We start from the raw sequence: 56290 nt of genomic DNA on the forward strand, positions 1-56290 counted from the left end.
AAGATAACCAGCGCCGCCGCCAAGACCAAAGTCCCGCTGGCCGCCGCCGATGAACAGGCTTCTACGGGCCCATAGCCCAACCGTCAACGGCCAAATGACGGGGAAACGAAATTTTCGCGACGAAAGCGTCATCCCGCCTCACACGGCCCTGGAGACGTAGGGAAACAGGGCTGCAAGCCGGCTGCTCAGTCCGATCTGTCTTCAGCACGCACCTCTCTCAGCGTCCTTGGTCATCCTTCTGGACAGACAGGGGAGGGGCGCGACGCCGTTCGGGTTTGACACCGGCGCGGGAGCCGTCGACACCGCCGGTGCCGCTCCTGCTGCCCCCCCCCGCTGCAGGGTGCCGTCGGACGCCGACCTGGAACGAAAGAGGCCAACCTTGACGGAGCAATCCGGCGCCGCCCGCATCCCGATTGCGCCAGCGGACAGGGGACCCGATGACCAAGCCGATGCGGACCCACGCGTCACCGCACTGCTTGCCCGAATCGCATCCTTCGCCGACGCCCCCACGCCGAATGGCGACCGCTTCGATTGTCGGGGCATCGACCTGCGGGGTCTCGGTCTCGGCCGCTCGCTCGATCCGGGTCGAGCCGGTTCCGGCGTGATGCCGGCTTGGTGGGACGGACAGCAGAACGGGCTTCGCCTCGCCAACGTGGATCTGCACGAGGCCACCCTCGAGGAAACGGACCTGGGCGGCGCGAACCTGACGGGCGCGAACCTTTCCGGTGCTCTCGGGCGCTCCGCCCGCTTCGATGGAGCCGTACTGGAGGAAGCCGATCTCGGCGGCGCCGATCTCAGCGGCGCCCACTTCACCGCAATGGCCGGAGGCGAGGCCAATTTCGACGAGGCCATGCTGGAAGACGCCCGTTTCGGCCAGGCTTCCATGCGTTTCGCCAAGCTGCGTCGCGCCCTCCTGGACGGCGCCGATTTCACCGGCGCCGACCTGTGGGGGGCCGACCTCACGGGTGCGGATGCGGATTACACGGTGTTTCGCGGCACCCGCCTCGACGAAGCCAAGCTCGGCAACGTCAACCTCACCTACGCGGATTTCGAGGGCGCCAGCCTGAAGAAGGCCAATCTCGCCGGATCGCGCCTGCAGGGCGCCAACTTCACCGGGGTCAAGCTCGACGGGGCGATCCTCGACGGCGCCGATTTCTCCGAGACCAGCCTGGTACGGCTCAACCTCTCCACCTGTTCCCTGCGCCACGTGCGCTTCGCCGGAGCCTGGCTCAACGGCACGCGGATGCGGGCCGAGCAGCTCGGCGGGGCCGTGGGCGAGGAGATCGCCGGCGAGTACAAGGCCGCGCAGGCGAGCTACCTCGCCCTGGAACAGAACTTCAAGAGCATCGGCGCCCAGGACGAGGCGAGCTGGGCCTACAAGCGCGGGCGCCGCATGGGCCGGTTCCACGCGGGCACCGAAGCGCGGGCAGCCTGGCATGCCCGCTCCGGCCGGGATCTGGCGCGGCACGGCTACCAGTGGGTCGCCGACCGCTTCGTCGAGTGGCTGTGCGATTACGGCGAGAGCCTGTCGCGGATCGCGCGGGCCTTCGTCCTCGTCATCGGCCTGTTCGCCGTGCTCTACGGCGTCGCCGGCGGCCTGATCCGCGAGGGCGGCGACGGCAGCCCGACCTACAACGTCCTCGATCTCGTGAGCTACAGCGCCCTCAACATGATGACGGCCAACCCACCCGAGATCGGCATCAAGCCCATCGGACGCTTCACCAACCTCCTGGTGGGCATCGAGGGCGCTGCGGGCATCATCCTCATGGGACTGTTCGGCTTCATCCTCGGCAACCGCCTCCGGCGCTGACGCGTTCGGCGAGCACCGGATTCGCCGGGTTCCCCGCGGCACCGACCCCTTCCCCAATCTCCAGCCCAGGCGGCCCGATGACCCTAGCCTCCCCTCCGCGTTCCGCCGGTGGCCGGCGCGAGACGCGCCTGCTCGGCGGCCTGCCGGGCTCCCCCCTCGCCCTGGTGCTCATCGGCATCGCCGTGGCGGCGGGGATCGCGAACTATTGGGTGGGTGAGGCACGCCGGACGGAAGGCACGCGCCAGCACGCGGTGCTGACCCTGAGCGATCGCCTGCTCGCCAACATGGTCGAACTCGAAACCGGCATGCGTGGCTACATGCTGTTCGGGTCCGAGGAATACCTCGAGCCGTACCAGGCCGCCCAGGACACCGTCGGCGGGCAACTCGACGCCATCGAGTCTCTGACCAAGGATTCCTCTGGCCCAGGTCCCGGGCGCCTGCGCACCTTCGTGGAGGCCAAGCGCGCCTTCGCCGCCCGCGTCATCGCGGTGCGGCGGGCCGAAGGCTACGATCCGGCCGTGGTGCTGGCGCGGACCGGCGAGGGCAAGCGCACCATGGACGGGGTCCGGGCGGCGGCGAAAGCCCTGCAGGACCATGCCAATGCGAGTCTGGAGCGGATCGAGGGCCAGGACCGGACCTGGTCGCTGGTGCTCCTCCTCGTCTCCATCGCCTCGGCGTTGGCGGCGGTGGGGCTGCTCGGTCGCCTCGCCCTCGTGCGCCGGCGTGAGGAACAGCGCACGGCCGCCCTCCTCGACGGGGTGTTCGCGAATGCCCCCGTCGGCCTCGGCTTCCTCGACCGGGACTTGCGCATCCGTCACATGAACCGGGCGCTCGCCACCATGAACGAGCGCGGATTCGGAGCCGATCTCGGCGCGCCGATCTGGGCCATGCTGCCGACCCTGCAGGAGCAGCTGACCCCCAAGCTCCGGGCCGCCCGGGACGAAGGCCTCGTCACCACCAACGTCGATGTCGCCGTCCCGACCCCGAGCGCTCCGCGTGGGGTGCGCCACTTCCTGATGAGCTTCTACCCCCTTCGCGACAGCACCGGCGCGGGCGGCGCACAGGCCGATGGCGTCGGCCTCGTCGTGTCCGACGAAACCCTGCGCAAGCTGTCCGAGGAGCGCATGCGCCACAGCGAGGAGCGCTTCCGGTCACTGACCGAGGCCACCAGCGCGATCGTCTGGACGACGACGCCCGAGGGTGGCTTTGAGGTGACACCCTCGGAATGGACCCGTTTCACCGGTCAGACACCGCAGGCGGCCGCCGGGGCCGGGTGGCTGGAGGCGATCCACCCGGATGACCGGGCACGCACCAACGCGACGTGGATCAAGGCGGTGGACAGCCTTTCCCCCTACGAGATCGAGCATCGCATCCGCCGCCACGACGGCATCTGGCGGATCATGTCCGCCCGCGCCGTCCCGATCCTCGAGGAGAACGGCAGCATCCGCGAATGGGTGGGCACCCATTCCGACGTCACCGCGCGCAAGGAGGCCGAACTGGCGCTGGCCGCCGCCAAGGAGGCGGCGGAGGAGGCCAACCGGGCAAAGAGCCAGTTCCTCGCCAACATGAGCCACGAGTTGCGCACGCCGCTCTCCGCAGTGATCGGTTATTCGGAGATGCTGCAGGAGGAGATGGAGGATCTCGGCGAGGAGAGCCTCCTCGTCGACATGCGCAAGATCGAGGCGAACGCGCGACACCTCCTCGGGCTCATCAACGATGTCCTCGACCTGTCGAAGATCGAGGCCGAGCGGATGGAGATCTACGCCGAGACCTTCTCCGTCGCCGAGATCGTTCGGGATGTCGCCGCCACCGTGGAGACCCTCGTCGACAAGAAGGGCAACACCCTCGCGATCGAGGTCGCCGACGACCTCGGCGAAGCGCATACGGACCAGACCAAGCTGCGTCAGTGCCTCATCAACCTCCTGAGCAACGCGGCCAAGTTCACCGAGGGCGGCCAGATCACCCTGTCGGCCACGCGGAGCGAGGCGAGCGGGAGCGGGTGGCTCAACTTCCACGTCATCGATACGGGCATCGGCATGACGCCCGAGCAGCAGGCCAAGCTGTTCCAGCGCTTCACCCAGGCGGACGCCTCGACGACGCGGCGCTTCGGTGGCACCGGCCTCGGCCTCGCCATCACACGCGCCTTCGCCGACATGCTCGGTGGCGCCATCGAGGTGACGAGCCAGGAGGGTGTCGGCACCACTTTCACCCTCCGGGTGCCGGCCGACTACGTCAGCACCTCGCCCCTGGAGGCCATCGGGCACGACGGCCCGCATGCGAGTCACCGCCTGCCCATGCCCGATGTCGCCTCGGGCAGCCACGTTCTCATCATCGACGACGACCCCTCGACGCGGGATCTCCTCGCACGCTTCCTCGAGCGCGATGGTTTCAGCGTGACGACGGCGAGCGACGGGCGCGAGGGCGTCGAACGGGCGCGAACCCTGCGGCCCCGGGTCATTCTCCTCGACGTGACCATGCCGCGCATGGACGGCTGGTCGGTGCTGCGCACCCTGCGGGCCGACCCGGAGCTCGGGGCCACGCCGATCATCATGGTGACCGTCCTCGACGAGCAGAACCTCGCCTTCTCGCTCGGGGCCACGGACTATCTTCAGAAGCCCATCGAGTGGACTCAGCTGAAGACCGCCATGGAGCGGTTCAAACCTTCGGAGAACGAGGGACCGGTGCTCATCATCGACGACGATCCCGATGCCCGCGAGCGGATGTCCGCGATGCTGATCCGCGAGGGCTGGCGGGTCGCCTCGGCCGAGAACGGCATCGCCGGACTCGAGGCGACGGCGGCCAAGAAGCCTTGCCTCATCCTCCTCGACCTGATGATGCCCGAGATGGACGGTTTCGGGTTCCTCAGGGCCCTGCGCGGCAAAGCGGAATGGCGCGACATTCCCGTGGTGGTGCTCACCGCCAAGGACGTGACCGCAGAGGACCGTCGTCGCCTGGCGGGTCAGGCCGACCGGGTGCTCCAGAAGGGCCGCCTCAGCCTCAGCGATCTCTCGGAATCGCTTCGCTCGCTGGTGGCGCCGGGGGCCTGAGCACAGTGCGTGCCGGGTGATCGCTCCACCCACCGGACGACGTCATCGAACGCGCCTACGACAGGCGGCGCATCCGGTGCGACGGATGCGCCGCCTGTCGTAGCGGTGAAGGCCGACCTCGGAACCGTGCCTTCGCGGCGCGGCCGCGAGCGCCAGCCGCATCCGCCGCTGTGAGGCGTCACGCAGCCACGGACGGTCCGAGCAGGTGTGGGATCGCCTGGGTGGGGGCGGGCGCGGCCTCGATGGGATCGGGACGGCGCTCGGAGAATCGCAGCGCCGCGTCGAGCGCCCCGTTCAGCGAAGTGACCAGCACGTCGGCCGAGATCGTGCGGCGGAGCCGGTCGAGGGAGGCGGGATCGCGCTCGCGCCAGAAGCCGACCAGAACCTTCACGCCGGGAATCGCCTGCCGCGCCTGGCGGACGTTGAGCCGGATCTGCGAGAGGCTCACCGGCTCGAGGTAGGAGAAGCACACCATGGCGATGCCGCCGACGATTTCGGGCCGCTCGCCCTGGCGCAGGGCCGCCATGGACATGACCTGCGCGGCCAATCCGTGCTGGCCCAGAATCTGGCTCAGCATCAGGGTGGCGGCCTCGTCGAACGGACCACGGCTCGACACGCACAGGACGGGGCAGGGACCGCGCCAGCCCAGCGCGAGATCGGCTTGAGCCCGCACGATGGCAGCCACCTGGCGATCGGGGCCGACGGCCGCGACGGCCGCCGAGGCCTCGGTGTTGCCGGTCTTCGCGCGGCCGCTCTTGGCTCGGCGCACGGGCCGGGTGCCGAGACGCGTCACCACGGTGCGCAGCGACGTCCCGACCTCGCCCTGACGTTCGCGGTCCAGGGCCCCCCGCGCGAGATCCTCCTGCGCCAGGAGGAGGCCGGCGAGCACCACCTCGTCGTAATAGGTCACGAGGGCACGCGCCTTGAGGAACAGTTCGCCCTGATCGATGGCCTCGGCCGGATCGCCCGCCAGCATGCGCTGGTAGAAGATCTCCGGCGGCGACAGGGCGGGCTGATCGCCCAGGATCACGTCGAGGAACCACAGGCGCTCGATGTGGCGGCCCAGCACCACGAGACACACGGTGATCGGGGTGGCGAGGACGAGGCCGATGGGCCCCCACAGGAAGGCCCAGAGCGTGGCGGCGAGGATGACCGCGATGGGCGAGAGCCCGGTCGAATGACCGTAGAGCAGCGGTTCGATGACGTGGCCGGCGATGGGCTCGACTACGACGAACAGAACCGCCGTGGCGATCACCATGGTCCAGCCCGGGTCCACCGCCGCCGCCACCACGAGGGGCAGCAGGGCACTGATGGCGGCCCCGACATAGGGTACGAATCGCATGATGGCGGCGAGCACGCCGAACAGGATCGGGTTGGGCACGCCGATCCACCACAGGCCGAGGCCGATGACGAACCCGAAGGCGATGTTGAGGCAGAGCTGGGCGAGGAAGAACCGGCTGAGACGGCTGACGGCGTCGTCGATGGCCGCCGTGGTCCGCCGCAGGTCGCCCGAGCCCGCGAGCCGGATGGCGCGGTTGCGCAGGTCCTCGCGCTGCAGGAGGATGAAGATCGTGAAGATCAGAATCAGTCCGGTGGTGGCGAGCGGGTGCAGGATGGGGGCCGCAAAAGCCCCGAGGGTGCCCAAAAACCCAACCTTGGCCGCCGCGATCTGCACGTGGAGCGGACGGTCGAGGCTGCCGTTGCTGCCCTGGGTGACGGCGTCCTTCAGCTCGGGCTGAAGCTGCGCGCCGATGTCCTGCACCATGTCGATCACCCGGGTGAGGGTGCCGCTTCCGGCGGTCGCATCCTTCAGGGAGGCGATCTTGTCGCGCATAGTCAGCTGATAGCGCGGCAGGTCGGCGGCGAGTTGCGCCGCCTCGTTGGCAATGAGCAGCGCGATGCCGAGCAACGCTCCGAAGGCGGCGATCACCACCAGCATCACCGCCAGGGCCCGCGGCACGCGAACGCGCCGCAGCAGGCGAACGGCCGGGACGAGGACGAAACTGAGCAGGATGGCCAGTGTCACCGGCACGAAGATGTCCCGGCCGAAATACAGGGCCGCCGCGATGGTGATGACGAGCAGGCACGACGCCAGGGTCGTGAAGACCGGCATCGCCTGCCGGAGCAGGCGGGCGGTGATGGGATCGTCGCTCATGGGTACGCTATGGTCTCGTCAAGGGGGAGAGCGACGGGAGGATGCCGGGCAGGCTCAGGCGGCGACGGGCGCTTGCGGACCGACGGCGGCGTTGATCTGCGTCAGGAGCTTCGAGAAATCGACGGGCTTGGGGTGGTAGTCGTTACAGCCCGCCTGGATCGCCTTGTCGCGGTCGCCCGACATGGCATGCGCCGTCAGCGCGATGATCGGAATGCCCTGCGTGTCGCTGCCGGATTTCAGGACGCGGGCGGCCGACCAGCCGTCGAGGATCGGTAGGTTCATGTCGAGGAGGATCACGTCGGGCCGGGCCGTGCGAGCCTGTTGCACGCCGGCCTCGCCGTCATGGGCGAGGATGACTTCGTACCCGCGGCGCTTCAGCCGACGGGACAGGAAGTCCCAGATTTCCTCATGGTCTTCCACCAACAAGATCTTGGCCATCATCCGCTCCCCTGAATGTCCCTTCGAACGGTCCCTCGCGCCGGTCGGCGCGAAACGGCTCCGCCTGCCCATGTCCGCAAGGACCGGGCCTTCCATCGCCGCATTCGAGCCGGCGCGCGGGGAGGAGCCCCGGTCAGATCACCGGTAACCCCGCACGCCTGTGCCGCCACGAACGCAGGCCCTCGTCGCCGGCCGGACCACGCCTTGCCGACGCCGCCCGACCCTTCACCGTGCTGTGAACGCACAAGTCGCACGAACGGTCCCACCCCGCGCGCGGATCGGGCGAACGAGACGGTGAAGCTTCAGCGCCGGACGGTCGCGGCGGGCTGAGGTCCCGGCAGCAGGCCGCTGTCCTGCATCACGATCAGGCCGAGCATCGCCGCCAGCAGCGTCGCCAGGGAGGCGAGGCGCCCAAGATGGCGCCGCCAGACCATCATGACGACGAAGACGACCAACAGAGCCAGGAGAAGCACGAAGGTGAGCATCGGAGCAGGCTCGGAACAAGAGGTGAGGGAAGCGAGGCCGGCCCGCGCGCCGCCGGTTCGATGGACACCCTCCGCCGGAGAGCCCGAGCGGTCATGTCCTGTCGATGACGGGCTGTCACGTCCGAATCGTCACGGACTCCGCCCGGCGGAGCAGGGTGGCGCTCGAATGCGAACGGCGCCCGATCGAATTTCAACCCGGGACGGAGAGCGTCCGCGCCACCGCGCCCGCGAGGCCGGCAGCCTGATTGCGGATGTCGGGTACGGCCGTGCACTCCCACAGCACGCCACGCAGGAGCGGACCGACCACCCAGAGGGGGCCAGCCTGCACCGAACCGCGGGCCGCGAGGTCGGCGGACGCGTCGAGGCCGATCCCGAACGGTCCCGGCCGGACCAGCCCACGCTCCATCAATCGGCGAATCAACGGATCGTCGGTCTCCGCCACGCGTCCGATGCCGGTGGCGTCGAGGATGCACTGGACGGCGAGGGGCTCGTCCTCGGCCGCTCCGCGCGGACGCAGGGTCACGATGGCCTCGGCCGCCGTGTCGGTGATGGAGCGGATCCGCCCGGCCCGCACCACCAGGGTGCCGCGGGCGATCTCGTCGGCGATGGCCTCGGCGGCCGGCGGCGCTGCGCGGTGCCGGTGGATGTCCCAGAACGGACGCAGGTGGCGCAGGAAGCGGGCCTGCTCGGAGGCGGGCAGATCGCGCCACACGGTATCGGTGACCGGCCGCAGGGCGTCGATCACTCCGCGCCAGCCGAGGCCCGCCGCTCCCGCCCGCTCGATCTCGCGCCGGATGCGGGCGGCGAGGGCGGATACCGTGTTCACGCCGGTGAGATCCGGCATCGGCCACGGCTGGACGGGCGCATGGGCGCTGGGGAGAAGGCCCCGCCGGGACAGGGCGACGATCCGTCCGGGAAACCCGTGCCGCCGCAGGGCCGCCACGGCGTCCACCATGGTCAGGCCTGTGCCGACGATGAGGACCGTTCGATCCGGGTGCAGGCGGCCGAAGCTCTCGGGCGCCCATGGGTCGGCCTGGTGGCGACTGCGCGGCGCCCCCGGTGCGCCGAGGTTGCCCATGGCGAGGACGGCGCCGGCAATGGGGTAGGACGCGCCGCCCTCCGTGCGGAGGGTGAAACCGCCGGGTGCCGACTCGAGGTCGGTCACGGCATCGTTGACGAGGTCGAGGCGGGGCGGCCCGTCGCCCCCCGTCACCGCACGGGTGAGGAGATCGGTGAGGTAGCGTCCGTAGAGGCCGCGTGCCGCGAAGGTGCCGCCGGGCGTGACGCGGATGCCGGAGGCTTCGTCGCCGTCGAAGGTCGATTGGGCGAGCCAATCGGAGAAGTGCTCGGGCTGGTCGGGAAAGGCGCTCATGTTCGCCGCCCGGACGTTGAGGAGGTGATCCGGGTTGCCGGTGGCGTAGGCCCGCCCCCGACCGAAGGTGCCCGCGCGCTCGCACAGGAGCACGCGCCGCTGAGGCTCCAGGCGCGCCAGGAGCTGGATCGCGCTCATGGTGCCGCTGAAGCCCGCGCCGATCACGGCGATGGGACGCGGGGACTCCCTCGATGTCATCCGTTCTTTCCAGCTCCACTGACCGGCCGCCAGACTAGGGATGTCCTTTAAAACGAACAAGGCCGGCGGGCGAATTTTGGAAGTCCCCCGCGAAACGGTGGCTTCGCACACGATAGCGCACATTCGCCGCACGATCGAAGGGGCGAAGCATTCCTTAAAACGAACGCTGGAGTCCCGCGAACCGAGCATTCCCGACGGCTTGGCCGCCCTACCAAACGGCAGGGCCTTCCGGTAGCCTCGGGTACGATGCGAAGGCGAGGGACGCATGAACGGGACGCGGCTCCATCCCGGTTACCCGGCACCGGCGGCGGTGCTGGAGCTGCTCAAGCCGGTGACGTGGTTCCCACCCATGTGGGCCTTCGGCTGCGGCGTGGTCGCCTCGGGCGTGCCGCTGGCCGGCCATTGGGGCGTGGCGCTGACAGGGCTCCTCCTCGCCGGTCCCCTGGTCTGCGCCACGAGTCAGGCGGTCAACGACTGGTTCGACCGGGAGGTCGATGCCATCAACGAACCGCACCGGCCCATCCCCTCGGGCCGCATCCCCGGCCGCTGGGGCCTCGCGATCGCGTGGGCCTGGACCGGCCTCTCGCTCGCCGTGGCAGCCGGTCTCGGGCTTTGGGTCTTCCTCGCGGCCGTCCTCGGTCTGGCCCTGGCCTGGGCCTACAGCGCGCCGCCCCCGCGGCTGAAGCGGAACGGCTGGTGGGGCAACGCCGCCTGTGGGCTCTGCTACGAGGGCTTGGCCTGGGTGACGGGGCATGCGGCGATGCTGGGCGGCGCCCTGCCGCCTGCCACCTCCCTGATCCTGGCCGCCCTCTACAGCGCCGGCGCCCACGGCATCATGACCCTCAACGACTTCAAGTCCGTCGCGGGTGACCGCCAGATGGGCATCCGCTCCCTGCCGGCGAGCCTCGGGCCGGACCGCGCCGCGCATGTGGCGTGCTGGGTCATGGCCGTCCCCCAAGGAGCGGTCATCGGCCTCCTGCTGTCATGGGGCCGTCCCGTCGAGGCGGGCATCGTCGCGGCGCTCCTGGCCGGACAGGTCGCGATGATGCGTCACTTCCTCGCCAGCCCGACGGAGCGGGCACTCTGGTACAGCGGCTTCGGCGTGCCCCTCTACGTGTTCGGCATGCTGGCGAGCGCCTTCGCGGCCCGCGCCCTGACGTAACGGAGCGGCCCGGTCTCACGCCCACCGCACGGACCGGCGCGGGAGGCGTCCCCGGCACAACGATCGTGATCCGCCGACCATTGTGGAATGACATCGGGCCGCCGTCCACAACCGGGAGGCCCCCGGGCGACGCACGAACCCTTGTCGCCCTCGCGGAAGTCGGCAAGGCTACGCGCGGGACGAGCCGTTGATGCGCGTTCCCAACAGAACCGAGCAACAGAACAGCTCAAGAGAGCCGGCGGGGATCGACGCGGACGCGATGCGGGACACCAGCGAAGCGAGCGCCGGGAGCGCCGGCCCTGGACGCAGGTCGACCGGCGCCGGCCATGCTTTGGTCCGTTTGATGCTTGGCGAGCCAACCCGGGTCCATCCGGGCCTCATCGGGCGTTCTCTCACTGCCATCACCGCTTCGCTCGCCCTGTCCCCCCGCGTCACGCGCGCCCCTCGCGCGATTCGGGGGCCTGAGCGTGCGAGACCATCCGGCGGCCCGCTCGATGGCGCCGCGACAGCCCCGCCCACAAGGAAGACGATGCGATGAACTACAACTGGAACTGGGGCATCTTCTTCGAAGCGTCGCCCGAGGGCACCGGCACCTACGCGGACATGCTGCTGTCGGGGCTGGCGTGGACCATCGTCACGGCGCTCTGCTCCTGGGTCATCGCGTTTCTCCTCGGATCCCTCGTCGGCGTGATGCGGACCTTGCCGAACCGGGCCGCCAACGCCGTGGGCACGGCCTATGTCGAGCTGTTCCGCAACATTCCCCTGCTGGTTCAGATGTTCCTCTGGTACTTCGTCCTCCCCGAGGTGCTGCCAGAACAATGGGGCTCCTGGCTCAAGCAGCTCCCCAACGCACCCTTCTACACCGCCGTGCTGTGTCTCGGCTTCTTCACCGCCTCGCGCGTCGCCGAGCAGGTCCGCGCTGGCATCCAGTCCCTGCCACGAGGCCAGAAGATGGCCGGCACGGCCTTGGGCCTGACCGTGGGGCAGACCTACCGCTACGTACTGCTGCCCAACGCCTACCGCATCATCCTGCCGCCCCTGACGTCCGAATTCCTCAACAATCTCAAGAACACCTCCGTGGCCTTGACCATCGGCCTGCTGGAGCTCACGGCGCGTGCCCGCGCCATGCAGGAATTCTCGTTCCAGGTGTTCGAGGCCTTCACCGCCGCCACGATCCTCTACGTGCTCATCAACGTCGGAGTGATCTTCATCTCGTCCTGGATCGAGCGCCGCGTCGCCGTCCCGGGCAGCCGCTGAGGGTGCAATCCTCGCCTTCGCCCCATCAGAGGTAGCCTCCCATGCTCGCGAATTTCGATTTCTCCGTCATTACCAACTCGCTGCCCTACCTGTTCTTCGAGGGGATGCGCTTCACCCTGACCCTGACGGCGCTGGCCGCCGTCGGCGGCATCGTGCTCGGCACCTTCATCGCGATGATGCGGCTCTCGGGGCTTCCGGTGATCCCCCTGGTCGCCAAGGGCTACGTCAACCTGTTCCGGTCCCTGCCCCTCGTGCTGGTGATCTTCTGGTTCTACTTCCTGGTGCCGTATCTCGGCCAATGGGTGACGGGTGCAGACCGTCCGATGACGGTGGGGGCCTTCACCTCCTCGCTCGTGACCTTCACCCTGTTCGAGGCGGCGTACTTCTCCGAGATCATGCGCGCGGGCATCCAGTCGATCCCCAAGGGTCAGGCGGCCGCCGCTTCGGCGCTCGGCATGACCTACTGGACCTCCATGCGGACGGTGATCCTGCCCCAGGTCTTCCGCAACATGACCCCGATCCTGCTCACCCAGACCATCGTGCTGTTCCAGGATACGTCGCTCGTCTACGTGCTCTCGATCACCGACTTCCTCGGGGCCGCCTCGAAGATCGCCCAGCGCGATGGGCGCCTGGTGGAAATGTATCTGTTCGCGGCGGTCGTCTACTTCGCGGTGTGCTTCGCGGCCTCCCTGGCGGTGCGCCACCTGCAGAAGAAGATCGCCATCATCCGCTGATCGCCCGCCCCTCAACGCCTTCCATCGAGGATCGCCCCATGCGCGCCCCCCTGAATACTTCGTCGGCTCCTTCCGTCGGGACCGGCCCGATGATCACCATGACCAACGTCAGCAAGTGGTACGGGGACTTCAAGGTCCTGACCGACTGCACCACCGCGGTGAACAAGGGCGAGGTCGTCGTCGTCTGCGGGCCGTCCGGCTCGGGCAAATCAACCCTGATCAAGTGCGTCAACGCCCTGGAGCCGTTCCAGGAGGGGCAGGTGGTGGTCGACGGCACGCCCGTGCGCGACAAGCGCACGAACCTGCCCAAGCTCCGCGCCCGGGTCGGCATGGTGTTCCAGCACTTCGAGCTGTTCCCGCACCTCTCCATCGCCGAGAACCTCACCCTGGCCCAGGTCATGGTGCTCGGGCGCGACCGGGGCGCCGCCCTCGACAGCGGCATGGTGCTCCTCGACCGCGTCGGCCTGTCCGCCCACGCCAAGAAGTTCCCCGGCCAGCTCTCCGGCGGGCAGCAGCAGCGCGTGGCCATCGCCCGAGCGCTCGCCATGAACCCCATCGTCATGCTGTTCGACGAGCCCACATCGGCCCTCGATCCCGAGATGGTCGGCGAGGTTCTCGACGTCATGGTCCAACTCGCCCGCGAGGGCATGACCATGATGTGCGTGACCCACGAGATGGGATTCGCCCGAAAGGTCGCCAATCGGGTGATCTTCATGGACAAGGGCGAGATCGTCGAGGACGCCACCAAGGACGACTTCTTCGGCAACGCCCGCTCGGAGCGCGCGCAGAACTTCCTCTCCAAGATCCTTCAGCACTGAAGGATCCCTCGGCACGGAATCCTGCAGAACCGAGTACAGCCACGGCGGACGGCCGGCCTTGACCGGAGCCGCGTTCTGAGGCCGGACTTCGATGGATGCGCCGGCGCGGGGCCGGCGGTCGGTCGAGTGGACCGCATGGGTAGACGAGCGCTTCTCCCTTGGGCCGGTCTCGCCCTCGCGGCAGGCCTTCTGGCGGGCACCGGCGCGGAGCTCCTGCCACGGGCCCACCTCGCGTGGCGGCTCCTGCGGGCGGCCGAAGATCCGCCCGCCCTGGCGCGCCTGCGCCTCGACCCCGTGGCGACGCCCGAGCGCGTAGCCGGCGAGATCGACGCCGCCCTGGCAGCGCAGGACGACAGCCTTGCCCAGAGCTTTCTCGAGCTCGCCGATGCGCGCGGGATTCCCGTCGATGCCACGCGGCGAACCCAAGTCGCCGCCTTGCAGCAGGTCGCCCCCTTGCGCACGGCACGGGCCTTTGCCGAGGGGGCCCTCACGGGGCAAGCGGACAGCGGGGTCGGCCTCGCCGGCGCCTTCGCGGCGGATCTGACCGGCCTCGGCGACCTGCGCGACCTCGCACGCGAAGGAGGGCACCTCGTGCGCGACGAACCCTACGATTCGGTTCTGCTCGGGCTGGCGAGCGTCGGGCTGGCGGCGACGGCCGCGACCTATGCGGGCGGCCTCGGCGCCGTGGCGCGCGGCGGCGCGACCCTGCTGAAGACGGCCCACCGTTCGGGGCGCCTCTCGCGTCCCCTCGCGGCGAGCCTCGGCCGATTGGCCCGGGAGAGCGTCGATCAGGCCGCAATGCGATCCATGGCGGTGGCCGCCGGCCGTTTCGATCTCGTCGCCGCCCGCACCGCTGCGCGCAACGGCATCCGCACGGGGGCCGTCACCGAACTGACGGCGCTCGGCGGTCGGGCCTACGCCCTGCAGACCCGGCTCGGAACGCGTGGTGTGTTTCAGGTCCTGTCGCTGGCGCGCTCTCCGGCCGAGGTCGGCCGCGCGGTGCGCCTGGCGGAGGGAATGGGCCCCGCGACGCGGGCCGTCCTCAAGCTCCTCGACCGCGCGGCTCTGGTGATCGGGGCCGTGTTCATGGAACTGGTGCGGACCGTGTGGCTGGCGCTGGGATGGTGTTGGGGGCTCGCCCTGTTCTGCCGCCGCTTGGGACTTCTGATCGGGCGCCTGATCTGGCCGAAGCCGCGGCGCGGACGCATAAACGCTGCAAGGTCTCTACCCATCGCAGCGGTCGCATCCGCCTGATCGGCCGGAGCGATCCACAATCACCGGTTTTCGCGAAAGACGCGTTCAGCGCAAAGCGGCCACCTGCATGTCGACGGACTGGGGCGCATCGGCCGCGAAGGTTCCGGCCGACGGTCCCTCGGCAACGTAGATCCGGCTCACCACCAACAACACGGCCAGCGCCCAGAACACGAGGGCGGCACGGCGTGTCTCGCCGTAGCCTCTCTGCTCAGCGCTCGGCTCCGCGCGCGGGCACACCGACGCCATCGGCTCACCGAAGGGGTCGAAGGCGGGCTGGCGCAGATCTCGAAGGTCGCTCATAGGGAGAATGTCGCGGCTCGAACCTCGCGGATCAATGGATGCGTTTTTCGAACTTGTGCGATTTCAGAGGGGCTTCTTCTCCTCTCATCACCGAGCGGGGAAGTTCCTTCCGGCCCAGCGGCAATCGCGCTTCAGACGTCCGCCTCGATGTCTGACCAGCTCCATCGAGCAGGCCCGAAAGGCGAGGCGGGGCCGACCGCTCTTCTTCCGGGCCTCCTCGTGTGCCTGGCGATCACGGGCGTCGCCAGGCTGCTGCAGGCCGGCGAGGAACACGTCTTCGAGCATCCCTATGTCGAGGCCCTGGTCATGGCGATCCTCCTCGGCATCGCCGTACGCAGCGTCTGGCAGCCGGGCGACCGCTTCCGCCGGGGCATCGCCTTCAGCGCCAAGCAGGTGCTCGAAGTGGCGGTCACCCTGCTCGGCGCTTCCCTCAGCCTCGGGGCCATCGTCGCCTCGGGGCCGGCCCTGCTCACCGGCATCGTCGGCACGGTGGTGGTGACCATCGGCGCCAGCTACGCCATCTGCCGCCTCCTCGCCCTGCCGGCGCGGATGGCGATCCTGGTCGCCTGCGGCAACGCCATCTGCGGCAACTCCGCAATCGCGGCGGTGGCGCCCGTCATCGGCGCCGATGGCGAGGACGTGGCCGCCTCGATCGCCTTCACCGCCGTCCTCGGCGTCCTCATGGTGCTGGGCCTGCCCCTGTTCGTCCCCCTCGTCGGCCTCTCGGAGAATCAGTACGGGGTGCTCGCCGGCCTGACGGTCTACGCCGTTCCGCAGGTCCTGGCCGCGACGGTGCCGGTGGGGCTGCTCAGCACCCAGGTCGGTACCCTGGTCAAGCTCGTGCGTGTGCTCATGCTCGGGCCCGTGGTGGTCGCGTGCTCGCTGATCGCCCGCTTCCTGCCCGTGGACGGTTCGACCGCCGCCCCACGGCCGGCCACCCTGCGCCTGACCCAGCTCGTGCCGTGGTTCATCCTCGGCTTCCTCGTGCTCGCGTCGCTGCGGTCCCTCGGGCTGATCCCGGACGCCCTGGTCGGACCGCTGAAGCATCTGGCCGGTCTCCTCACCATCGTGTCGATGGCGGCGCTGGGCCTCGGCGTCGACGTCCGGGTTCTCGCCCGCGTCGGCGGCCGGGTCACCGCCGCGGTGACCGGCTCGCTCCTCGTCCTGATCGCGACGAGCCTCGTCCTCATCAAGGTCCTGGGCATCGCCTGATCCGATCCCGGCTCAGGCCGTTCCAACCTCCGCCTTGGCCTTCGCCTGGTCGGTCTCGGATTCCCCCGCGACCGCGCCCAGCAGGTTGTCGATGGCGTGGCCGCCGCCCGTGAAGCCGGCCTCGCCCAGCAGGGTCTTCAGGATCGGCGCGTTGAACTGGTAGCGCATGAGCTGGCCGGAGAGGTTCTCCCCGAAGCCGGCCGCGCCCCGGCCCGCCCCCTCACCGCCCATCATCCCGCCGGCGTCGAAGATCCGGATCGACTCGATCTTCTCCACGGCCTTCATGCTCTCGCGCAGGGCCTCGGGGACGATGGCGATGCGCTTGAGGCTGGCTTCGAAGTCCCGGGCTTCCGGCGACAGGGCGTTGCGTGCTTCGTTCATCACGCGCTCGCGCTCGGCATCGGCCGCGCCGAGCTTGGTGATCGCCTCGGCCTTCGAGGCCGCCGCCGTCGCTTCGGCCTCCGCCAGGGTGGTGATCGCCATCGCCCGGTCCTCGGCCGCCTTGCGCTCGGCCTCGGCGTTGACCGTGATGGCGGTGGCGGCCTTCTCGGCCTCCTTCTTCGCCGCGATCACCGTGACCTGGCGCTCGCGCTCGGCGATTTCGATGGATTTGGCGGTGGCGACCTTCTCCTCGGCGGACACGGCCAGCGCCTCGGCCTCCTTCGCCCGCGCCTGAGCCTCCGACTGCGCCTTGGAGCGCTCGGCGACCCGGATGGCGTTCTCCTGGATCACGAGCTGCCGGTCGCGCTCGGCCTCGGCGGTGCGGGTGGCGATGGCGAGATCGGATTCGATCCGGGCCGTCTCGGCCGCCCGGCGAGCCTCGGCCTCGCGCAGCTTCACCGCCTGCTCGCGCTCGATGCGGGCGGTCTCCTCGCTCTGCTGGGCCGCCTGCTCCGCCTTGGCCTGCTCGGCCCGGGTCTCGGCCGTGCGGTTGGCGATGTCGCGGGCCTGGGCGAGCTGGGCCTCCTGCGTCTCCTTGGTGATGGTGAGCTGCTTCAGGGCCGTCTCGCGGTCCTTCTCGGCGACGTTGACCTCGGCTTCGCGGACGATCTTGTTGCGCTCCTGGCGCCGGTCCTCGGTGATCTTCTTGAGGACGGTCAGGCCTTCGGCGTCGAAGGAATTGTCGGGGTTGAAGAACTCGATGGAGGTCTGGTCGAGGCGGGTGAGGGAGGCGGATTCGAGCTCGAGCCCGTTGTGGCGCAGGTCGCCCGACACGGCCTCCTGCACGCCCTTCACGAATTCCGAGCGCTTCTCCTGCAGGTCGGGCAGGGTCATGCCGGCGGCGACCGAGCGCAGGGCATCGACGAACTTCGCCTCGACGAGCTCGCTGAGCTTGCGCGCGTCGTTGGTGCGGTCGCCCAGCGTCTGGGCGGCGAGCGCGATGGAATCCTCCTTGGGCTCGACGCGCACGTAGAACTCGACGGTGATGTCGGCCCGCAGGCGGTCCTTGGTGATGAGCGAGGCCGCGCCGTCGCGCTTCACCTCGATGCGCAGGGTGTTGAGGTTCACCATGGCGATGGAGTGGAACACCGGCAGCAGCACCGCGCCGCCGTCGACCACGACCCTGCGGCCGCCGAGCCCCGTGCGGACGAAGGCGGTGTCGCGCGTCGTCCGGCGGTAGAGCCGCCCGAACACGAACCCGATGCCCAGGAGGGCGACGACGACCGTGCCGACGAGCACGGCGATGTTCACGAGATCCATGGGACGAAAGCCCTTCAGTGGGAGGCGGTGAGATCGAGGGCGGCGGGGACGGCGACGAAGACGCCGCCGGCATGCTCCACCAGGAGCACGTGCGTGCTCTGCGGGATCGCGGGGCGGTCGGGCGCCGCGCGCGCCCTCAGGGCGTGCGAGTTGCCGTGCCCGTCCCGAACCCGGACCTGTCCGGGCGCGCCCTGATCGAGGGGGCCGAGGGTCACTTCGGCGATCCGGCCGACGAAGTGATCCTCGTCCACGGCGTAGGTCTCGTCGCGCGGGATCAGCCGGGCGATGGTGCGGGTGGACGCCCGCAGGGTCGGGACCGTGAGGCCGAGGGCGGCGACGGCCGCGAGGGCAGCGGGCAGGGGCGCCAGGACCGCGTCCGATACCGCCTGGATCGCGAAGCCGAAGACCGTGAAGGCGGCGAGCGCCACGATGAGCAGGATGAGGAAGGGCACCCGGCCGATATTGATCCAGGACAGCCAGGTGGTGGGCGAACCGAGATGGTGGGACTCGGCTCCGAGCCCGTGCCCGCCCTCGATCTCGAACCACTGATCGACGAGGCCCGAGACGGAGTGGCCGATCACGAGGGCGACGGCCTCGACGGCGACGAGGCCGGCCATGATCCCGCCCGCGACCGTGAACGGAACCAGGTGGGGGTCGGTCAGCGCCATCATGACGGGAGGGTCCGGCGGATCGCGAGGAGCCGCTTGTCGATCTCGCTCGACCGGTGGAGGCGGTCGAGTTCGTCGAGATTGTCGGAGGCCGGGGCGGAGGGCAGGCCGGTGAGCCGGTCGATGGCCCGGAGGGGGCCGTCGAGGCCGCGGCGGGGCTTGCGCTCCTCGCTGCCGTAGCCCTTGAGGTCGCCCGCCTCGGGACTGGGCCGGCGCAGGAGCGCAACCCGGTGCTCGGCGTCGCGCCGGGCCGCGTTGGCGGCGTCGAAGGCGCTCTGGGCCGTCGCCATCCGCTCGGCGACGTCCTGCAGGGACGCGTCGAGGGCGCCGATCTGGGTTTCGAGATCGATCTGCCGGGCGATCCCGGCGCGCGCGGCATCCTCCCGGTCGTGCTGGAGGGCGGTGGCGATCTTCGCCGCGAGGCCCGCCACCTCGGCGGCGAGCTGGCCCCGGCGCTGCTCGATCCGGAACGCCTCGGCCTGGATGCGGCCGAGATCGGTGCGGGCCTCGGCGATGACCTCGTCGATCTCGCGCAGGGCCTGATCAGCGACGCCCTGCGGGTCACGGTTCTCGAGCCGATCGAGGGCGGCGTTCGACGCACCGGCGATGATGCGCCCGACCCGAGTCAGGATGGTCTCGGTCATGGTTGTCTGCTCCTCGATCGGTGCGTGCAGGGCGACGCCGGCATGGAGGGTGAGCGTCTCGCCCACGATGATCAGCCGTGCGGCTGAGACCTCGCGCCAGGGGCCGTCGTAGCCCTCGACGCGGTAGGACAGGGTGCGGCGGCCCGCGAGGGTGAGGATGCTGACCTGCGACGGGCCTTTGACGGAGAACAGCTTCTCGTCGAGGGGGATCGCATCGACGCCGTCGGGACTGTCGCCGAGGTGCTGGGCGTAGTCGCGGATTCCGAGGGTCACGAACCGCGACGGCAGGCCCGTCTCGGCGCGCACCTGCTGATAGGCCAGCTCCGTGAGGATCACGACATTGGCGCGCAGCCGATGCCGAGCGCGAATTTCGTCGAGGATGACGAGCATCCGCCGGTAGGCCGCGAGCAGGTCGTGGAAGGCCGCGACGTCGCCGGCCCCGGGCAGGAGGCGGTAGACGATTCGCGACGGAAGCGTACCGGATCTGGCCATGCAGAGAAGGTAAAACACCGATCCGGTGTTTTCAAGGGAATGGGCGCCTTCGACCTGCGCAGACCGATCCTCGTCCCCGGCCGTGCGTCCAGAGCGGCGACCGGTTCGGTCGACCCCGACCGAGTCGAAGCCTGCATCTTGACCGGGATCGCGCCCACGACAACGCTCGCAGAAGTAGAATTTTGCAAGGCCCTTGAACCCGCCCCCCGAACATCGACACGATGGCCGTTCGGGACGCCGGCGTCCGCCGGCGCGCCGGGGTGGACGAAGTTTTGCTTGCGGGCTGGCCCATGGATCTCAACGGCGTCACATCCGTCATCACCCCGGGACCGGCCGACGCGCTGCCCGACTGGCAGGCCGGCGATGCGTGGCTGGCGGGTGGAACCTGGCTGTTCTCGCAGCCGCAACCGCAGCTCGGCCGGCTGATCGACCTCGCCGGCCTGGGCTGGCCGACGCACGCGGTCTCGGACAGCGGCCTGACCCTGTCGGCGACGGGCACCATCGCGGAGCTCGACCGGCTGGACCTGCCGCCGGCCTGGGTCGCCTCGCCCCTCGTCGGGCAGTGCTGCCGGGCGCTGCTCGGCTCGTTCAAGATCTGGAACACGGCGACCGTCGGCGGCAACCTCTGCATGGCCCTGCCGGCCGGGCCGATGATCGCCCTGACGGCCGCCCTCGACGGCGTCTGCACCATCCGTATGCGAGGCGGGGGCGAGCGGCACCTCGCCGTCCCCGACTTCGTCCTCGGCCCCGAGCGGACGGCGCTGCAACCGGGCGAACTCCTGCGCAGCGTCGCCCTGCCGGTGGCGGCCCTGTGCCGGCGGACCGCGTTCCGACGCATCTCCCTGAGCCCGAACGGCCGCTCCGGCGCGCTGCTGATCGGGACGCGGGACGGCGCGGGGGCGTTCGTCCTGACCGTGACGGCGGCGACGCGCCGCCCGGTGCGGATCGCGTTCGACGCCGTGCCCGATGCGCAGGCCCTGCGGGAGCGGATCCTGGCGGCGATCCGCGACCCGGACTGGTACGACGACGTCCACGGCACGCCGGATTGGCGGCGTCACGTCTCCCTCTTCCTCGCAGAAGACATCCGGCAGGAGTTGACCCGATGATCCTGACCGTCAATGGGCAGGCACAGGACGCCGCGCCGCGGCCCGGCCAGTGCCTGCGGACCCTTCTGCGGGAGCTCGGCTGGTTCGGGGTCAAGAAGGGCTGCGATGCGGGCGATTGCGGCGCCTGCACCGTGCATCTCGACGGCGAGCCGGTGCATTCCTGCCTCCTGCCCGCCTTCAGGGCCGAAGGACGCGCCGTCACCACCATCGAGGGCCTCGGCGGCCCCTGCGCCCCCGGCGGCGGACCGGCCGCGCGCACCCACCCCATGCAGGACGCCTTCCTGGATGCGCAGGGCTTCCAATGCGGCTTCTGCACGCCCGGGATGATCATGACGGCGGCGGCCCTGGACCAGGGCCAGCGGCAGGATCTCGGCACGGCCCTGAAGGGCAACCTCTGCCGCTGCACCGGCTACCGCGCCATCCGTGATGCGGTGGCGGGCACCCACCATGCCGAGGCGCCCCAGACCTGCGCGGACCCCATCGGACGCAACCTTCCCGCACCGGCGAGCCGCGGCGTCGTCTCGGGGGCGGCCGCCTACACCCTCGACGTCGCGGTACCGGGGGTGCTGCACCTGAAGGTCCTGCGCTCGCCCCACGCCCATGCGCGCATTCTGCGGATCGACCGGCACGCGGCGCTGGCCGTTCCGGGCGTGGCGGCGGTGTTCACCCACGCAGACGTGCCGCAGCGCCGGTTCTCGACGGGCAGGCACGAGAACCCGGCCGACGACGCGCCCGATACCCTGATCCTCGATCCCGTGCTGCGCTTCGTCGGCCAGCGGGTGGCCGCCGTGGTGGCCGAGACCGAGGCCGCGGCGGAGGCCGGCGTCCAGGCCCTCGTCGTCACCTACGAGACGCGGCCGGCCCTCCTCGATCCGGACACGGCGCTCCGCCCGGACGCCCCCCTGGTGCACGATCCGAGAGACCGCGATCCGCCGCCCCCGGGGGCGGACGCACCGCCGCTCCTGCCCCACCCGAACCTCGCGGCCGAGGCCCACGGTGCCATCGGCGACGTCGAGTCGGGGTTCGCGCAAGCGGACCTGATCCACGAGGCGGAGTACGTCTCCCAGCGCGTGCAGCACGCGCATCTGGAGACCCACGGTGCCGTGGGCTGGATCGACGCGGATGGCCGGCTCGTGCTGCGCTCCTCGACGCAGGTGCCGTTCCTGACCCGGGATGCCCTCTGCGCCCTGTTCGACCTCGACCGGGCCGCGGTCCGCGTCCTGTGCGGCCGGGTCGGCGGAGGCTTCGGCGGCAAGCAGGAGATGCTGACCGAGGACCTCGTCGCCCTGGCGATCCTCAGGACCGGACGGCCGGTGCAGTGGGAGCTGACCCGCGAGGAGCAGTTCACCGCCGCCACCACGCGCCATCCCATGCGGGTGCGGGTGCGGATGGGCGCCCGGGCCGACGGCACCCTGACGGCGATCCAGCTGACGGTGCTGTCCGACACCGGCGCCTATGCCAACCATGCCGGCGGCGTGCTGCATCACGGCTGCAACGAGAGCATCGCCGCCTACAACTGCCCGAACAAGCGGGTGGACGGCTACAGCGTCTACACGAACACCCTGCCGGCGGGCGCGTTTCGCGGCTACGGCCTCAGCCAGACGATCTTCGCCGTGGAATCGGCCGTGGACGAATTGGCGCGCGGGCTCGGCCTCGATCCCTTCGCCATGCGCCGCCGCAACGCCGTGCGGCCGGGCGACCCGATGGTTTCCACCAGCCTCGAGCCCCACGACGTCGCGTACGGCTCCTACGGCCTCGACCAGTGCCTCGACCTCGCTCAGGCCGCCCTCGCCGAAGCCGCCCTCGCGGAGGATCCGGGCGCCCGCCCGCCGGGGTCGGACTGGTGCGTCGGCGAGGGCATGGCCATGGCGATGATCGATACGATTCCGCCGCGCGGCCACTTCGCCCACGCGCGGATCCGCCTCGACGGGGACGGCTACGCCCTGGCGGTGGGCACGGCCGAATTCGGCAACGGCACCAGCACGGTCCACGCCCAGATCGCCGCGCAGGCCCTCGCCACCACGCCCGACCGCATCCGCCTGATCCAGGCCGACACCGACGCCGTCCTCCACGACACCGGCGCCTACGGAAGCACCGGGATCGTGGTGGCGGGTCAGGCGAATCTTCGCGCGGCGACGGCCCTGGCCGACGCCCTCGTGCAGGCGGCCGCCGCCCGGATGGGCGTCGCCCCGGAGCACTGCCGCCTGGCGGGCGAATGCGTGGAGACGCCCGCCGGCCCGGTTCCGCTCACCGCCCTCGCGCCCCTGGAGGCGCGGGCCGAGGCCGACGGCAGTCCGCGCTCGGTGGCCTTCAACGTCCAGGCGTTCCGCGTCGCCGTGCACCCGATGAGCGGCGAGGTGCGGATTCTCGCGAGCATCCAGGCCGTGGATGCCGGCGTGGTGATCAACCCGATGCAGTGCCGCGGCCAGGTCGAGGGCGGGGTGGCGCAGGCGCTGGGCGCGGCGCTCTACGAGGATTACCGCCTCGACCACGAAGGCAGCGTCCTCACGCGGACGTTCCGCAACTACCACATCCCGGCCTGCGCCGACGTACCCGACACCCGGGTGCTGTTCGCCGAGACCCACGACCGCATCGGGCCGCTCGGCGCCAAGTCCATGAGCGAATCGCCCTACAACCCCGTCGCCCCGGCGCTGGCCAACGCGATTCGCGACGCGACGGGCGCGCGCCTCACCGCGACGCCGTTCGCGCCGGACCGGATCTTTCGTCAGGTGATGGCGGCGGTCGCGGAGCGGGAGCGCGCCGCGCCGTGATGCCGGTCAGGCCGTCCTTTCAGAAAAGATCGCCTTCTTGACGATGGCGTGGACACCCCAATTGCCGTCCACCACCTGGGTGATCCCGAAATCGACGGCGATGGACATGAGCGAGATGGCCTCGTCCTCGGTCAGCCCCTTCGCGTGCATGAGGAAGGAGCGCATCTTGCGGAAGGCGTCGCGCATGGCGAGGTCGAGGGAGGATTTCTGGAAGATCGCACTCTGCGCTTCCGGACCGAGGTCGCGCAGGTAGTTCGGATAGCTGAAGCCCGATAGCACCCACTCGTCGCGCGTCTCGATCATCGGGAAATCGAGGGCTTCGAGGGGCGTGCCGGCGAGAGCGGCCTTCTTGTGCAGGATGAATTGGAAGGTGCCCGTGAGCGAGCACTCGATCGCCGTGCCGCAGAGCTCGGAATCGCCCTGGCTGGCATGGGGATCGCCCACCGAGAACAGGGCGCCGGGCACGGCCACGGGATAATACATGGTCGCACCCTTGCCGATGCGCCAATTGTCGATGTTGCCGCCAGTGTAGCTCGGCGGGATCGAGTTCACCATGTCGGCCTCGGCCGGCGCGAGGCCCATGGTGCCGAAATGCGGACGGATCGGCACCCGGATTCCCTTGAGCACGTCGTAGGTGCGCTTGGTTTTGGTGTGATCGACGGGAAGGCCCGGGTAATCGATGATCGAGTGCAGCACCCCGTCGGGGTCGGTGACGCCGGGCCAGGGAAAGCTGTAGACCGCCTTGGCCCAGTCCCGCTCGCCGCCGGCATCGACCTCGTAGATGGTGACGATCTCGCGCTTCTTGCCTTCCAGCATGTCGTTGTAGTGGTAGCCCCACCACGCCGCCGCGTTGCTGCCGAAGGTCGAGCCCTTGAACTTCGGGTTGGCGGAGGGGCGCGGCGCCACGTCGAGGATGCGGACTTCGAGGACGTCGCCGGGCTCGGCGCCCCCGATCGCCACGGGCCCGGTGCAGATATGGACGCCGAGGCCGCCGCCCGGACCGAGCTTGGCATCCTCGGGGCCGGCGCCCCGGCGGGCGACGCCCTTCTTGTCCTTGGTCCAGAGGAATACGCTCTCGGCGCCCGGATCCCCCGTGACCATGCGTTCGGCGTCGTCGTTGGCATGGTGGGTCAGCGTCTCGATGGTGACGTAATCGCCCGACGCGATCTCGATACGGGGTTTCAGGGTCTTGCTGAAATAGCCCCAATGCACCGTCTCCGCCGTGGCGGGCAGGTGGTGGTGGGCGGCGTGCGCCGCGCTCGTACGACCAGCCTCGGCCACGGCGGGACTCACCAGGGAGAGACCGCCGGCCGCCAGGGCCGCCGCGCCCCCGGACGCGACGAAACCGCTCTTCAGGAAGGCTCGCCGTTCGGGTTGCATGTCACGCCGGTAGCGCAGGCGATGCTCCGCGAAGGCGGCGCAGGTCGGGTCGTCGCCAAGGCACATCTCGTCTCTCCGAAGCTGGGGCGTCCGGAGCCGTGTACGCAAGGGCGCGGCCAAGCTCCGCCGGCGATCAAGCGGTGCCTCCCGGTTCGGCCGCGGCCCGGTAGGTGCGCCACCCGCCGTACCGGGTGATCTCCGGGGCCTCCGCGACGGCGTGCGCCTCACAGAGGAAGCCCGGAACCGCTCTTCCGTCGGCCAGGGCGATCCGGCCGATCCCCAGGGGTGCGGGGATCGCGGCGACGAAGCGGCCGAAGGCCTCCGGCGGCAGCGTCCAGATCTCGACCGCGATCCCGGGTCCGTCGAAACCCGGGTCGCGCACGAGGCCGGGCTTGGCGGGCTCGGTGTGCGGCAGGACGTAGAGGCGGTAGTCGGACTTGGTCCGGGTTTTCTCCAACAGGGTCGCGCCGAGGGCGAGCAGCTCGCCGTTGAGGGGGAGGCCGGACAGATGCGCCCCCACCACCGCGAGGGCGACGCCGGCGTGGCCGGGCTCCGGGCGGCGGACGAAGTCCGGCACGGCCCCGGCGCGGTCGCGCCCCAGGCCGCACGCGGCCCCCCGGTGGAGGGCATCGGCCATCGATCCCAGGGCATCGTCGCTGCCGCCGGGGCCGACCAGGGTGACGCCAAGGGGCAGGCCGTCGCCCCGGAACCCCGCCGGCACCGCGATGGCGGCGAGGCCGAGCAGGTTGGCGAAGTTGGTGTAGAGGCCGAGCCGGCTGTTGAGCGCGACGGGGTCGTCGCGCATGGCGGCCACCGTGTAGATCGTCGGCGTCGTCGGCAGGAGCAGGATGTCGAGGCCGGAAAACAGGGCGTCCGCCTCGCGCTTCAGGGCCTCGAACCGGTAGCGGCCGCGAAAGGCGTCGACGGCGCTGAACGCCCCGGCGGAGGCGACGATGGCGCGCACGCTCGGATCGAAATCGTCGGCGTTCGTGCCGAAGAACGTCTCGACCGCCGCGAGGCGCTCGGCCACCCAGGGGCCGCCGTAGAGGAGGTCGGCGATGGCACGCAGGGGGGCGTAGTCGAACGCGACGGGCGTGCCGCCCAGGGCTTCGAGCCGGGCGACGGCCGCGTCGTAGAGGCGCTCGGCCTCGGTGTCGCCGAAGAATTCGCGATCCGCCCCCGTCAGCACCCCGAAGCGCGGGGCGGACGGCAGGGACACGGGCGTGATGCGCCGGGCGTAGATGTCGCTCCCGTCGAACCCCTCGGCGATCCGTCGGATCTCGATCCCATCCGCGACGCACGGGGCGAACACGGTGATGCAATCGAGGCTGCGACAGGCCGGAACGAGGCCGGTGGTGGAGACGAGACCCGGCGTCGGCTTGATGCCCACGAGATTGTTGAAGGCGGCCGGGACCCGGCCGGAGCCGGCGGTGTCGGTGCCGAGGGAGAAGCAGGCCAGCCCCGCCGCCACCGCCACCGCCGAGCCCGAACTCGACCCCCCGGAGATGTGGTCGGGCGAGAAGACGCTGCGGGGTGCGCCGTAGGGGGATCGGGTGCCGTTGAGGCCCGTGGCGAACTGGTCGAGGTTGGCCTTGCCGATGACGAGGGCGCCGGCCGCCTTCAGCCGCGCGATCACGTGCGCGTCCTGCGCCGGCTCGAACGCGAAGGCCGGGCAGGCCGCGGTGGTGGGCAGGCCGGCGACGTCGATGTTGTCCTTCACCGCGAAGGGCACACCCCAGAGCGGCAGGGAATTCGGCTCGGGGTGGCGCGCCATCAGGGCACGGGCCGCCGCGATCAGGTGTTCGCGGGGGACGGGCGTGATGAAGACGGCCGGGTCGGGACAGGCCGCCATACGGTCGGATACGCGGGCGGCGAGGTCGGCCGGGCTCAGGTCTCCGGCGGCGTAGCGTGCACGCAGGGCCGCGAGGGTCAGGACCGGCGGCAGGCCGTCATCCACGCGCGGATCGTAAGTCGCATTGTTGTGCTCACCACGATGCATCCCTGCCTCCTTTGTATACACGGCGCGACACGTCACCGGACGCCGCCTTGCCCGCGATGCGTTCCCCGCTTCCCCGTGAGCAAGCCCGTTGCCAAGGCGCCTCAGCCGGGCGTGCCCGCGTAGCGCGATGCAGGTCCATGGGCGGACGGGTCGCCGGGCGTATCTCCGGGCGCATCTCCGACCTGCTCGGCGAAGCGCTGGATCAGCCAGCGCCCTGCGGGTCCGGGCGGCCGGTCGGTGCGGTGGATCGCCGTGAAGGGCAGGCGGCGGCGCTTCGCCTCCGGCATCCGCAATTCGACGAGGCGTCCCGCCGCGAGATCCGCCCGCACCATGTGGGCCGGCATGCTCCCCCAGCCGATCCCGGCGAGCAGCAGGGTGTGCTTCGAGCCGAGGTCGGAGAGCCGCCAGGTGCGGGTGGCGATCACGCCGAATTCCTGCCCGTCCGAGAGCGGCGAGCGGTCGGCGATCACGAGTTGGACATGCTCGCGGGCCTGGCCCGGCGGGGCGCCGTCCGCCCGCGCGAGGGGGTGCGACGGGGCCGCGACCGGCAGCATCTCGACGTCTCCGACGGCGATGTGTTCGAGGGGATCGCTCGTCTTGTCCCAGATCTCAACGCCGATGCCGATGACGGCCTTGCCGCTGGCGACGCAGTGCTGGACCGCCCCCAGGGCCTCGACGTTGAGGCGCAGCGCCACCGTCGGAAACCGTGCCTGGAACGCCTTCAGGGCATCGACGAGACGGTCGCCCGGCATCAGCACGCTGACGGCGAGGCTGACCTCGGCCTCCAGCCCGCCGAGCAGGCCGTTCACCTTGGCGCGCAGGGCATCGAGACTGTGAGCGACGGTGCGGGCCTCGGCCAGCACGGCACGCCCCGCCTCGGTGAGTTGCGGCTTGCGGGTCGAGTCCCGATCGAACAGCGGCAGGCCGAGCTGCTGCTCGAGGTTGGCGATCCCGTAGCTGATCACCGAGGTGGCGCGGTTGAGCCGCCGGCCCGCCGCCGCGAAGCTTCCGGCCTCCACGACGCACAGGAACACGCGCAGCTGATCGAGGGTCGGGATTCCGGCCGTCCGCATGTCGTTTCCCCGCCCATCGCCTCACACACGGCACAACGGCGCCGGGCGGGTCTTCGCAAGCAAGGGGAGCGCCGGTTCCAAAGAAGGCGAAGCCGACGCGACGAAGCCGGTCCCCGTAAGGACCGGCTTCGTCGCGTCGGCGTGTTCGTGCGCGGATCAGCACGCGGTGCGCGACCGGATTGCGGGGTGGGGCGCCCGGAGCGACCCGGTGGTGGCGACGTCCGCCCCCACCACCCAAGCCGGGACCGCTCCGTCGAGGCGGTGCCGGTCGTTCGCAGGCGCCCCCGCGACGCCGCCCGGCGCCGTGACGGCCGGAATGCCGGCGGGGGCCGTGTAGCTCTGGGCGGACGCGGCGCCGGTCAGACCGGCGACGGCCGTGAGGGCGAGGACCGACAGGGTGAGGATACGGGACATGATGGGCTCCATCGGTTCGGTGTGCCGACGCTGGCCGGCTTCTGATGGAGCGAAGATGGACCCGGACCGCCCTCCGAAAAACCCGAAAAGACCCGATGGAAACGTTCGATGAAATCGAAAAGGCCGGGATCCGAAAGGTCGGATCGAGAAGGCCTGAATCTCAGTGATGCCCGGCCATGTGCCGGCCGATGGTGCCGGCCTCGGCCGCGGCCGCCGGGGTCTCGTAGACGAGGCGCCCGTCCGACATCACCAGGATGCGGTCGGACAGTTCCAGGATCTCGTCGAGGTCCTCGCTGATCAGCAGCACCGCCGCCCCGGCATTGCGCGCGGCGACGATCCGGTTGCGGATCTCGGAGACCGCCGCGAAGTCGAGGCCGAAGCACGGATTGACCACGATGAGGAGATCGACGGGATCGGTGAGCTCGCGCGCCAGCACGGCCCGCTGCACGTTGCCGCCCGACAGGGTCGCGATGGGGGCCTCGGCGGAGGCCGTCTTCACCTTGAACCGGGCGATCAGCTCCCTGGCCCGGGCCGCCATGGCACGCTTGTCGAGCCACAGGGTCGGGGGGCCGCCGGCCGCGTCGCCGCGCCGGTCGAAGGCGCGGAAGGCGAGGTTCTCGGACACCGACATGCGGGGCGCGCAGGCGTTGCGCAGGGGCTCCTCCGGGATGAACCGGACCTTTCGCGATCGGCTCTCGGAACGGGTGCCGGAATAGGGTGCGCCCGCGACGATCACCCGACCGGCGGTGGCGCGGATCTGCCCGCCGAGCACGTCGGCGAGTTCCTTCTGGCCGTTGCCGGAGACGCCGGCGATGCCCACGATCTCCCGGGCGCGCACCCGCAGGCTGTCGATGGCGATGTGGCGCAGGCCGGACGGGTCGGTGGCGGTGACGCCCTCGACCCGGAGCACCTCGCGGCCCGCGTCCGCGTCGCCGATCCGGGCCGCGAGGGTCCGCACGGTCCGCTCGCCGATCATCAGTGCCGCCATGTCGTCGCGCGAGAGCGTCCCGACGGCACCGCCACCGACGAGGCGGCCCCGGCGCAGGACGCTCAAGGACCGCGCGAAGGTCTCGACCTCGTGGAACTTGTGGCTGATCATCAGCACGGTGAGGTCGCCGCGGTTGGTCATGGCGCGCAGCAGACCCAGCACCTCCTCGGCCTCGGAGGGCGTCAGCACCGAGGTCGGCTCGTCGAGGATGAGGAACCGGGCCTCGAGGTAGAGCTGCTTGACGATCTCGAGCTTCTGCTTCTCGCCCGCCGCCAGCTCCGCCACGGGCCGGTCGAGGTTCAGGCGGAACGGCATCCGGTCCATGAAATCCGCCAGCACGGCGCGCTGGGCCTTCCAGTCGAGGATCGCCGGCGCGTCGGCGCGCGCGATGACGAGGTTCTCGGCGCCCGTGAGGGACGGCACCAGGGTGAAGTGCTGATAGACCATGCCGAGGCCGCGCGCCTGCGCACCCTTCGGATTGGTGATCTCGGCCTCGCGCCCATCGACCAGGACCGTGCCCGCGGTCGGGGCGTAGAAGCCCATCACGCACTTGACGAGGGTCGACTTGCCGGCGCCGTTCTCGCCCAGCAGGGCGTGGAAGCCGCCCCGCTCGATCTTCATGGAGACGTCGTCGAGGGCCGCATGCGCGCCGAAGCGCTTCGTCATGCCGATGGTCTCGATGCCGATGGCGCGGGGCAGGGCGGGGGTGCTGTCCATGGTGCTCAGCCCATGGCCCGGAGAAGCGCCTCGGACGTGGCGACGGCGCCGAAGACGCCGCCCTGCATGGTCACTATCTTCAGGGCCGCCGCGTGGTTGCCGGGATCGGTGGCCGCGGTGGCGTCGGAGACGATGACGCATTCGAAGCCGCGGTCGTTGGCCTCGCGCATCGTGGTGTGGACGCAGACATCCGTGGTGATGCCGGTGAGGATGAGGTTGCGGATCCCGCGCGCGTTGAGGATCAGTTCGAGGTCGGTGGCGCAGAACGAGCCCTTGCCGGGCTTGTCGATCACCGGCTCGCCCGGCTCCGGCGCCAGCTCCGGAATGATCTCCCAGCCGGGCTCGCCCCGCACCAGCACCCGGCCGCAGGGTCCCGGATCGCCGATGCCGGCCCCGATGCGGCGCGAGCGCCAGCGCTTGTTGGCGGGGAGATCCGCCAGATCCGGCCGGTGCCCCTCGCGGGTGTGGATGACGGGAAAGCCCCGTTCGCGCGCGGCGGCGAGGAGCCGGGCGATCGGACCGATCGGCGCGCGGGTGAGGGTGAGGTCGTAGCCCATGGCGTCGACGTAGCCGCCGACGCCGCAGAAATCCGTCTGCATATCGATGACGACGAGGGCCGTGGTCTCGGGGCGAAGGCTGCCGTCGTAGGGCCAGGGGTACGGCTCGGCGGCCGCATAGGTGCCCCCGGCCGAAGTTTGTGCGCCCACGGAGGAGGCCTCCACGCCCATGGGAGAGCCCGCGCTCATTCGGCCGCCTCGCGGGCGCCCGACGCCAGCGCCTCGCCGTAGGACCGCGTCGGCGCGGGAAAGCCGCAGCCCGTGCCGTCGACGACCTGGACCTGATCCTCCCACGGCACGCGGTACCGGCCGGCGGCCAGATCGTGCATGTAGGTGTAGGGGCAATCCTGCGCGCCCCCCTTCACCGCCGTGTAGCCGCGGTGGCCGAGCTGGTAGATGTTGTTCTCGACCCCCCAGTGGATGCGCGCCTCGCGCACGAGGTCGGGCCGCACCTCGGCCGTGATGATCTCGTCGACGCGGCCCGTGGTGCCGTGGGCGATGATCGCGCCGTCGAAGTTGCAGATCATGCCCTCGCCCATGGAATCGAAGGCGCCGTCGGAGCCGCACAGGCAGACGTTGGCGGTGACCATGAGGTTCGAGAACGCGTTCGCCTGATTGGTGAAACGCCACGACTCGCGGATCGGCGCGGTGTAGCCGGCCGTGCGGATCATGATCTCGGCGCCCTTGTAGGCGCATTCGCGGGCCATCTCGGGGAACATGCCGTCGTGGCAGATGATGAGGCCGAGTTTCGCGCCCTTCGGCCCGTCGATCACCGGGATGCCGAGGTCACCCGGCTCCCACGGCTCCACCGGCACCCAGGGGTGCATCTTGCGATAGGTGAGCTTCACCGCGCCCCCGTCGTCGATGATCAGGCCGGTGTTGTAGGGATTTCCGTGCGGGTTGAACTCCATGATGGAGAAGCAGCCCCAGATCCGGTGCTCGCGGCAGGCCGCCTGGAACGCCGCGACCTCGGGGCCATCCACCCGGCACATGATCTCCGGGTTGGTGTCCATCGACAGGCCGTGCAGGGCGTATTCGGGGAACACCACGAGATCCATGGTTCCGAGGTTCGCGCGCGCCTTGGCCACCATGGCGACGACGCGGTCCGTCTGGGCCGTCAGATCGGCCTTCGTGACCACCTTGGGCAATTGCAGCTGCACGAGGCCGATGACGACGCCGTCGGGCGACTTGTTCAGTCCGCCGAGTCCGTTCATGCGAGAGCCTACTTCGAGAGGGACAGTTCGCCCGGTGCGCCGGCCAGCGCCCGGTCGGGCGACGCGGTGGCGATCAGCAGGGCGAGGGTGAGGACGTAGGGCGCGGCGTAGAACAGGTAGTAGCCTTGGCTGACGCCGACCGATTGCAGGGCCGGCCCCAGGGCCCCGGCGCCGCCAAACAGCAAAGCCGCGCCGAAGCACGCCAGCGGGTTCCAGCGGGCGAAGATGACGAGGGCCACCGCCATCAGGCCCTGGCCCGACGACACGCCCTCGTTCCACGAACCCGGATAGTACAGCGACAGGTAGGCGCCCCCGATCCCCGCCAGGGCACCGCCGGTGGCCGTCGCGTACAGGCGGACGCGGTCGACGTCGTAGCCCATGGCCCGTGCGGCGTCGGCACTGTCACCGACGACGCGCACGATCAGGCCGGCCTTGGTGTTGCGGAACGCCCACCACAGGAACACCGACAGGGCCGCGCCCGCGAGGAACAGCACGTTCACCTGCAGGGCCGCCTGCACCTGGGGCAGGCTCGACCAGAACCCGAAGGGAATGGCCGGGAGCGGCGGGACCGAGGGTTGGATGAAGGGCTTGCCGAGGAAGAAGGCGAGACCTGAGCCGAACAGCATCAGGGCGATGCCCACCGCCACGTCGTTGACTCGGGGCAGGCGGCAGACGAACCCGTGCAGGAGGCCGAACGCGGCGCCCGCTAGGGCGGCGACCGCCACGCCCGCCCAGGGCGAATTGGTCAACACGGCGGTGCCGTAGGCGGACATGGCCCCGAAGACCAGGGTTCCCTCCAGCCCGAGATTGATCCGCCCCGAGCGCTCGGTGATGGTCTCACCGAGGCTGACGAACAGGAACGGCGTCGAGACGCGGATCGCCCCGCCGATCACCGCGATCAGGACGGACCAGAGACCGAGATCCTCGCTCATCGCCCACCCCTCATGCCGGCCCCGCGGGGGTCGATCCCCGTGCCGTCTCGCGCTCGGTTGCCCGGGATTTGGCCGCCCAGAGATGCGGGTTGAACAGCTTGAACCGGCCGTAGAGCGTTTCGCTCATGAGCACGACGAGGAAGAGCAGGCCCTCCAGCACCAGGACGGTGGCGTCGGGGAGCTGCATTCGCCGCTGGATCAGGCCGCCCGAGGCCTCGATGCCGCCGAGCAGGAAGGCCACCGGCACGATGGCGATGGGGTTCTGCCGGGCGAGGAACGCCACGAGGATGCCGGTGTAGCCGTAGCCGGCTGCGAGCGTGCCGTTGGCGGTGCCCTGCACGGCGACCACCTCGAAGAAGCCGGCGAGCGCCGCGAAGGCGCCGCCCAGGACCGTGAAGCCGACGATGAGCCGGCCGACGGGCAGTCCCTGGATCTGCGCCGCCCGCACGTTGCCTCCGGCGATGCGGGCCGCGAAGCCGAGGGTCGTCCGGTCCATGAGCAGGTAGGCGGCCAGGCACGCGATCACGCCGCAGCCCAGCCCCCAATGCACGCCGATCCCCGGCATCGGACCGAGCATGAAGGCCTCGCCCACCGGCAGGGTCGAAGGCTTGTTCAGGCTCGTCGGATCGCGCAGCGGACCCTCTATGAGATGGTTGGCGACCGCGATGGCGATGTAGGACAGGAGCAGACTGGAGATGGTGGCGTTGACGCCGCGATAGGCCTGGAGCCAGCCCACCGCACCGATCCAGACCGCTCCGACGAGGGCCGCCGCCAGCGCCATTAGGGGGATCACGAGCGGCACCGGCAAGGCGGCGAGGGGCTGGGCGGCGGCCGCCGCGGCGAGGCCGCCGAGCACGATGGCGCCCTCGCCGCCGATCACCACGAGACCGAGCCGGGCGGGGAGGGCGACGCACAGGGCGGCGAACAGCAGGGGCGCGGCGCGCTGCAGGCTGTTGCCGAGCGCGAAGGCCGAGCCGAAGCCGCCGCGCCAGACGATCTCGACGAGTTGGACCGGCGACTTGCCCATGGCGGCGAGGAAGACACCGAACAGCACGAAGCCCGTCACGGCGGCGGCCACGGGAATCGCCACCGCCTCCGCGCGGCGCGCCAGCCAGGCGCGGACCTGGAGGCCGGCCGAGGGGCGCGCCGGGGCGGCGCTCAGCTCCGAAGGGGCGGCCTGCGCGACCACGCGTCAGGGTCTCCCGTGTGCGATCGGGGACGTCACCCGAGGCCCGATCGGCCCGGCGCTCATACCGAGCCCTTCACGCCGGCGACGAGGTAGTTGGTGCTCTCGAGTTCGGGCGCCTTCTCCGGGTAGGCTTGGCCGGCGGCCAGGATTTCCTTCCCGGTGTTGTCCTTGAGCGGTCCCTTGATGATGGCGTAGCCGCCCGTCATCATCTCGACCTTGACCGCGTCGGCATTCTTGCGAGCCGCCTCGCTCACGCCGGGGCCGTAGGGGCTCATCTTGACGTAGCCGTCCGCGAGCCCGCCGCGCACGAAGTTCTGCGGCACGCGGCCGGCCTGCATCGCGGCGATGAAGTCCTTGTAGATCGGCAGCCAGTTCCACTCCGCGCCGGTGAGATACTTCTGCGGGGCGAGCGGCGACTGGTCGACGTGGTAGCCGCAGACGAAGGCCCCGCGCCGGGAGGCGGTCTCGACCACCACCTTCGGGCTGTCGACGTGGCAGGTGACCACGTCGGCGCCGCCGTCGATGAGCGCGTTTGCGGCCTCGGCCTCCTTGACCGCGAGCGACCACTCGCCGGTGAAGATGACCTGACAGGTGATGGACGGATCGACGCTCTGGGCCCCGAGCAGGAAGGCGTTGATGTTGTTCAGCACCTGCGGGATCGGCTTGGCGCCGACGAAGCCGAGCTTCTTCGACTTCGACGCATGCGCCGCCACGATCCCGTTGAGGTACTGGCCCTGGGCGATGTAGCCGAAGTACGAGCCTGCGTTCTTCGGATCCTTGTCCGTCCAGAGGCCGCCGCAATGCCGGAACTGGATCTTGGGGTTCTTCTTCGCCTGGGCGAGAAGATACGGACTGTAATAACCGAACGAGGTGGGGAACAGCAGCGTCGCCCCGTCGAGGTTGATCATGCTCTCCATGGTCTTCTCGACGGCGTTGGTCTCGGGGACACGCTCCTCCTCGGTGATTTCGAGGCCCGGCATACCCTTGAGCGCCTTCGCGGCCTGGGCGTGGGCTTGGTTGTACCCGTAATCGTCCTTGGGCCCGACGTAGATGAATCCGACGGTCAAGGCACCGGCGGCCCGCGCACGACCGGAGGGCAGGAGCCCGAGCGACAGGGCGCCGGCTCCGGCGAGAAAATGTCTGCGAGAGAAAGGGCGTGCGGTCACGGCATCCGTTCCATTCGACTCGCATGGTTGCGATGGAACGAAACCTAAGCCGTACCCCAATGGAGAGAAAGCCAAGACTTTCGGCAGTGCGATGATGGCGTTTGCTCTACGCGCATCAGCAATTGGACAGACCAGGCGCTCAAAATGACGGCCGTGTATGCACGGTTTTTGGCCACGCAAGGGACACGCTTCCAGTTCCGTCGAAGGGCGTCCGGAAATGGAAGGGCCGGCAGGCCTATGGAAGCCGCCGGCCCAAACCGAGACGAGGATCGATGTCTCTCACACGCGGACTTCCACGCCGTCGCGCACGTCACGCAGACCGGTTGCGGGATCGGCTGCCTTCAACGCCCGCGCTGCGGCAGGGCGCCCCTCACCGAACCGGTGACGTCCGCATCCGCAGCACCGGACCGTCCGGGCACCGGGTGGGACAAGCGGCCCGTGTAGGCGTGGAAGTTCCGGTCGGCGGCCCGTCCCTCGAGGCCGCCCGGTGCGGTCGCGGCAGGAATCCCGGCCGGGGCAGTGTAGCTCTGCGCGAGAGCGGCGCTGGAGAGGGCAAGACCAAGGGCGGCGCCCACGAGGATACGTACGGTCATGGTTGGGTTCCCGAGTGCGGAGCCGCGGTCCGATAGAAGGCGGAACGGCTCGCTGAGTTCCCAGAATTTGTGCAGCAACGCATCAAAAAGCAACATTCCGTGCGCAAGGCGTGTGCATCATGTTGATGCACACGCCTTGATTCGATGTCCCTCCGGTAAAAACTCGCGAGAATAAACCGAGTTCGGGCAGTTACTTGGACGCCAGTGCCGCCTTTTGTGCCAGGTCCTGCCGCCGCTGGCACGCATCTTTCGGCACACCGCATCTCCGAGAAGCATCAGGCGACGGGAACGCTCGGCGTTCCAGGGAATGCCCACCCGGAGGGCACCCAAGGGATCGCACCGCGCGAAGGGGCACGGCGCGGGCGGGACCCGGAGCTTACGCCGGGAACACGGTCGGCCCTTCCTCAAGTACGTTGGAATCGACCCGAACGGCTTCGCTCACGGACGGATCGCGGCTCAGCCCCGCCCGATCGTCGCCTCGATCTGCCCATGGGGCTCGTCGGTCGGCAGGAACACGGTTCCGGGATTCTCCAGGCCGAACGGCGTCAGGTTGATGGGAATGTAGTGCTTGTTCGGCATGGAAAAGCCGATCTCGGCGATCTCCGGGATGGCCGCGAGGACCGCCTCTCCCATGCGGTACATGCTGTCCTGAACGCTGGCGCTGTAGGTGGTGCCGAACACGTCGATCAGGATATCGAGCACCCGCGCGTTGGTGGCCGTGGTGTCGGCGGGGGCGGCCGCCCAGGACCAGGTGGCGTCCATGGCGGTGGCGGCGATGCGGTCCGTCGCGTCCGGCAGGGTGCGGTACCCGTCGTCGACGAAGTCCGCCCAGCCCGATTGCGTGGTCTTCATGAAGGTGAAGCCCCGCAGCCCTGAGCGGAGCACGCTCCCTTCGCGGCGGGCCGTCAGGGCGACGTAGCCCGTCCCGTTGCCGTCGAGGGTGAAGACGTGCCCATGCGGCGCGCCCCCGATGGAACGCCGCAGCCAGCGTGTTTCCGAACCCTCGATCCGCATCTCCTCGATCTGCGGGTACGCCTCGAGGAACGTGGCGGCGACGACCTGGACGAAGGCCTCCGCGTCGAGGGCGAGGTTCCGGGCCGCGACCACGTTGACGATGTTCTTCACGCTGTCGGTGGCGACGCAGGCGCGGTTGTCGGCCCCGGTCCAGGCGGCGTCGAAGGCCCCCTTCATCAGCACCGTGAGGGAGAGTTCGCGCGGGGTGTGACGATCCCCGTCGCGAACGAGCCGCATCACCCGCACGCGGCCCTTGCCGTATTGGGAGGCGGTCAGGGGCATGGTCTTCTCTCCATGTGCGATCGGGAATCGAGGGGACGGCACGACGCTCCCGGCGCGCGCGCGAGACTCGCCGGTGCCCGCCTCGCGCGCAACGGCGCAGCCGAGGGTTCGTCGGGGACGCTCAATGCTCGGAGGCGGTCGCCTGCCGCCGGGCCGCCGCCCGCGACGCCCCGGCACCGGCGAGGCCGTTGAAGAACAGGTTCAGGGTCACCGCCGCGATGGCGCAGAGCAGGATGCCGGATTCGAGCAGCGGGTGCAGGGCATGCGGCATCTGCCTGAAGAAGGCCGGTGCGACCAGCGGGATCATGCCGAACCCGATGGACACCGCGACGACGAACAGGTTGTTGCGATTGCGGGCGAAATCGACCGCGCCGAGGATGCGCACCCCGGTGGCGCCGACCATCCCGAACATCACCAGGCCGGCCCCGCCCAGGACGCATTGGGGCACCGCCTCCACGAGGGCTGCGAGCTTCGGAATCAGGCCGAGGCCCAGCATGATGCAGCCGCCGACGACGGCCACGTTCCGGGTCCGCACCCCGGTGACGCCCACGAGCCCGATGTTCTGCGAGAACGAGGTGTAGGGAAACGTGTTGAAGACGCCGCCCAGGATGGTGCCGAGGCCGTCGCCGCGCAGGCCCCTGGTCAGGCGCGCCTCGTCCACGGGATCGGCGCAGATCTCGGCGAGCGCCAGGAACATCCCCGTCGACTCGATCATCACCACGATCATCACGATGCAAAGGGTGACGATGGAGACGGGATCGAAGGTCGGGTACCCGAAGGCGAAGGGGCGCACCACGTCGAACCAGGACGCCTTGGCGACGTGGCCGAGATCGACCAGACCGAAGAACGCCGCCACGATCGTCCCGGCGACGATGCCGATGAGCACCGAGGCCGAATTGACGAAGCCGGTGCCGTAGCGGGTGATCGCCAGGATCACGCCGAGCACGAACGTGGCGATGGCGAGAAAGAGCGGGGCGCCGTAGTCGGGATTGCCGACCCCACCCGCGGCCCAGTTGACGCCGACCTTCATCAGCGAGACGCCGATCACGAGGATGATCGTGCCCGTCACCACCGGCGGGAACAGCGGCAGCAGCCGTCCGACCAGGGGGCTCGCGAGGAACGCGAACAGGCCCGCGGCGATCACGGCGCCGTAGATTCCGGTCAATCCGATGGCGGGGTTGGTCCCCATGGCGACCATGGGCGTGACGGCGGCGAAGGTGACGCCCATCATCACCGGCATCCGCACCCCGACGCCGGGCAGGCCCCAACTCTGCACCAGCGTTGCGAGACCGCACGCGAACAGGTCGGCGCTCACCAGCATCGCCACCTGGTCGGGGGCGAGATTCAGGGCACGGCCGACGATCAGGGGGACGGCGACGGCGCCCGCATACATCACCAGGACGTGCTGCAGCCCGAGCAGGCCGAGGGCGACGGTGGGCACATTCGCCGCGGCCGCGGGCGGTGCGCTGCCGGTCGGGCTCAGGACGGCATCGGGCGGGGCCGCGATCGTCGTGGCGCTGTTCATGGTCGACACCTCTGCCGCGACGCGCAGATCCCTCACCGGGGATGCCGGTTCCAAGAGCGCAAACCGTGTGCCAGAGGCCGAAGCGCTTGCCTCGGGCACGGCATGTGGCCCGTTGCCTGCACCCCTCCGCCCTGCGATGCGTCACCATCGCCCGCCTCAAAGGAGACCCGGCCGTCATGCCCACGACGCTCGCAGATCTGAACGAAGCCCCGGCCACCGAATTCGTGGCGGTGCTCGGCGCCGTCTTCGAGCATGCCCCGTGGGTCGCCGAGGCGACCGCCGCGCAACGGCCCTTCGGCACCGTCGAGGCCCTGTTCGCCGCCATGCGCCGGGCGGTCGAGGGTGCCCCGGACGCCCGGCGGCAGGCTCTCCTGGCGAACCATCCCGAACTCGCCGGACGCGCCGCCCGCTCCGGGGACATCGCCCCCAATTCCATCGCCGAGCAGGCCGCAGCGGGCCTCGATCGCCTGTCGGAGACCGAAGCCGCCCGTTTCGCAGCCCTCAATGCGGCCTACCGGGACAAGTTCGGGCTGCCCTTCATCCTGTGCGTCAAGCGGCACGGCCGGACCTCCCTGCTGGCGAGTTTCGAGGCTCGGCTGGCCGCGTCGCCGGAGGAGGAGCAACGGACGGCCGAGGCCGAGGTGATGCGGATCGCCGCGATCCGCCTGAACGCCCTGGTGACGGGCGCGGGGCCGTTGTCCACGACGGGCCGGATCTCGACCCATGTCCTCGACACCGTCCAGGGGAAGCCCGCCGCCGGGGTGGCCGTGACGCTCGTCGAGTTCATCTCGGACACGGACATTGCCGTCGTCGCCCGCGCGGTGACCAACGCGGACGGCCGCACCGACGCGCCCCTGATCCACGGGCGTCCCGTGCCGCGGGCGACCTACGAGCTCCGCTTCGCACTCGGAGACCACTTCCGGCGGATCGGGCCGGCGCTCGGCCTCGATCTGCCCGAGCCGCCGTTCCTCGACATCGTGCCGCTGCGCTTCGGCGTCGGCGATCCGGAAGGCCATTATCACGTGCCCCTGGTGGCGACGCCCTGGAGCTATCAGACGTATCGGGGAAGTTAGCGTACCTCACCAGATTCCCGGTCGCAGCCGGTTCTCGCCTGGAGCACGGCGGCGCAGCGGGCGTTTGGTGAGAGGCACTCGAGGCCGGGCCGGCATGGCTATTGCTGTGCTCCGATCCGCAAACCCGGCCCAGGGCCGGCGGCAGGAGCGTATCCGATGCGTCCGTCCCGAATCATCTGCCTCGGCCTTCCCATGATGGGTTGGCTCCTCGCAGGATGCCTGTTCGGCGGTGGCGTCCTCGGAGTGGCACCCGAAGCCCGGGCGCAAGCCAGCCTGACGCCTCCGGCCGGTCAATCGCGCCTCACGGCCCCGGGCGGCCTTCGCGGACGAGCGATCCGCCGCCACAGAACGCATCGTCGTCGCTGACCCGGCGGAACCGCCAGGGCCGCGTTCCGTCGCCTCGACAGAAACCTGCTTCTCCCCTTCGACTGACCTGGAAGGTACCCGATCATGCGCCTGACGATTTCGGTCCTCGCCCTGTGCGGGGTGTTCGGCCTAGCCGGCCCGGCACTCGCCCAATCCGTGGGTGCCCCGGCCGGCAGCGACCCCGCCACGGCTCCCGGCGGCACCGAGGGCCGCGCCGGCCCCCGGAACGAGCGGGAAGCGATTCGAAGCGGCGATGCCATTCCGGCCCCACCCGGCATCGGCGAGCCGATTCTCCCGCCATCCGGCATCCCGACGTCCGACCGGCCGCCGGCACCGCGCCCCTGATCCGTCGCCGGTAAGATCAAGAAGCCCGCCGGAGCGATCCGGCGGGCTTCCGCGCGTCCGATGGCGCGCTACTGCGTGAGCTTGTCGTCGATGCCCTTCACGTACCAGTTCATGCCGAGGATCATCGGGTCGGGTGCGGTCTCACCCGCCTTCACCGCGACGGTTCCGTCCTGCTTCAGCACCGGCCCGGTGAACGGGTGGATCTTGCCGTCGGCGATGGCCTTGGTGGTCTCTTCGGCCATGGCCTTCACGTCGTCGGGCATGTTGGTGAAGGGCGCCAGCACCACCATGCCGTCCTTGATCCCGCCCCAGGTGTCGCCGCTCTTCCAGGTGCCGTCGAGGACGGCCTTCGCCTGGGCGATGACGTAGCCGTTCCAGTCGTCGGTGATCGAGGTGAGCTGGGCCTTCGGGGCGAAGCGGAACTGGTCGGAGGACTGGCCGAAGGCGAGCTTGCCCTGCTTCTCGGCCTCCTGCAGGGGGGCCGCCGAATCGGTGTGCTGGGTGAGGATGTCGGCGCCCTGGGCGAGCAGGGCCTTGGCCGCCTCCGCCTCCTTGCCCGGATCGAACCAGGTGTTCACCCAGACGACCTTGATCTTGATGTTCGGGTTGACCGACTGCGCCCCGAGCATGAACGCGTTGATGCCGCTCACCACTTCGGGGATCGGGAACGAGGCGATGTAGCCCACGGTGCCGGATTTCGAGAGCTTGCCGGCGATCTTCCCGCACACGTAGCGGCCCTCGTAGAAGCGGGCCGAGTAGGTCGCCACGTTGTCGGAGCGCTTGTAGCCGGTGGCGTGCGCGAACTTCACCTTCGGGAATTTGCGGGCGACCTTCAGGGTCGGCTCCATGAAGCCGAACGAGGTGGTGAAGATCAGGCCGGCGCCGGAGCGGGCGAGCTTCTCGATGGAGCGCTCGCTGTCGGCCTCGGGCACGTTCTCGAGGAAGGTGGTGTCGACGGTGTCGGGCATCGCCGCCGCCAGCGCCTTGCGGCTGAGGTCGTGCTGGTAGGAATAGCCGAAATCGGCGACAGGCCCGACATAGACGAAGCCGACCTTCAGCTTGTCGGCCGCGGAGGCCTGCCCGGTCAGCACCGGTCCGGCCGCGAGGACCGCGCCCAGGACCGCACCGCCGAGTCTCATCAACCTACCCCGCATGGTGGTGTCCTCTTCGATCCGTTGTGGGCCAACTTCGGCGTGCCGTCGTGGAAGCGGGTCACCGGCTCGGCGTGAAGACGCGTCCGAGGGCGGCGGGCGCCAGCGAGCCGCCCTGGCGCCGTCCCAGGGAGAGCAAGACCAGGGCCAGGATGGTGGCGAGGTAGGGCAGGGCGGAGAGGAGCTGGCCCGGCAGGCCGAGCCCGGCGGCCTGGGCGTGAAGCTGGAGCACCGTCGCCCCGCCGAACAGGAGCGCGCCGGCCGCGACCCGCAGGGGCCGCCAGGAGGCGAACACCACGAGGGCGAGCGCGATCCAGCCGCGGCCCGCCGTCATGCCGGGCGACCAGAAGGGCGTGTAGGCCAGCGCCAGATAGGCCCCGCCGAGCCCGGCGCAGGCGCCCCCGAACAGGACGGACAGGAAGCGGACCCGGCGCACCTTCAGCCCGAGGGCATGGGTCGCGACGGGGTCGTCGCCGATGGCGCGCAGAGTCAGGCCCGCGCGGGTGCGCCAGAGGAACCACGACACGGCGGCGACGAGGGCGACCGCCGTGTAGACGAACGCATCCTGCCCGAACAGCAGCCGGCCGATCCCGGGCAGGTCGGTGAGGCCGGGGATCGCCAGGTGGGGCGCCGGATCGCGCTTGATGCCGACGTAGTTCGCCCCCACCAATCCCGACAGGCCGAGACCCAGGATGGTGAGCGACAGGCCGGAAGCGACCTGGTTCGCCGCGAGCCCGACGGTGAGGAGGCCGAACAGGGCGGCGAGGCCGAGGCCCGCTCCCGCACCGCCGAGCGCCCCCAGAAGGGTCGAGCCGGTCTGCATCGCCACCGCGAAGCTGACGGCCGCGCCGAAGATCATCATGCCCTCGACGCCGAGGTTGAGCACCCCGGAGCGCTCGGCGACGAGTTCGCCGAGGCCGGCGAGGATCAGGGGGGTCGCGGCCGCCAGGACCGTGACGAGCACCATCTGGACGATGTCGAGGGTCATGACCGGCTCCGGTCCTGTTCGCGCGGGCTCACGACGCCGTGCGGCCCGACGGCCCGCCGGGCACGATCCGGACGTGGTAGCGGGCGAACACGTCGGCCCCGAGGACGAGGCCGAGGAGCAGGCCCTGGAAGGCGCGGGTCAGGTCGAGGGGCAGCTTCAGGTCGATCTGCGCGCCCTCGCCGCCGATGGTGGTGAGCGCGATGACGAGGGCGGCGACGAGGATACCGGGCGGCGAGAGCCGGCCGAGAAAGGCGACGATGATCGCCGTGAAGCCGTAGCCCGGCGAGATCTCGGGCTGGAGCTGCCCGATCTTCCCCGCCACCTCGACGATGCCGGCGAGGCCCGCGGCCCCGCCAGAGATGGCGAAGACCGACAGGGTCAGGCGCGCATCGGAGAAGCCGGCGAAGCGCGCGGCCCGCGGGCTCGCGCCGACGACCCGCACCGCGAATCCGAACAGGGTGCGGGCCAGCACGAAGGTCGCCAGCCCCACGGCGGCCAGGGCGACGAGCACGCCCGCATGCAGGGTCTCGCCCTCCATGAGGTAGGGCAGGCGCGCGGCCGGATCGAACCCGACGCTCTGGGGAAAGTTGTAGCCCGCCGGGTCGCGCAAGGGGCCGCGGACCATGTAGTCGAGCAGGAGCTGGGCGACGTAGACCAGCATGAGGCTCGTCAGAATCTCGGAGACCCCGAGGCGGACCTTCAGCACGGCCGGGATCAGCGCGTAGGCGGCCCCCGCGAGGGCTCCGGCGGCGAGCATGGCGGGCAGGATCCAGGGGGCGTCGCCCGATCCGTGCGTCGCCACGCCGACCCAGCCACCGGCCAATCCGCCGACGACGAACTGGCCCTCGGCGCCGATGTTCCAGAGGTCGGCGCGGTAGCAGAAGGCGAGCCCCGTCGCGATGAGGGCCAGGGGGGCGGCCTTGAGGACGATCTCCTGAAGCGACCACAGCTCGCTCAAGGGGGCGACGAAGTAGGTCACGAACGCCGCGCTCGGCGAGACACCGAGGGCCGCCACGGCGAGGCCGCCGATCAGAACCGCCGCGACGAAGGCCAGCGCCGGCGCGAGGATGTCGAGTACCGCGGAGCGGCGGGTGCGGGGCACGAGGTCGAGGCGCATGGGGTCTCCCGATCAGTGCGCGGGGGCCGGCGCCGCGTCGCTCGATCCGCCCATGAGCAGGCCGATGGCCTCGCGGGTCGTCTCGGCCGCGGGCACCGCCGCCGATAGCGTACCGTCGTGCAGCACGGCGATGGAACCGGCGAGCTCGAACAGTTCGTCGAGGTCCTGGCTGATGACGAGGATCGCGGCACCGCGGGCCGCGAGATCGATCACCGCCTGACGGATATGGGCGGCGGCGGCGGCATCGACGCCCCAGGTCGGCTGGTTGATCACGAGCGTTCCGGGCTCCGCCAGGATCTCGCGGCCGACCACGAATTTCTGGAGGTTGCCGCCCGACAGGGTGCCGGCGGCGGGATCGGGGCCCGCCTTGCGCACGTCGAAGGCCGCGATCACGCGCTGGGCGAGGGCACGGGCGGCCCCCGGACGAAGCAGACCGAACCGGGTCAGGGGCGCCGTCGAATGGCGCGACAGCAGGGCGTTCTCCGACAGGCTCATCGCGGGTGCCGCCGCGTGGCCGTTGCGCTCCTCCGGCACGAAGGCGGCGCCGAGGCGCCGGCGCGCGGTGATGCCGAGGTCCCCAGCGGGTGCCCCGTCGAGGCGCACGGAAGCCGGATCGGCCGCCCGCACCTCGCCCGACAGGGCCGCGAAGAGTTCGGCCTGTCCGTTCCCGGCGATGCCCGCGATCCCGAGGATCTCGCCGCCCGCGACGCTGAGCGAGACGTCGCGGAGCGCGGTGGCGTGCAGGCCGGGGGCGGGGAGGGCGAGGCGGTCGAGCGCCAAGCGCTCCCGGCAGACGGCTCCGCCCCCGCGCACGGTCACCTCGCGCACGGCGCTCCCCACCATCATCGCCGCGAGGGACCGGGCCGTCTCCTCCCGCGGATTGCAGGCGCCCACGACCTTGCCGGCGCGCAGGATGGTGGCACGCACGCAGAGCCGCCGCACCTCGTCGAGGCGGTGGGAGATGTAGAGCAGCGCCCGCCCCTCCGCGCGTAGACGCTCCAGCACGGAAAACAGCACCTCGGCCTCGCCCGGGGTGAGCACAGAGGTCGGCTCGTCGAGGATGACGAGTTTCGGATCCTGCAGCAGGCAGCGCACGATCTCGATGCGCTGGCGCTCGCCGGCCGAGAGCGACCAGACCGGACGGTCCGGCTCGAGATGAAGGCCGTAATCGATGCCGAGCTTGGCGATGCGGTCGGCCAGCGCCCGGCCGGAGAGATCCCGCGGCATGACGAGGGCGATGTTCTCGGCGACCGTGAGGTTCTCGCACAGGGAGAAATGCTGGAACACCATGCCGATCCCGAGCCGGCGGGCGGCGTCCGGGTTCGGCAGTTGCACGATGTCGCCCTGGTGCGTGACGACGCCCTCGCTGGGCTCCAGCAGGCCGTAGAGGATCTTCATCAGGGTGGATTTGCCGGCGCCGTTCTCGCCCAGCAAGGCGTGTATCTCGCCGGCCCGGATCTCCAGATCGACACCGTCGTTCGCCGTGAAGCCGCCGAACCGTTTCACGATGCCGTAGGCGCCGAACAGGGGCGTCGGCCCTGCCTGCGGGCGCGGCGAAGCGGAAGCGGAGCGGGCGGCTTCCATCCTCAGACGGCGCCGAACAGGTGCCGGGCCAACCGGCTGTGGTCTTCGCGCAGCCGACGCGTGTCGAGGCCGATCGGATGTCCGTCGATGACCCGCCATTGCCCGGCCACCATCACCCGGTCGGCCCGGTGGGCGCCGCAGAGCACGAGGGCCGCCAGGGGATCGTGCGCGCCGGAGAAGCGCAGCTCGTCCAGGGTGAAGAGGGCAAGATCCGCCTCGCGGCCCTCTTCCAGGCGGCCGATATCGGAGCGCCCGAGGCAGGCGGCGGAGCCCTCCGTCGCCCAGCGCAGGGCGTCGAGATGCGTGACCTTCTCGGCGCCGTAGGTGAGGCGGTTCAGCATCAGGGCGTGCCGGACGCCCTCCATGAGGTTCGAGCTGTCGTTCGAGGCCGAGCCGTCGACCCCGAGCCCCACGGGGGAGCCGGCGGCCTCCAGTTCGCAGGTCCGGCATTGGCCGGACGCCAGGGTCATGTTCGAGGTCGGGCAATGGCACACGCCGACCCCCGCCTTACCGAGGCGGGCGACCTCGTCGTCGTTGAAGTGGATGCCGTGGGCGAGCCAGGCGCGCGGGCTCATCCATCCGACCTCCTCGAGGTAGTCGACGGGGCGTTGCCCGAACGTCGCGCGGCAGTAGGCGTCCTCGTCCAGGGTCTCGCCGAGATGCGTGTGCAGGCGGCAATCATGGCGCTCGGCCAGCGCCGCGCTCTCGCGCATCAGCCGCTTCGTCACGTTGAAGGGCGAGCAGGGGGCCAACCCGATCTGCACCATGGCGCCGGGGTTCGGGTCGTGGAACAGGGACAGCACCCGCTCGCTGTCGGAGAGAATCGTGTCGTCGTCCTGCACGAGGGCGTCCGGCGGCAGGCCGCCGTCGCGCACCGACAGACTCATGGAACCACGGGTGACGAAGGCCCGGATGCCGAGGGCCCTCGCCTCCTCGACCTGGATGTCGACGGAGGCTTCGAGTCCTTTCGGGAACAGGTAGTGGTGATCCCCCGCCGTGGTGCAGCCCGACAGGAGCAGTTCGGTGTAGGCGAGGCGCGTGGCGAGGCGGAAGGCCTCCGGGGTCAGCTTGTCCCAGACGGTGTAGAGGGCCTGAAGCCAGGGAAACAGCGGCTTGTTGATCGCCAGCGGATGGGCGCGGGTCAGGGTCTGGAAGAAGTGGTGATGGGTGTTGACGAGGCCGGGGATCACCACGTGGCCCGCGGCGTCGAAGGTCTCGTCGACGGGCGCCGCCGGCTGGCCGCCCGAGGGCACGCGCTCCACGATGCGCGTCCCCTCGACGACGAGGCCGCCGGCCGCATCCTCCGCGAGGATCGCCAGGGGGTTCCTGATCCAGAGACGATGGGTCCCGGCCTTGTGCGCGTTCATTCCGACTCCCGATTCCACGCGATGTCCCGAGGGGAGCATATTCCAGGCCGCCCCGGGGCTTCTCAGAAGATGTGGAACGCGATGCCGGCAAGGAAGCTCTTTTCCTCGGTCCCCTTGAAGGTCGTGCGCTCCACGTTGCCGAACTTGTTCAGCCAGTACTGGAAGCCCACGAAGGCATCGAGCTTGTTGGGCTGGTTCCAGATCATTTTACCGACATCGAGCACGAGGTTCGTGCGCGACAGGAACTCGACGCCGGTTCCGGGATAGTAGCCACCCGGATAATTGAACGCGTCCCGGATGCCCTTGCCCTTGGGCATGACGATGTTGTTGAAGCCCGCGAGGCTCAGGGGAACGTTCGGAAAGAAGGTGATCGGAAAGTTGTAGACGATCTCGAATTCGGGGACAGTGTCGAAGCTGACGTCGCGGTCGCCGCCGATATTGAAGCCGTTCCGGTTCCATTCCTTGTAGGCGTGGGCGCTGATGTTGAGGAAGCCGGCGGGCACGTCGACCGAGAAGGTCAGGCCGCCGACGACGTCGCGCTTCTTCGGCCCGAACGCGGTGTTCTTCGTGTTCGCGTCGAACCCGAAGGCGAGCGAGACGTCCTTGACGAGGCCCGGCACGGTGAAGGCCTTGGTGCCGGTCAGCGCGTTCAGGCTGAGCGTGCCGCGATAGAGGCCGTAGGCTTCCGTGGCCCCGTTGTCGTACTGCGCGAAGCCGCCCGGGGCGTTGGTGGTCCCGGCCGGGTCCTGCGAGGTCGATTTCAGGATGTCGAGGGAGAAGAAGTTCGTGCCGTACGCCCAGGCGTCGGCGTGCGAGATGTTGGTGATGTATTTCGGAATGTCGCGGTTGCGGAAGCCGCCATCCGCCCGCTGGATCTGCACGCCCGGCTCGGCCGCGGGGAACTGGTAGCGAAAGCTCACCTGCGTGTCCGAGAACAGGAAGAAGGACGGCTCCCTGAGGGGTGCTGCCTCCGCCACGTTGAGCTTTCTGGTCTCGAGATCGGCTGCCATGCAGGCCCCGGTCATGCTTGCCCCGGTCATGCTTGCCCCGACCGTGGCGAGCGACAGAGCCGCAGCCGTGAACGTCCTTGCGAACATCGTTCGTCCCCCTGAACCTGCCAATGCTGTTCGGGAGACCGCAACCGGTGTGCCATGGCCCGCCCTTGGTCGGACGCCGGAGCCGGCCGTCACATAACCGCAACACATCTCCATAGACCCGGCCAGCGGGTCATGTTGCGGGGCGAGTGAAACTCGTCTCTATCATCGGTGGCGTGCGCGGCCCCGTACCGGTGGCGCATCGGGAACCCGAGACCACAGTGCCAGCGTCCCCAACCCGCTCCGAGAGCCTGTCCGACGCCATCGCCGACGCGATCCTGTCGGGGGAGTTCGCGCCCGGCACCCATCTCGACGAACAGGTCCTGGCCAAGCGCTTCGGCGTGTCGCGCACACCGGTGCGCGACGCCCTACGACTCCTCAACGGAACCGGCCTGATCGACCTGCGTCCACGCCTGGGCGCGACCGTGCGGACGATCACGCCGGACGAACTCGACATGCTCTTCATCGCCATGGGGGAGATCGAGGCGACCTGCGCGCGGCTCTCGACTTTGAGCATGACACCGGCCGAGCGCGGGCAGCTCCGGATGCTGCACGAGCGCATGGGCAGCCTCGCCGAGGCGAACGACCACGACGCCTATGTCCTCGCCAATGCGGACTTCCACAGCCTTCTCTACGTGGGTGCGCACAACAGCGTGATCGACGAGATCGCCCGCAACCTCCGGCGGCGGCTGACGCCGTACCGTCGCGCCCAGTTCCAGGCACCGGGGCGGCTCGCCCGCTCGCATGCCGAACACGGCCTCGTTGTCCGGGCCGTGCTCGCCCGCGATGCGGCGGCCGCGAACTCCGCGATGCTCGTCCATATGAGCGTGGTCGAGGACGCATTCGAGGCGCTCGATGCCGGAAGTGCCGCCGCGCGCGAAGCGGCCGGAGAACGGGCTCGGGACCGCCTGAAACGCCGCGCCCCGCCGATTCGCGCGAGCCGGGCGCGCGCCCAGCGCTGACGTCTCCGGCGTCGGATCCCGCATCCCGGCGATCTGCCCATGGGGTGGCCAGGAGAGACGAAACTTCGCGCACCGCTGTGTGTGGTTTGGGCACGCATTTCGGCCAGATTGCATACATGCTTCGAGGCCGTGATTCCCGGTCGCGAGAGATCCGCGCATGCCCAGCCTTCTCGACGCCGAGCCGTCGCCGCTTCCCTTCGAGGCGTCGCGCACGGCCCTCGTCATCATCGACATGCAGCGCGATTTCCTCGAGCCCGGCGGCTTCGGAGAGAGCCTCGGCAACGATGTCTCCCTCCTCGCCGCCGCCGTGCCCCCATGCCGGGCCGTGCTCGACGCGGCGCGTGCCGCAGGGCTCCTCGTCGTGCATACACGGGAGGGCCATCGCCCGGATCTCTCCGACGCGCCGCCGGCCAAGCTGGAGCGCGGCGAACCCACGGCGCGGATCGGTCAGCCCGGGCCGATGGGACGCATCCTGATCCGCGGCGAACCCGGTCACGGCATCGTTCCCGCCCTGGCGCCGCAGGATGGCGAGCCGGTGATCGACAAGCCCGGCAAAGGCGCGTTCTACGCCACCGAACTCGCCGACGTGCTCGCGGCCCGGGCCATCGCGACCCTGCTGGTCTGCGGCGTGACCACCGAGGTCTGCGTGCACACGACGGTGCGGGAGGCCAACGACCGCGGCTATCGCTGCGTCGTCATCGCCGATGCCTGCGCGTCGTACATCCCGGAATTCCACGAAGCCGGCCTCGCGATGATCACGGCGCAGGGCGGCATCTTCGGCTGGGTCTCCGACGCGCACCGGGTCGTCGCCGCCCTGGAGGGGCGTGCCTCGGAAACGCTCGATTGAACCCTCTCGGCGGCGCGGACCGGGGGCCCGCCGGAACGAGATTCGCATGACCGCCATCGCCCAGACCAAGGAGGACGTTGCATGACGGAAGCCCCGGAGATCCCGGCCTTCGATCCCGAGGCCTACGCCTCGGCCGCATCCGGCATGCTCGCCCTGCCCATCGACCCCGCCTGGATGCCGGCGATCGTGGCCAACCTGCGCGTGCTGCACGCCGCGGCCGACCTCGTCGGCGCGTTCCCCCTGCCGGACGAGGCCGAAGCCGCCCCGGTGTTCGAAGCGTGAGGTCCGGGACCGTGAGCGAGCAGGATTGGAGTACGGCCTCGGCCGCATCGATCGCCGCGTCCGTCGCGAGCGGGGCGGTGAGCGCCCGGACGGTGGTCGCGGCGGCCCTCGATCGGATCGGCCGCGTCGATCCCGCCGTGAACGCCTTCACGGACGTCCTGGCGGACCGTGCCCTGGCCCGCGCGGACCGACTCGACGCGGCCCATGGACGGGGCGGGGCGCCCGGCCCCCTCGCGGGCGTCCCCTTCGCGGCAAAGAACCTGTTCGACATCGCCGGGCTGCCGACGCGGGCCGGGTCGCGGATCAACCGGGAGCGGGCGCCGTCGGAGGGGGACGCGACGCTGATCGGGCGCCTGGAAGCGGCGGGGGCGATCCTCGTCGGCGGGCTCAACATGGGCGAGTACGCCTACGATTTCACCGGCGAGAACTGCCACGACGGCAACACCCGGAATCCGCACGCGCCCGGACACATGGCGGGGGGCTCCTCCGGCGGTTCGGGCGGGGCGGTGGCGGCGGGCCTCGTGCCCCTGGCCCTCGGCTCCGACACCAACGGTTCGATCCGCGTGCCTGCCGCCTTCTGCGGCTGCTTCGGCTTGAAGCCCACCTACGGGCGCCTCAGCCGCGCCGGAAGCTTTCCCTTCGTCGGAAGCCTCGACCATCTCGGGCCGATGAGCCGCTCGACCCGCGATCTCGCCCTGGCGTACGACGCCATGCAGGGGCCGGATCCGGCGGATCCCGTCGCCACGGATCGGGCCGTCGAACCGACCGGTCCCGGCCTCGACGCGGGCGTGGGGGATCTGCGGATCGCCGTGGCGGGCGGGTATTTCGCCTCCGGCGGCGACGCGGAAGCCTTCGCGGCCGTCGCGGCCGTCGCCGACGCCCTGTCGGCGACGCGCACGGTCGAGATCCCGCAGGCGGCACGGGCCCGTGCGGCGGCCTACCTGATCACGGCCGCCGAAGGCGCCGCCCTGCATCGCGACCGCCTGCGGGAGCGGGCCGGCGATTTCGATCCGGCCGTGCGGGATCGCCTCATCGCCGGAATGATGCTGCCCGCGCCGTTCGTCGAGCGCGCCCAACGCTTCCGGCGCTGGTACCGCGCGGCCGTGCTCGACCTGTTCCGCGAGGTCGACGTGATCCTCGCGCCCTGCACACCCTGCCGGGCGCCGCGCGCGGGGCAGACAGCCTTCGTGCTCGACGGCGTCACGCTGCCGGTACGCGCCAATATCGGCCTGTTCACCCAGCCGATCTCGTTCATCGGCCTGCCCGTGGTCGCCGTGCCGGTCTGGCTCGACACGGGCCTGCCGCTCGGCGTGCAGGTCATCGCCGCACCGTGGCGCGAGGATCTGGCGCTCCGGGTCGCCCATCATCTCGAACGCGCGGGCGTCGTTCGCGCGCCCGTCGCCAATTTCGCGTGAGCCGCATGCCCATCGACGATCCCACCGTGAAAGCCGAGGTCGAGGCCGCGTTCGCCCGCTACGAGGCGGCCCTCGTCGGCAACGACGTTCCGACCCTGGAAGCGCTGTTCCACGACGATCCCCGCACCATCCGCTACGGCGGGGGCGAGAACCTCTACGGCATGGACGCGATCCGCGCCTTCCGCCGGTCCCGCTCGGCCGAGGGTCTGGCGCGCGATCTCTCCGGCACGGTCATCACCACCTACGGCCGCGATTGCGCCGTCGCGATGACGCTGTTCACGCGCCCGACGGCGCCCGATCGCATCGGGCGCCAGAGCCAGACCTGGGTCCGGTTCCCCGATGGCTGGAAGGTCGTCGCGGCCCATGTGAGCGTCATCGACGCCTGAGGCCGACGCCGCTCAGGCTCCGTCACTTCGCCGCGGCGGTGACGGCGCGGCTCCACGCCCCCTCGGGCGCTTTAACGATCACCGCCCGATCGGTGCCGCCGGCTTCGTGCACGCCGACGATGCGCTCGTATTCTCCCGGCGCCTCGGCGACGGGTGCGGACGGCACCGCGTGGTAGCGCCGGTCCGCATACACGAGGGCGTCCGCACCGGACGCCTCGCCGAGGCCGACCACCTCGCAGAACAGGACATCGTGGGTGCCGACGCGGCTCCGGCTCGCGATCCGGCATTCGAACGTCGCCAACGCGTCGGCGAGAACGGGCAGCCCGCGTGCGCCGGTGGACCAGCGTATGGCGGCGAAGCGCTCCGGCATCGACCGCTTGCCGCCGAAGGCGCCCGCGACGTGCTGCTGTCCGGCACCGAGGGTGTTGACGCACAGCCTCTCGGCCCGGTCGAAGACCGGATGGGCGGAGGACGCGCGGTTGAGGCAGACCAGCAGGGTCGGCGGCGCATCGCTGACGCTGCAGACGGCCGAGGCCGTGAAGCCGGCGCGCCCCCACGGCCCGTCGGTGGTGACGAGATGCACCGCGCTGGCGAGCCGCGCCATGGCATCGCGATAGGCGCCGGCCGCGACGGGCGCGTCGTCGGGTCCCTCGGTCCCGGTCATGTCGGTCGACTCCAAGTCCAAGCGCGGGTCCATTCGCGGGTCCATCGCCATCCGCGCCGTCACGGCCGATCGAGGAAGTGCAGGAGGGCCGTGGTGACCAGCTCGGGCCGCGTCACGGAATGGGCGTGCCCCCCATCGGGCGCGAGATCGAGGCGGGCGTTCGGCAATCCGGCGGCGAGCCGCTCCGACGCGGTGAACGGCACCAGCACGTCGTCGCGCGCGGCCATCACCAGGGTCTCGTGCGGCACCGCGCCGAGGCGTCCCGTCAAGTCGAACGCCTCCAGGGCGGCGATGCGCGCCAGAACGGCGTCGGTGCCGGGGAAATGCGCCAGCGCGTGGGCCTCGTCCGCCGCGAGCCGCTCCGCATTCTCCGAGATCCAGGGCGCCGGATACAGGAAGATCGCCTGGGCTCGGACGAAGGCCTCGGGACCGTCCCGCGTCAACAGGGCCTTCCGGGCCGCAAAGCAACGGCGGGTCGCCGGGTCGATGCTGTCCCATCCGTTGATGACGACGAGGCGCCCGACCCGTTCGGGGTGCGTCAGCGCCAGTTGCAGCCCGATCAACCCGCCGAGCGCGTGCCCGACGAGGTCGACCGATTCGATGGCGAGCCCGTCGAGGAGGACGAGCACGTCCCGCACCATGGCCGCGATGTCGTGGCCGGGCTCCAGGGGGCCCTGCGAGCGACCGGTGCCGCGATGATCGTAGGTGACGACGCGACGGCGTTCGGCCAGCGCCGGCATCTGCGGCGCGAAATAACCCGCCGCCCCGCCGAGCCCCGGCGAAAGCAGCACGGTTCGGCCGCCGGCCCGGCCATGGACCGCGTGATGGACCGCGTGATGGACCGGCACGGCCATCCCTCAGGCAGCCTTGCCGAGATGGGCCACCGAGGCGATCTCGACGAGCGCGTCGGGCTTCACGAGCCCGCACTGGATGCAGTAGCGCGCCGGCTTCTCGCCCGGAAAGTACGCGGCATACACGGCGTTGATCGCGGCGTAGTCGGCCCAGTCCTTCAGGAAGACGTGGTTGAAGGTGACGTCGTCCATGCCGCCGCCGGCGGCCTCGACCACGCCCTTGATCGTCTCGAGGACGTGGCGGGTCTGCGCGGCCGCGTCCCCCACATGGACGACGTTGGCCGCCGCATCGAGGGGCAGGGTGCCCGAGACGTAGAGCACGCCACCCGCCAGGGTTCCGGGCACGTAGGGCGCCAGCGGCTTGCCGGTGCCGGGGGGAATCACGACGGTCTTCGGCATTCTGGGAGGCTTTCGATTAAGAGTTACTCGGCGTTGCGGGGGGGCTCGGCGGCGAGCGCCTCGGCGAAGGCGCCGACGTCCGAGACCCAGCCGAAGAAGGTCTCGATGTTGAGGAGTGCCCCCGCCTGCAGGCTCGGCGGGCCGGCCTGATGGGTGGCGTCGGCCAGGACGATGCCGAAATATTCGAGGAAGAAGCCGTCGCGCAGGGTCGATTCCACGCAGACGTTGGTGGCGATGCCGGTGAAGATCAGGGTGCGGATGCCGCGGGCCCTGAGCATGCTGTCGAGGGCGGTGTTGGCGAAGCCGCTGTAGCGCGGCTTCGGCAGGACGATGTCGCCCGGCTCCGGCCTCAGCGCGTCGACCAGGGCGTAGTCCCAGGTGCCCTTGGCCAGGAGCCTGTGGTTCCTCTCCGGGTGCCGGCGCATGGTCTTGAGGGCGTTCGACTTGTGCCAGTTCGGCGAACCCGGACCGCCGGCCTCGACGTAATCGGCGTCCCAGCCGTTCTGGAACCAGATCACCAGGAGTCCCGCCGCCCGGGCGGCGGCGACGGCCGCGGCGATCCGCTCGACGACCGGGCCGGTCGCGGAAACGTCGAAGCCGGCGAGATCGAGGTAGCCGCCCCTCGTCGCGTAGGCGTTCTGCATGTCGACGACGATGAGCGCACTCGCGCCCGCGTCGAAGGCGATTGGCTCGGGCCGGGCGGGAAGCGTCACGCCGCCGACGCGGCCCGTCGCGTCGCGGTAGCCCGCCGGGATCTCGCCCCGCATCACGCCACCTGTGCCAGGGAGGCCGAGTCGCCCCGCGTCAGGGGCGCGACATCACCGGTGATGTGCCGACGCGTCTTCATCAGCGGCTGGATCTTCTGTCCGAACGCGTCGAGGCCCGCTAAGAAATCGTCGAAGACGAGGAGCACGCCCCCGGTGCCCGGCACGGTCATGACCGCGTCGAGGAGCCGCGCGATGGTGGCGTGGGAGCCGACCAGGGTGCCCATGTTGATGTTCACCGCGGAGGTCGGATCGGCCATCTGGCGGACGTTGGTGTCGGCCCCCGACTTGGTATCGGCCGAGCCCTGAACGCCGAGCCAGGCGATCGCCTCCCCGTCGGCGCCGGCCTTGTAATGCTCCCATTTGGCGTGGGCCGCTTCGTCGGTCTCGTCGGCGATGATCATGAAGAGCACGTAGGACGAGACCGCGCGGCCGGTCTTCGCCTTGGCGTCCTCCAGCCGCGCCACGGTGGGGGCGAAGGCGGTGGGCGTGTTGACGCCCTTGCCGAAGCAGAAATTGTAATCGGCATAGGTCGCGGTGAACGCCATGCCGGCGCCGCTCTGCCCGGCGCAGATGATCTTCATGTCGGCCTGCGGGCGCGGGCTCAGGCGGCAATCGTCCATCTGGAAGAAGTCGCCCTTGCGGTCGCTGCGGCCGGTCTCCCAAAGATCGCGCAGGATCTGCGCGTATTCCGAGAGATACTCGTAGCGCCGGGCAAAATATTCGTCGCCGGGCCAGAGGCCCATCTGCGCGTATTCCGGCTTCTGCCAGCCGGTGATCAGGTTGAGGCCGAAGCGGCCGTTCGAGATCGAGTCGATGGTCGACGCCATCCGGGCGACGATGGCGGGCGGCAGACACAGGGTCGGGGCGGTGGCGTAGAGCTTGATCCGGCTGGTGACGGCGGCGAGCCCCGACATCAGCGTGAACGATTCGAGGTTGTGGTCCCAGAACTCGGTCTTGCCGCCGAACCCCCGCAGCTTGATCATCGAGAGCGCGAAATCGAGGCCGTACCCTTCGGCCTTCAACGTCACCTGCTTGTTCAGCTCGAAACTCGGCATGTATTGAGGCGCGTTCTCCGAGAGAAGCCAGCCGTTGTTACCGATCGGAATGAAAACACCGATGCTCATCGGTTCGGCCATGGGTTCGGCCATGGGCTCGGCCTCAGTCTCGGCTTTGGGCTCGGTCATGGCACCCTCGCGTTCCGACGGCAGCATTGCGTGCCGCGACATGAGACCCGTCAAGTCTTCCGCCGTACGGCTTCGGACTCGACCGAAGTGGTACGGCACATCCTCAGGCTAGCTATTCGGACCAGATGGTCAAACTTCAAAATCAGGAAGTTTGACCATCTGCACAAACTCTCCGCGGCATGCGCGCGCGCTGTGCGGGTCCTGCCCATCGGAACGGCGAGAACGGCAGCGCTCGGACCCGGATCCGGCGACGCCGCCGAATCAGGCGAGTCCGAGGCCCGCCAGGATCAGTCTCTGGGTACTGGCCACGGTCCGCTCGAAGAAGGCTTCGTCCGACAGATCGTGCCCGGTGATCGCGTCGACCTGCACGGCGAAATCGGCGTAGTGCTGGGTGATCGCCCAGACCGAGAAGACGAGGTGATGCGGGTCGTGCGGCTGGATTCGCCCTTCGTCCATCCAGCCGCTCAGCACGGCGACCTTGGCGTCGACCAAGGCCCGCAGGGGGCCTTCGAGTTCCGCCCGCAGGAGCGGAGCGCCCTGGACGATCTCGAGGCAGAACAGGCGGGACGCCTGGGGTGCGTCGCGCGACAGGGTCACCTTCGCGCGGATGTAGGCCTTGAGCGCCTCAGCCGGCTCACTCCCGGAATCGAGGGCCTGAAGCGGATCGAGCCAGACATCGAGCACCCGTCGCAGCACGGCGACGTAGAGAGCCTCCTTCGAGGCGAAGTAATAGAGCAGGTTGGTCTTCGAGAGGCCGGCACGCTCGGCGATCTGATCGAGG

At 70.2% G+C, this 56290-nt stretch carries 50 protein-coding genes (1 of these 50 cut by a window edge); 17 read left to right on the forward strand and 33 right to left on the reverse strand.

Features of this window, described 5'->3' with window-relative positions; genetic code table 11:
• The first annotated feature begins 412 nt into the window (after positions 1 to 412).
• Positions 413 to 1810: a pentapeptide repeat-containing protein gene (locus ASF22_RS07360; RefSeq protein ID WP_056263075.1), complete on the forward strand. Its 1398-nt coding sequence runs from the start codon at positions 413 to 415 to the stop codon at positions 1808 to 1810.
• A 77-nt stretch (positions 1811 to 1887) separates the two neighbouring features.
• Complete coding sequence (locus ASF22_RS07365) at positions 1888 to 4857, forward strand: response regulator (protein WP_056167795.1); 2970 nt, start codon at positions 1888 to 1890, stop codon at positions 4855 to 4857.
• Between the two features lie 178 nt (positions 4858 to 5035).
• On the opposite strand, the gene ASF22_RS07370 is transcribed toward ASF22_RS07365, so the two are convergent.
• The 4 genes from ASF22_RS07370 to ASF22_RS07385 all read right to left on the reverse strand — a co-directional run bounded on the left by ASF22_RS07370 (position 5036) and on the right by ASF22_RS07385 (position 9505).
• The gene (locus ASF22_RS07370; RefSeq protein WP_056262988.1) at positions 5036 to 7012 is read right to left on the reverse strand and encodes an AI-2E family transporter; all 1977 of its coding nucleotides are present in this window, start codon (positions 7010 to 7012) and stop codon (positions 5036 to 5038) included.
• 54 nt (positions 7013 to 7066) lie between these two features.
• Positions 7067 to 7450 carry a response regulator gene (locus ASF22_RS07375; RefSeq protein WP_056168094.1) on the reverse strand — a complete coding sequence of 128 codons (384 nt, stop codon included), beginning with the start codon at positions 7448 to 7450 and terminating at the stop codon, positions 7067 to 7069.
• Positions 7451 to 7752: 302 nt separating this feature from the next.
• Positions 7753 to 7935 carry a hypothetical protein gene (locus ASF22_RS07380; RefSeq protein WP_056167800.1) on the reverse strand — a complete coding sequence of 61 codons (183 nt, stop codon included), beginning with the start codon at positions 7933 to 7935 and terminating at the stop codon, positions 7753 to 7755.
• Positions 7936 to 8125: 190 nt separating this feature from the next.
• Positions 8126 to 9505 carry an FAD/NAD(P)-binding protein gene (locus ASF22_RS07385; RefSeq protein ID WP_056262990.1) on the reverse strand — a complete coding sequence of 460 codons (1380 nt, stop codon included), beginning with the start codon at positions 9503 to 9505 and terminating at the stop codon, positions 8126 to 8128.
• Between the two features lie 265 nt (positions 9506 to 9770).
• On the opposite strand from ASF22_RS07385, the gene chlG reads away from it, so the two are divergent.
• The 5 genes from chlG to ASF22_RS07410 all read left to right on the forward strand — a co-directional run bounded on the left by chlG (position 9771) and on the right by ASF22_RS07410 (position 14730).
• A complete protein-coding gene (gene chlG, locus ASF22_RS07390; RefSeq protein ID WP_056167807.1) occupies positions 9771 to 10667 on the forward strand; it encodes a chlorophyll synthase ChlG in 897 nt (298 codons plus the stop codon).
• 534 nt (positions 10668 to 11201) lie between these two features.
• Positions 11202 to 11924 (forward strand): amino acid ABC transporter permease, encoded by a 723-nt coding sequence (locus ASF22_RS07395; protein ID WP_056167810.1) that lies wholly within the window; start codon positions 11202 to 11204, stop codon positions 11922 to 11924.
• Between the two features lie 41 nt (positions 11925 to 11965).
• Complete coding sequence (locus ASF22_RS07400; RefSeq protein WP_056167813.1) at positions 11966 to 12658, forward strand: ABC transporter permease subunit; 693 nt, start codon at positions 11966 to 11968, stop codon at positions 12656 to 12658.
• Between the two features lie 89 nt (positions 12659 to 12747).
• Positions 12748 to 13476 carry an amino acid ABC transporter ATP-binding protein gene (locus tag ASF22_RS07405; RefSeq protein WP_056168099.1) on the forward strand — a complete coding sequence of 243 codons (729 nt, stop codon included), beginning with the start codon at positions 12748 to 12750 and terminating at the stop codon, positions 13474 to 13476.
• A 135-nt stretch (positions 13477 to 13611) separates the two neighbouring features.
• Complete coding sequence (locus ASF22_RS07410; protein ID WP_056262993.1) at positions 13612 to 14730, forward strand: hypothetical protein; 1119 nt, start codon at positions 13612 to 13614, stop codon at positions 14728 to 14730.
• Between the two features lie 45 nt (positions 14731 to 14775).
• Here ASF22_RS07410 and ASF22_RS07415 read toward each other — a convergent pair whose 3' ends face one another.
• The gene (locus tag ASF22_RS07415) at positions 14776 to 15030 is read right to left on the reverse strand and encodes a hypothetical protein (RefSeq protein WP_056167821.1); all 255 of its coding nucleotides are present in this window, start codon (positions 15028 to 15030) and stop codon (positions 14776 to 14778) included.
• A 147-nt stretch (positions 15031 to 15177) separates the two neighbouring features.
• Here ASF22_RS07415 and ASF22_RS07420 point away from each other — a divergent pair, with 147 nt between their 5' ends.
• Positions 15178 to 16242 (forward strand): YeiH family protein, encoded by a 1065-nt coding sequence (locus tag ASF22_RS07420; RefSeq protein WP_056167824.1) that lies wholly within the window; start codon positions 15178 to 15180, stop codon positions 16240 to 16242.
• A 12-nt stretch (positions 16243 to 16254) separates the two neighbouring features.
• Here the strand turns inward: ASF22_RS07420 and ASF22_RS07425 are convergent, their stop codons facing one another.
• Genes ASF22_RS07425 through ASF22_RS07435 form a run of 3 tightly spaced genes read right to left on the reverse strand, consistent with a single transcriptional unit; the run spans position 16255 to position 19747 of the window.
• Complete coding sequence (locus tag ASF22_RS07425; protein ID WP_056262996.1) at positions 16255 to 17943, reverse strand: flotillin domain-containing protein; 1689 nt, start codon at positions 17941 to 17943, stop codon at positions 16255 to 16257.
• A gap of 14 nt (positions 17944 to 17957) precedes the next feature.
• A complete protein-coding gene (locus tag ASF22_RS07430) occupies positions 17958 to 18614 on the reverse strand; it encodes an OB-fold-containig protein (protein ID WP_056263000.1) in 657 nt (218 codons plus the stop codon).
• Positions 18611 to 19747, reverse strand: a complete 1137-nt coding sequence (locus ASF22_RS07435) for a PspA/IM30 family protein (protein WP_056263002.1) — start codon at positions 19745 to 19747, stop codon at positions 18611 to 18613. Before ASF22_RS07435 ends, ASF22_RS07430 begins: the two co-directional genes overlap by 4 nt.
• Positions 19748 to 20037: 290 nt before the next feature.
• On the opposite strand from ASF22_RS07435, the gene ASF22_RS07440 reads away from it, so the two are divergent.
• Positions 20038 to 20853, forward strand: a complete 816-nt coding sequence (locus tag ASF22_RS07440; RefSeq protein ID WP_056263078.1) for an FAD binding domain-containing protein — start codon at positions 20038 to 20040, stop codon at positions 20851 to 20853.
• Positions 20850 to 23624: a molybdopterin cofactor-binding domain-containing protein gene (locus ASF22_RS07445; RefSeq protein WP_056263006.1), complete on the forward strand. Its 2775-nt coding sequence runs from the start codon at positions 20850 to 20852 to the stop codon at positions 23622 to 23624. Before ASF22_RS07440 ends, ASF22_RS07445 begins: the two co-directional genes overlap by 4 nt.
• 6 nt (positions 23625 to 23630) lie before the next feature.
• Here the strand turns inward: ASF22_RS07445 and ASF22_RS07450 are convergent, their stop codons facing one another.
• From ASF22_RS07450 to ASF22_RS07510, 13 genes are all read right to left on the reverse strand, one after another.
• Positions 23631 to 25070 carry an acetamidase/formamidase family protein gene (locus ASF22_RS07450; RefSeq protein ID WP_056263009.1) on the reverse strand — a complete coding sequence of 480 codons (1440 nt, stop codon included), beginning with the start codon at positions 25068 to 25070 and terminating at the stop codon, positions 23631 to 23633.
• A 67-nt stretch (positions 25071 to 25137) separates the two neighbouring features.
• Complete coding sequence (atzF, locus tag ASF22_RS07455; RefSeq protein ID WP_056263013.1) at positions 25138 to 27003, reverse strand: allophanate hydrolase; 1866 nt, start codon at positions 27001 to 27003, stop codon at positions 25138 to 25140.
• A 101-nt stretch (positions 27004 to 27104) separates the two neighbouring features.
• The gene (locus tag ASF22_RS07460; protein WP_082483570.1) at positions 27105 to 28076 is read right to left on the reverse strand and encodes a LysR family transcriptional regulator; all 972 of its coding nucleotides are present in this window, start codon (positions 28074 to 28076) and stop codon (positions 27105 to 27107) included.
• Positions 28077 to 28232: 156 nt separating this feature from the next.
• Entirely contained in the window at positions 28233 to 28490 is a 258-nt protein-coding gene (locus ASF22_RS07465) for a hypothetical protein (RefSeq protein ID WP_056263082.1), read from the reverse strand.
• Positions 28491 to 28650: 160 nt separating this feature from the next.
• A complete protein-coding gene (locus ASF22_RS07470; RefSeq protein WP_200927117.1) occupies positions 28651 to 30204 on the reverse strand; it encodes an ABC transporter ATP-binding protein in 1554 nt (517 codons plus the stop codon).
• Positions 30201 to 30923, reverse strand: coding sequence for an isochorismatase family cysteine hydrolase (locus tag ASF22_RS07475; RefSeq protein ID WP_056263018.1), 723 nt, complete (start codon positions 30921 to 30923; stop codon positions 30201 to 30203). The genes ASF22_RS07470 and ASF22_RS07475 overlap by 4 nt, the downstream gene beginning before the upstream one ends.
• Positions 30924 to 30937: 14 nt before the next feature.
• Positions 30938 to 31966: a formamidase gene (locus ASF22_RS07480; protein WP_056263021.1), complete on the reverse strand. Its 1029-nt coding sequence runs from the start codon at positions 31964 to 31966 to the stop codon at positions 30938 to 30940.
• Positions 31967 to 31974: 8 nt separating this feature from the next.
• Positions 31975 to 32898, reverse strand: a complete 924-nt coding sequence (locus tag ASF22_RS07485; RefSeq protein WP_056263024.1) for an ABC transporter permease — start codon at positions 32896 to 32898, stop codon at positions 31975 to 31977.
• A gap of 10 nt (positions 32899 to 32908) precedes the next feature.
• Positions 32909 to 34060 carry an ABC transporter permease gene (locus ASF22_RS07490; RefSeq protein WP_244474225.1) on the reverse strand — a complete coding sequence of 384 codons (1152 nt, stop codon included), beginning with the start codon at positions 34058 to 34060 and terminating at the stop codon, positions 32909 to 32911.
• 86 nt (positions 34061 to 34146) lie between these two features.
• Positions 34147 to 35253, reverse strand: a complete 1107-nt coding sequence (locus ASF22_RS07495; protein WP_056263030.1) for a BMP family ABC transporter substrate-binding protein — start codon at positions 35251 to 35253, stop codon at positions 34147 to 34149.
• A gap of 341 nt (positions 35254 to 35594) precedes the next feature.
• Positions 35595 to 35846, reverse strand: a complete 252-nt coding sequence (locus tag ASF22_RS07500; RefSeq protein WP_082483572.1) for a hypothetical protein — start codon at positions 35844 to 35846, stop codon at positions 35595 to 35597.
• 456 nt (positions 35847 to 36302) lie between these two features.
• On the reverse strand, positions 36303 to 37142 hold the full coding sequence (gene pucL, locus ASF22_RS07505; protein ID WP_056263037.1) for a factor-independent urate hydroxylase: 840 nt from the start codon (positions 37140 to 37142) through the stop codon (positions 36303 to 36305).
• Positions 37143 to 37263: 121 nt separating this feature from the next.
• Complete coding sequence (locus ASF22_RS07510; RefSeq protein WP_244474224.1) at positions 37264 to 38667, reverse strand: nucleobase:cation symporter-2 family protein; 1404 nt, start codon at positions 38665 to 38667, stop codon at positions 37264 to 37266.
• A 176-nt stretch (positions 38668 to 38843) separates the two neighbouring features.
• On the opposite strand from ASF22_RS07510, the gene uraD reads away from it, so the two are divergent.
• Together uraD and ASF22_RS07520 are read left to right on the forward strand one after the other, a co-directional pair.
• The gene (uraD, locus tag ASF22_RS07515) at positions 38844 to 39740 is read left to right on the forward strand and encodes a 2-oxo-4-hydroxy-4-carboxy-5-ureidoimidazoline decarboxylase (RefSeq protein WP_056263088.1); all 897 of its coding nucleotides are present in this window, start codon (positions 38844 to 38846) and stop codon (positions 39738 to 39740) included.
• A 450-nt stretch (positions 39741 to 40190) separates the two neighbouring features.
• On the forward strand, positions 40191 to 40451 hold the full coding sequence (locus tag ASF22_RS07520; protein WP_056263042.1) for a hypothetical protein: 261 nt from the start codon (positions 40191 to 40193) through the stop codon (positions 40449 to 40451).
• A 68-nt stretch (positions 40452 to 40519) separates the two neighbouring features.
• On the opposite strand, the gene ASF22_RS07525 is transcribed toward ASF22_RS07520, so the two are convergent.
• The 6 genes from ASF22_RS07525 to ASF22_RS07550 all read right to left on the reverse strand — a co-directional run bounded on the left by ASF22_RS07525 (position 40520) and on the right by ASF22_RS07550 (position 47668).
• A complete protein-coding gene (locus tag ASF22_RS07525; RefSeq protein ID WP_056167882.1) occupies positions 40520 to 41605 on the reverse strand; it encodes a BMP family ABC transporter substrate-binding protein in 1086 nt (361 codons plus the stop codon).
• A gap of 58 nt (positions 41606 to 41663) precedes the next feature.
• Positions 41664 to 42590: an ABC transporter permease gene (locus ASF22_RS07530; protein ID WP_056263045.1), complete on the reverse strand. Its 927-nt coding sequence runs from the start codon at positions 42588 to 42590 to the stop codon at positions 41664 to 41666.
• A gap of 28 nt (positions 42591 to 42618) precedes the next feature.
• The gene (locus tag ASF22_RS07535; protein ID WP_056263049.1) at positions 42619 to 43707 is read right to left on the reverse strand and encodes an ABC transporter permease; all 1089 of its coding nucleotides are present in this window, start codon (positions 43705 to 43707) and stop codon (positions 42619 to 42621) included.
• A gap of 12 nt (positions 43708 to 43719) precedes the next feature.
• Entirely contained in the window at positions 43720 to 45291 is a 1572-nt protein-coding gene (locus ASF22_RS07540; protein ID WP_056263050.1) for an ABC transporter ATP-binding protein, read from the reverse strand.
• Positions 45292 to 45293: 2 nt separating this feature from the next.
• On the reverse strand, positions 45294 to 46658 hold the full coding sequence (locus ASF22_RS07545) for an 8-oxoguanine deaminase (RefSeq protein WP_056263054.1): 1365 nt from the start codon (positions 46656 to 46658) through the stop codon (positions 45294 to 45296).
• A 62-nt stretch (positions 46659 to 46720) separates the two neighbouring features.
• Complete coding sequence (locus ASF22_RS07550; protein WP_156467454.1) at positions 46721 to 47668, reverse strand: hypothetical protein; 948 nt, start codon at positions 47666 to 47668, stop codon at positions 46721 to 46723.
• Positions 47669 to 47973: 305 nt separating this feature from the next.
• Here ASF22_RS07550 and ASF22_RS07555 point away from each other — a divergent pair, with 305 nt between their 5' ends.
• The 5 genes from ASF22_RS07555 (at position 47974) to hpxZ (ending at position 51644) form a co-directional block, all read left to right on the forward strand.
• Entirely contained in the window at positions 47974 to 48714 is a 741-nt protein-coding gene (locus ASF22_RS07555; RefSeq protein ID WP_056167901.1) for a GntR family transcriptional regulator, read from the forward strand.
• Between the two features lie 157 nt (positions 48715 to 48871).
• Positions 48872 to 49561, forward strand: coding sequence for an isochorismatase family cysteine hydrolase (locus tag ASF22_RS07560; protein ID WP_056263056.1), 690 nt, complete (start codon positions 48872 to 48874; stop codon positions 49559 to 49561).
• 81 nt (positions 49562 to 49642) lie between these two features.
• A complete protein-coding gene (locus ASF22_RS07565) occupies positions 49643 to 49843 on the forward strand; it encodes a DUF4089 domain-containing protein (RefSeq protein ID WP_056167906.1) in 201 nt (66 codons plus the stop codon).
• Positions 49844 to 49854: 11 nt separating this feature from the next.
• Positions 49855 to 51258 (forward strand): AtzE family amidohydrolase, encoded by a 1404-nt coding sequence (locus ASF22_RS07570; protein WP_056167908.1) that lies wholly within the window; start codon positions 49855 to 49857, stop codon positions 51256 to 51258.
• A 5-nt stretch (positions 51259 to 51263) separates the two neighbouring features.
• Positions 51264 to 51644 carry an oxalurate catabolism protein HpxZ gene (hpxZ, locus tag ASF22_RS07575; RefSeq protein WP_056167911.1) on the forward strand — a complete coding sequence of 127 codons (381 nt, stop codon included), beginning with the start codon at positions 51264 to 51266 and terminating at the stop codon, positions 51642 to 51644.
• Between the two features lie 22 nt (positions 51645 to 51666).
• On the opposite strand, the gene ASF22_RS07580 is transcribed toward hpxZ, so the two are convergent.
• The 6 genes from ASF22_RS07580 to rutR form a co-directional block, all read right to left on the reverse strand.
• On the reverse strand, positions 51667 to 52308 hold the full coding sequence (locus ASF22_RS07580) for a flavin reductase (protein ID WP_056263094.1): 642 nt from the start codon (positions 52306 to 52308) through the stop codon (positions 51667 to 51669).
• Positions 52309 to 52367: 59 nt separating this feature from the next.
• A complete protein-coding gene (rutD, locus tag ASF22_RS07585; protein WP_056263059.1) occupies positions 52368 to 53162 on the reverse strand; it encodes a pyrimidine utilization protein D in 795 nt (264 codons plus the stop codon).
• A gap of 3 nt (positions 53163 to 53165) precedes the next feature.
• A complete protein-coding gene (gene rutC / locus ASF22_RS07590) occupies positions 53166 to 53558 on the reverse strand; it encodes a pyrimidine utilization protein C (protein ID WP_056263062.1) in 393 nt (130 codons plus the stop codon).
• Between the two features lie 23 nt (positions 53559 to 53581).
• A complete protein-coding gene (gene rutB, locus ASF22_RS07595; protein ID WP_056263065.1) occupies positions 53582 to 54325 on the reverse strand; it encodes a pyrimidine utilization protein B in 744 nt (247 codons plus the stop codon).
• Complete coding sequence (gene rutA / locus ASF22_RS07600) at positions 54325 to 55449, reverse strand: pyrimidine utilization protein A (protein WP_056168112.1); 1125 nt, start codon at positions 55447 to 55449, stop codon at positions 54325 to 54327. Before rutA ends, rutB begins: the two co-directional genes overlap by 1 nt.
• A 321-nt stretch (positions 55450 to 55770) precedes the next feature.
• On the reverse strand, positions 55771 to 56290 hold the 3' portion of the coding sequence (gene rutR / locus ASF22_RS07605) for an HTH-type transcriptional regulator RutR (protein ID WP_056263067.1). 122 nt of this gene lie beyond the right edge of the window; 520 of the gene's 642 nt are visible here — the last part of the coding sequence; the start codon falls outside the window, past its right edge; its stop codon occupies positions 55771 to 55773.

It is taken from the genome of Methylobacterium sp. Leaf87 (genome assembly GCF_001422775.1).
Classification (GTDB): Bacteria; Pseudomonadota; Alphaproteobacteria; order Rhizobiales; family Beijerinckiaceae; genus Methylobacterium.

What these genes read in the sequence shown, in the direction of transcription:
- ASF22_RS07420 (WP_056167824.1), top strand. Translation starts at nt 15,178, where the DNA reads ATGTCTGACCAGCTCCATCGAGCAGGCCCGAAAGGCGAGGCGGGGCCG.
- ASF22_RS07410 (WP_056262993.1), top strand. Translation starts at nt 13,612, where the DNA reads ATGGGTAGACGAGCGCTTCTCCCTTGGGCCGGTCTCGCCCTCGCGGCA.
- ASF22_RS07365 (WP_056167795.1), top strand. Translation starts at nt 1,888, where the DNA reads ATGACCCTAGCCTCCCCTCCGCGTTCCGCCGGTGGCCGGCGCGAGACG.
- atzF (WP_056263013.1), bottom strand. Translation starts at nt 27,003, where the DNA reads ATGCATCGTGGTGAGCACAACAATGCGACTTACGATCCGCGCGTGGAT.
- ASF22_RS07560 (WP_056263056.1), top strand. Translation starts at nt 48,872, where the DNA reads ATGCCCAGCCTTCTCGACGCCGAGCCGTCGCCGCTTCCCTTCGAGGCG.
- ASF22_RS07530 (WP_056263045.1), bottom strand. Translation starts at nt 42,590, where the DNA reads ATGACCCTCGACATCGTCCAGATGGTGCTCGTCACGGTCCTGGCGGCC.
- chlG (WP_056167807.1), top strand. Translation starts at nt 9,771, where the DNA reads ATGAACGGGACGCGGCTCCATCCCGGTTACCCGGCACCGGCGGCGGTG.
- ASF22_RS07485 (WP_056263024.1), bottom strand. Translation starts at nt 32,898, where the DNA reads ATGAGCGAGGATCTCGGTCTCTGGTCCGTCCTGATCGCGGTGATCGGC.
- rutC (WP_056263062.1), bottom strand. Translation starts at nt 53,558, where the DNA reads ATGCCGAAGACCGTCGTGATTCCCCCCGGCACCGGCAAGCCGCTGGCG.
- ASF22_RS07540 (WP_056263050.1), bottom strand. Translation starts at nt 45,291, where the DNA reads ATGGAAGCCGCCCGCTCCGCTTCCGCTTCGCCGCGCCCGCAGGCAGGG.
- ASF22_RS07450 (WP_056263009.1), bottom strand. Translation starts at nt 25,070, where the DNA reads ATGTGCCTTGGCGACGACCCGACCTGCGCCGCCTTCGCGGAGCATCGC.
- pucL (WP_056263037.1), bottom strand. Translation starts at nt 37,142, where the DNA reads ATGCCCCTGACCGCCTCCCAATACGGCAAGGGCCGCGTGCGGGTGATG.
- ASF22_RS07550 (WP_156467454.1), bottom strand. Translation starts at nt 47,668, where the DNA reads ATGGCAGCCGATCTCGAGACCAGAAAGCTCAACGTGGCGGAGGCAGCA.
- ASF22_RS07385 (WP_056262990.1), bottom strand. Translation starts at nt 9,505, where the DNA reads ATGACATCGAGGGAGTCCCCGCGTCCCATCGCCGTGATCGGCGCGGGC.
- ASF22_RS07535 (WP_056263049.1), bottom strand. Translation starts at nt 43,707, where the DNA reads ATGCGCCTCGACCTCGTGCCCCGCACCCGCCGCTCCGCGGTACTCGAC.
- ASF22_RS07520 (WP_056263042.1), top strand. Translation starts at nt 40,191, where the DNA reads ATGCGCCTGACGATTTCGGTCCTCGCCCTGTGCGGGGTGTTCGGCCTA.
- ASF22_RS07425 (WP_056262996.1), bottom strand. Translation starts at nt 17,943, where the DNA reads ATGGATCTCGTGAACATCGCCGTGCTCGTCGGCACGGTCGTCGTCGCC.
- ASF22_RS07395 (WP_056167810.1), top strand. Translation starts at nt 11,202, where the DNA reads ATGAACTACAACTGGAACTGGGGCATCTTCTTCGAAGCGTCGCCCGAG.
- ASF22_RS07430 (WP_056263000.1), bottom strand. Translation starts at nt 18,614, where the DNA reads ATGATGGCGCTGACCGACCCCCACCTGGTTCCGTTCACGGTCGCGGGC.
- ASF22_RS07510 (WP_244474224.1), bottom strand. Translation starts at nt 38,667, where the DNA reads ATGAACAGCGCCACGACGATCGCGGCCCCGCCCGATGCCGTCCTGAGC.
- ASF22_RS07435 (WP_056263002.1), bottom strand. Translation starts at nt 19,747, where the DNA reads ATGGCCAGATCCGGTACGCTTCCGTCGCGAATCGTCTACCGCCTCCTG.
- uraD (WP_056263088.1), top strand. Translation starts at nt 38,844, where the DNA reads ATGCCCACGACGCTCGCAGATCTGAACGAAGCCCCGGCCACCGAATTC.
- ASF22_RS07400 (WP_056167813.1), top strand. Translation starts at nt 11,966, where the DNA reads ATGCTCGCGAATTTCGATTTCTCCGTCATTACCAACTCGCTGCCCTAC.
- rutD (WP_056263059.1), bottom strand. Translation starts at nt 53,162, where the DNA reads ATGGCCGTGCCGGTCCATCACGCGGTCCATCACGCGGTCCATGGCCGG.
- ASF22_RS07545 (WP_056263054.1), bottom strand. Translation starts at nt 46,658, where the DNA reads ATGAACGCGCACAAGGCCGGGACCCATCGTCTCTGGATCAGGAACCCC.
- ASF22_RS07380 (WP_056167800.1), bottom strand. Translation starts at nt 7,935, where the DNA reads ATGCTCACCTTCGTGCTTCTCCTGGCTCTGTTGGTCGTCTTCGTCGTC.
- ASF22_RS07565 (WP_056167906.1), top strand. Translation starts at nt 49,643, where the DNA reads ATGACGGAAGCCCCGGAGATCCCGGCCTTCGATCCCGAGGCCTACGCC.
- ASF22_RS07440 (WP_056263078.1), top strand. Translation starts at nt 20,038, where the DNA reads ATGGATCTCAACGGCGTCACATCCGTCATCACCCCGGGACCGGCCGAC.
- ASF22_RS07460 (WP_082483570.1), bottom strand. Translation starts at nt 28,076, where the DNA reads ATGCGGACGGCCGGAATCCCGACCCTCGATCAGCTGCGCGTGTTCCTG.
- ASF22_RS07500 (WP_082483572.1), bottom strand. Translation starts at nt 35,846, where the DNA reads ATGACCGTACGTATCCTCGTGGGCGCCGCCCTTGGTCTTGCCCTCTCC.
- ASF22_RS07525 (WP_056167882.1), bottom strand. Translation starts at nt 41,605, where the DNA reads ATGCGGGGTAGGTTGATGAGACTCGGCGGTGCGGTCCTGGGCGCGGTC.
- ASF22_RS07480 (WP_056263021.1), bottom strand. Translation starts at nt 31,966, where the DNA reads ATGAACGGACTCGGCGGACTGAACAAGTCGCCCGACGGCGTCGTCATC.
- hpxZ (WP_056167911.1), top strand. Translation starts at nt 51,264, where the DNA reads ATGCCCATCGACGATCCCACCGTGAAAGCCGAGGTCGAGGCCGCGTTC.
- ASF22_RS07445 (WP_056263006.1), top strand. Translation starts at nt 20,850, where the DNA reads ATGATCCTGACCGTCAATGGGCAGGCACAGGACGCCGCGCCGCGGCCC.
- ASF22_RS07375 (WP_056168094.1), bottom strand. Translation starts at nt 7,450, where the DNA reads ATGGCCAAGATCTTGTTGGTGGAAGACCATGAGGAAATCTGGGACTTC.
- ASF22_RS07405 (WP_056168099.1), top strand. Translation starts at nt 12,748, where the DNA reads ATGATCACCATGACCAACGTCAGCAAGTGGTACGGGGACTTCAAGGTC.
- ASF22_RS07415 (WP_056167821.1), bottom strand. Translation starts at nt 15,030, where the DNA reads ATGAGCGACCTTCGAGATCTGCGCCAGCCCGCCTTCGACCCCTTCGGT.
- rutB (WP_056263065.1), bottom strand. Translation starts at nt 54,325, where the DNA reads ATGCGGGGCGAGATCCCGGCGGGCTACCGCGACGCGACGGGCCGCGTC.
- ASF22_RS07475 (WP_056263018.1), bottom strand. Translation starts at nt 30,923, where the DNA reads ATGGGCGTGGAGGCCTCCTCCGTGGGCGCACAAACTTCGGCCGGGGGC.
- ASF22_RS07465 (WP_056263082.1), bottom strand. Translation starts at nt 28,490, where the DNA reads ATGTCCCGTATCCTCACCCTGTCGGTCCTCGCCCTCACGGCCGTCGCC.
- ASF22_RS07580 (WP_056263094.1), bottom strand. Translation starts at nt 52,308, where the DNA reads ATGACCGGGACCGAGGGACCCGACGACGCGCCCGTCGCGGCCGGCGCC.
- ASF22_RS07370 (WP_056262988.1), bottom strand. Translation starts at nt 7,012, where the DNA reads ATGAGCGACGATCCCATCACCGCCCGCCTGCTCCGGCAGGCGATGCCG.
- rutA (WP_056168112.1), bottom strand. Translation starts at nt 55,449, where the DNA reads ATGAGCATCGGTGTTTTCATTCCGATCGGTAACAACGGCTGGCTTCTC.